The organism is uncultured Bacteroides sp. (genome assembly GCF_902491285.1).
In the GTDB taxonomy this organism is placed as follows: Bacteria; Bacteroidota; Bacteroidia; order Bacteroidales; family Bacteroidaceae; genus Bacteroides.
Map to the genome: position 1 here is coordinate 57,672 of NZ_CABUHK010000009.1, position 42,297 is coordinate 99,968.

General features: G+C 42.3%; 25 protein-coding genes and 1 pseudogene (1 of these 26 cut by a window edge). 21 read left to right on the forward strand and 5 right to left on the reverse strand.

The window, feature by feature from the left end; translation table 11 throughout:
- Both RDN93_RS04005 and RDN93_RS04010 read left to right on the forward strand, forming a co-directional pair.
- On the forward strand, positions 1-328 hold the final stretch of the coding sequence (locus RDN93_RS04005; RefSeq protein ID WP_308744275.1) for a glycoside hydrolase family 97 catalytic domain-containing protein. It extends 1,583 nt beyond the left edge of the window; 328 of the gene's 1,911 nt are visible here — the last part of the coding sequence; the start codon falls outside the window, past its left edge; it ends in the stop codon at positions 326-328.
- Between the two features lie 89 nt (positions 329-417).
- Entirely contained in the window at positions 418-2,328 is a 1,911-nt protein-coding gene (locus RDN93_RS04010; RefSeq protein WP_308744276.1) for an alginate lyase family protein, read from the forward strand.
- Positions 2,329-2,629: 301 nt separating this feature from the next.
- On the opposite strand, the gene uxuA is transcribed toward RDN93_RS04010, so the two are convergent.
- Entirely contained in the window at positions 2,630-3,817 is a 1,188-nt protein-coding gene (gene uxuA / locus RDN93_RS04015; RefSeq protein WP_308744277.1) for a mannonate dehydratase, read from the reverse strand.
- A gap of 28 nt (positions 3,818-3,845) precedes the next feature.
- Positions 3,846-4,661, reverse strand: a complete 816-nt coding sequence (locus tag RDN93_RS04020) for an SDR family oxidoreductase (RefSeq protein ID WP_308744278.1) — start codon at positions 4,659-4,661, stop codon at positions 3,846-3,848.
- 120 nt (positions 4,662-4,781) lie between these two features.
- On the opposite strand from RDN93_RS04020, the gene RDN93_RS04025 reads away from it, so the two are divergent.
- A complete protein-coding gene (locus RDN93_RS04025) occupies positions 4,782-5,645 on the forward strand; it encodes an AraC family transcriptional regulator (protein ID WP_308744279.1) in 864 nt (287 codons plus the stop codon).
- Between the two features lie 71 nt (positions 5,646-5,716).
- On the forward strand, positions 5,717-7,666 hold the full coding sequence (locus RDN93_RS04030) for a glycoside hydrolase family 97 catalytic domain-containing protein (protein ID WP_308744280.1): 1,950 nt from the start codon (positions 5,717-5,719) through the stop codon (positions 7,664-7,666).
- A gap of 128 nt (positions 7,667-7,794) precedes the next feature.
- Here the strand turns inward: RDN93_RS04030 and RDN93_RS04035 are convergent, their stop codons facing one another.
- A complete protein-coding gene (locus RDN93_RS04035) occupies positions 7,795-8,637 on the reverse strand; it encodes an aldo/keto reductase (RefSeq protein WP_308744281.1) in 843 nt (280 codons plus the stop codon).
- A 374-nt stretch (positions 8,638-9,011) separates the two neighbouring features.
- Here RDN93_RS04035 and RDN93_RS04040 point away from each other — a divergent pair, with 374 nt between their 5' ends.
- Both RDN93_RS04040 and RDN93_RS04045 read left to right on the forward strand, forming a co-directional pair.
- Entirely contained in the window at positions 9,012-10,127 is a 1,116-nt protein-coding gene (locus tag RDN93_RS04040; RefSeq protein ID WP_308744282.1) for a WG repeat-containing protein, read from the forward strand.
- A 26-nt stretch (positions 10,128-10,153) separates the two neighbouring features.
- Complete coding sequence (locus tag RDN93_RS04045; RefSeq protein ID WP_308744283.1) at positions 10,154-10,381, forward strand: hypothetical protein; 228 nt, start codon at positions 10,154-10,156, stop codon at positions 10,379-10,381.
- 66 nt (positions 10,382-10,447) lie between these two features.
- On the opposite strand, the gene RDN93_RS04050 is transcribed toward RDN93_RS04045, so the two are convergent.
- Positions 10,448-10,831 (reverse strand): DUF3037 domain-containing protein, encoded by a 384-nt coding sequence (locus tag RDN93_RS04050; protein ID WP_308744284.1) that lies wholly within the window; start codon positions 10,829-10,831, stop codon positions 10,448-10,450.
- Positions 10,809-11,591, reverse strand: coding sequence for a HipA family kinase (locus RDN93_RS04055; RefSeq protein ID WP_308744285.1), 783 nt, complete (start codon positions 11,589-11,591; stop codon positions 10,809-10,811). Before RDN93_RS04055 ends, RDN93_RS04050 begins: the two co-directional genes overlap by 23 nt.
- Before the next feature lie 153 nt (positions 11,592-11,744).
- On the opposite strand from RDN93_RS04055, the gene RDN93_RS04060 reads away from it, so the two are divergent.
- The 15 genes and pseudogenes from RDN93_RS04060 to RDN93_RS04130 all read left to right on the forward strand — a co-directional run.
- Positions 11,745-13,355: a hypothetical protein gene (locus RDN93_RS04060; RefSeq protein ID WP_308744286.1), complete on the forward strand. Its 1,611-nt coding sequence runs from the start codon at positions 11,745-11,747 to the stop codon at positions 13,353-13,355.
- A 544-nt stretch (positions 13,356-13,899) separates the two neighbouring features.
- Positions 13,900-15,822, forward strand: coding sequence for a glycoside hydrolase family 127 protein (locus RDN93_RS04065; protein WP_308744287.1), 1,923 nt, complete (start codon positions 13,900-13,902; stop codon positions 15,820-15,822).
- A 122-nt stretch (positions 15,823-15,944) separates the two neighbouring features.
- The gene (locus RDN93_RS04070; RefSeq protein ID WP_308744288.1) at positions 15,945-17,867 is read left to right on the forward strand and encodes an alpha/beta fold hydrolase; all 1,923 of its coding nucleotides are present in this window, start codon (positions 15,945-15,947) and stop codon (positions 17,865-17,867) included.
- 44 nt (positions 17,868-17,911) lie between these two features.
- Positions 17,912-20,191, forward strand: coding sequence for a heparinase II/III family protein (locus RDN93_RS04075; protein WP_308744289.1), 2,280 nt, complete (start codon positions 17,912-17,914; stop codon positions 20,189-20,191).
- Positions 20,192-20,292: 101 nt separating this feature from the next.
- Positions 20,293-23,064, forward strand: a complete 2,772-nt coding sequence (locus RDN93_RS04080) for a two-component regulator propeller domain-containing protein (protein ID WP_308744290.1) — start codon at positions 20,293-20,295, stop codon at positions 23,062-23,064.
- A 186-nt stretch (positions 23,065-23,250) separates the two neighbouring features.
- Positions 23,251-23,766 carry a sigma-70 family RNA polymerase sigma factor gene (locus RDN93_RS04085; RefSeq protein ID WP_308744291.1) on the forward strand — a complete coding sequence of 172 codons (516 nt, stop codon included), beginning with the start codon at positions 23,251-23,253 and terminating at the stop codon, positions 23,764-23,766.
- Between the two features lie 44 nt (positions 23,767-23,810).
- On the forward strand, positions 23,811-27,020 hold the full coding sequence (locus RDN93_RS04090; protein ID WP_308744292.1) for a TonB-dependent receptor: 3,210 nt from the start codon (positions 23,811-23,813) through the stop codon (positions 27,018-27,020).
- Positions 27,021-27,047: 27 nt separating this feature from the next.
- The gene (locus RDN93_RS04095) at positions 27,048-28,769 is read left to right on the forward strand and encodes a RagB/SusD family nutrient uptake outer membrane protein (protein WP_308744293.1); all 1,722 of its coding nucleotides are present in this window, start codon (positions 27,048-27,050) and stop codon (positions 28,767-28,769) included.
- A 34-nt stretch (positions 28,770-28,803) separates the two neighbouring features.
- Positions 28,804-30,267 carry an Ig-like domain-containing protein gene (locus tag RDN93_RS04100; RefSeq protein WP_308744294.1) on the forward strand — a complete coding sequence of 488 codons (1,464 nt, stop codon included), beginning with the start codon at positions 28,804-28,806 and terminating at the stop codon, positions 30,265-30,267.
- Positions 30,268-30,320: 53 nt separating this feature from the next.
- Positions 30,321-31,586 (forward strand): alginate lyase family protein, encoded by a 1,266-nt coding sequence (locus RDN93_RS04105; protein WP_308744295.1) that lies wholly within the window; start codon positions 30,321-30,323, stop codon positions 31,584-31,586.
- A 96-nt stretch (positions 31,587-31,682) separates the two neighbouring features.
- Positions 31,683-34,838: a glycoside hydrolase family 2 TIM barrel-domain containing protein gene (locus tag RDN93_RS04110; protein ID WP_308744296.1), complete on the forward strand. Its 3,156-nt coding sequence runs from the start codon at positions 31,683-31,685 to the stop codon at positions 34,836-34,838.
- A gap of 186 nt (positions 34,839-35,024) precedes the next feature.
- Positions 35,025-37,868: a two-component regulator propeller domain-containing protein gene (locus RDN93_RS04115; protein WP_308744297.1), complete on the forward strand. Its 2,844-nt coding sequence runs from the start codon at positions 35,025-35,027 to the stop codon at positions 37,866-37,868.
- 287 nt (positions 37,869-38,155) lie between these two features.
- Entirely contained in the window at positions 38,156-38,671 is a 516-nt protein-coding gene (locus tag RDN93_RS04120) for a sigma-70 family RNA polymerase sigma factor (RefSeq protein ID WP_308744298.1), read from the forward strand.
- Between the two features lie 127 nt (positions 38,672-38,798).
- Positions 38,799-42,035: a TonB-dependent receptor gene (locus RDN93_RS04125; protein WP_308744299.1), complete on the forward strand. Its 3,237-nt coding sequence runs from the start codon at positions 38,799-38,801 to the stop codon at positions 42,033-42,035.
- 3 nt (positions 42,036-42,038) lie between these two features.
- Positions 42,039-42,297, forward strand: a pseudogene (locus tag RDN93_RS04130) (RagB/SusD family nutrient uptake outer membrane protein); the annotation flags it as partial.

Consider the following 42,297-nt stretch of genomic DNA (forward strand, 5'->3'; position numbering starts at 1 on the left):
AAAGGAAGTCAGAAAGTTACTATCCCGGTTGCCGGCATCTTGGGATGATATAAAATTATTAAGTGGATATCCGGGGAAATCTGTAGTCTTGGCTCGTCGTAAAGGTAATGTTTGGTATATCGGGGGCATTAACGGAACTGACGATAAGCAAACATTGAGCTTTACTTTGGATGCTTTACCGAATCTGGGAAAAAAAATAATATTATTTAAAGATGGCAGTGATGAAAAAAAGTTGGATATTATGAAGCACCTTCAATTGCCGAAAGAACAGGGAACAGTGAATATAGATTGTCTTCCCCGGGGTGGTTTTGTACTTGTAGTTGAATAGAGAACTTAATTAACCAAGTCTAGTCAGATTTTATCTGCAAAATGTTATCTTTGCTCATCATTTGGAATAAATAGAAATCAAATCGCACTATGATTAACAAGATTATTTGTCTTATTTTGCTTGCATGGCTTGGAAGTGTTCATCAGGTGGTGCAAGCACAACGGGATTTTGTGCATCCCGGCATTACCTACACGAAAGGTGACCTGGATAGGATGAAAGCAATGATTGAAGCACAAGTGGAGCCTTATTATTCTACTTTTTTGAAACTGAAAGCGTCACCTTATTCTTCATTGGCAGCACCGGTAGTCGAACGTGGAAATCAGATACGGGAAGGGCAGTTTAACGGGACAATCGGTGTAGATGGCAGGCGTGCTCATGATTTGGCTCTGCTTTGGCACCTGACAGGAGATGAAGCCTATGCGCGCAAAGCCGTGGAATATTTGAATGCCAATTCTTATTATACAAATACAAGCAGCCGTGGGACAGGGCCTTTGGATAATGGGAAGATTTATCTGTTGATAGATGCGGCGGAACTGATGCGGGATTATGCGGGATGGAAGGAAGAAGACCGGCAAAGGTTTAAAGATATGTTGGTTTACCCGGGATATAGCAATGAGGAGGATTTCTTTTCTAAATATGCCGATTATTGGGATGATTCGAAGAATGGGGTGACTTTCTATTGGAATATCTATAATTTTGATGCGGCACGTTTCGGAAATCAGGGTTTGTTTGCGGCACGTGGTATGATGGCAATGGCTATTTACCTGGATAATGAAATAATGTATGACCGTGCCTACCGGTATTTGTTGGGGATGAAACATCGGCAAGATGACCTTCCTTATCCTTCCGGTCCTGCTGTTACCAGTAAAGAACCAATAAAAGAGACACCGGTAATGCTTGATTATCAATTGCAGGGAAGAGCAAAGACGGTTTCCGACTATGGCTATGATGAACAGTTGCAATATTATATTTATCCGAACGGGCAATGTCAGGAATCCAGCCGTGACCAGGGGCATGTATTGGCAGGAGTTCATAACTATGTAGCCATAGCAGAAATGGCATGGAATCAGGGTGACTCCCTTTATAGTTGCCTGGATAATCGTATTTTATCAGGACTGGAATGGAACTATCGTTATAATTTGTCAAGTATTCAGTCTTACGACGACCAGCAAACGCCTTGGGAGCCGATCGGTTTTACGAAGAATCCGGAAGAAGTGACCTTTGGAAACGGTAAGTATCTGCAAGTGAAAAGCCGTAGCGGACGTTGGGAATCTGTGAATGTCTCACCCCATGGTCGTGGGGATGTCGCCGGAAGTGGTGGAACACGGGAGATGGCTCTGGCACATTATGCCGTGCGTGCCGGTCTGCCGGAAAAGGACTATACCTGGCTGAAGCGCTATCGTGACTATATGATAGAACATCATGGTTGCGAAAACTGGGGAGTAGCTCCGCATTGGTTTTATGAATGGACAGGATGGGGGACATTAACGAAGCGACTGACTCCCTGGATGGCTGGTGAACCGGTCAGTTTCTCTTCGGGAAAGCGGGTTTCCGGCATACATGCTTTGCCCGGAACGATTCAAGTGGCCGATTATGACTACTATTGCCTGTCCGAAAACCCCGAAGGACATACTTACCATAATATAGGAACGAAACGGGGGAATGAGTATCGTCCGGATGGGGCGGTAGAATTGAAGAAGAATGGAAATGAATATGTGGTGACAGAAGTGGAAGACGGAGAATGGCTGAATTATACAGTGAAAGTTCCGGCTACAAAAAAATATACCATTTATGTAACTTATCAGTCTGAAACGAAAACAAAGCTCTTTTTAGCATCTGACCAAGGGACTGAAACGGCTCTCTTCTTCCTTCCGGCATCCGGACAATGGCAGGAAAGAAAGATAGGAGAGCTGTCTCTTTCTGCCGGAGCTTGTGTACTGCGTTTATTTATAAAGAAAGCAGGAAAAGAATTATCTCTTGGCAAAATTCATATCAGATAATAAGAGAAGGGTAAAATAATCGAAGGAGAGAGATAAGGAGATTTGGATAATTTTTCCATTATCCGGATATTGGGTATTCTGTTGAGGAGATATTTGGTATGATTCCGAAGCAGCATATGGAGAATATGGGAAAAAGAATTCAAATTCAAGAACAAGGAAGTAACATTAGTTTGGTGACGATATAAAGCCTATAAATAGAAAATGCGGCAAATAGCATCTATTCGTGCTTTTTGCTGCATTATTTATATAAAAGTAAAGCTACTTTCTTGTATTTCAAAATAATATTTATAAGAAAGTGAGGCTAAAACTTCATCTGCCGTTCTTTCTCATCATCCACCACAGCCATCATCCCTTCCACCTGTGCCAGAGCCAACATACGTCCGTGGAAAGAATATCCCGGATTATAGCCTTTGTCTTCATCTCCAAGCATCATCCGTCCGTGGTCTACCCGCATGGGCAGTCCCGGATTTTCATTTTCGAAGATACGGATTAGGTCAATCAAATGTCCTCTTCCTGTGAGATGGGAGCTTTCAATGAAGTTTCCACCTGGTATGGCAGCCGTACTACGCAGGTGTACGAAGTGGGTACGTTTGGCAAATTTCTTTGCCAGCTCACGGGTATCATTATGTTCGCCTGCACTCAAAGAACCTGCGCAGAAAGTCAATCCGTTATGTGGATTATCTACTGCGTTCAAGAACCATTCGATATCACTTTCATTGGTGACGATACGCGGTAAACCTAAAACTTGGAATGGAGGGTCGTCGGGGTGCACGCACATATTGACGCCATACTCTTCGCATACGGGCATGATTGCGGATAAGAAGTAACGCATATTTGCACGCAAAGTATCGCGGTCAATATCTTTGTATAAGGCAAGCAGCCGCTTGAAAATAGCAACCGGATTTTTATCCCCTTCCTTGATATTGCCGTTAACGAAACCTTGTGTCTTGACAATGATTGTATCAATCAAGGCATCTTTCTCCGCTTCTGTGATTACTTTGTCCAGTTCGGCGACTTTGCGGAGTTCTTCTTCGGTATAGTCGTTTTCTGCTCCTTCGCGTTCCAGAATCCGGATATCGAAATAAGCAAAGCGAATACGGTCGTAGTATAAGGAACTGGTTCCGTCCGGCCAGGCGTGCTGCAAGTCAGTACGTATCCAGTCGATAACAGGCATAAAGTTGTAACATACGGTCTTTATTCCGCATTTGCCCAAATTGGCAAGGCTTACTTTATAATTTTCAATCAACTGTTCACGTTCCGTCCCCGCATATTTGATTGCCTCGCATACTGGGAGGCTTTCTACTACCGACCAACGCAAACCATAAGATTCGATGTAAGACTTCAAATCATTAATAGCCTCTACAGTCCAAATCTCTCCGTTCGGCACGTCATGTAAGGCTGTGACAATACCTTCTACACCTATTTGTCGGAGCATCGACAAGGTAATCTTATCTTTCTTGCCGAACCATCTCCATGTTTTTTCCATCATAGTCTTTCTCTTTATTACAGGCTGTTATTTAAACACCGCTGAAAGCGCTGAAACCACCGTCGATAGGCAACATCGCTCCTGTTACGAAACTGGCGGCTTCGCTGCACAGAAAATGTACGGCACCATTCAGCTCTTTAATGTCACCGAAACGTTTCATCGGAGTTTTGGCCAATACTTTCTTGCTTCTGTCGGTCAGTGAGCCGTCAGGATTGATAAGCACGCGGCGGTTCTGGTCGCCGATGAAGAAGCCCGGCGCAATGGCGTTTACGCGAATTCCGTCTCCATATTTCAGTGCCATTTCGCTAGCCAGCCATTGAGTGAAGTTGGCTACGGCGGTTTTTGCGGCAGAGTATCCCGGTACACGGGTGATAGCGCTGTATGCAGCCATTGATGATACATTAATGATGCATCCTTTGCCTTGTTTAGCCATTACCTTGCCAAATATCATGGACGGATAAACTGTTCCGTTCATATTCAGATTGGTGACTTTCTCCCAGCAGGAGATATCCATGTCATAGAAGTTTTGCTCCGGTTCGAGAGTAGCTCCCGGCATGTTTCCACCGGCAATGTTTAACAGGATATCAATCCGTCCCCATTTGGCAACGATTTCTTCCGCTACTTTTTCCAGACTGGTGATGTCCAGTACATTACCGATAATACCGATTACATCTTCTCCGTATTTTTTCAGTTCGGCTACCCGGTTGTCCAGTTGCTCCTGACGAATGTCGATAGCTACTACTTTTGCTCCCTGCTGTACAAAGTGTTGGGCAATATTTCCACCCAGTACACCACCTGCTCCGGTAATAACAGCTACTTTACCGGCAATACTAAATAATTCGTTCATGGTTCTATCAAATGTTTTTATGAATTGATGCAAAAATAGCGGGTTTTTACACACGCTATGATGCGTATCTTTGCAAGATATTTACTTATCTTTGCAAAAGTAGTTTAGAAAGGAGATTTTATGAAGAAGATAATGAATGAGAAGTTGACTATTACGACTTCCAATCCCGTCCGTGCCCGCTTTTATGAATATCCGCGTTTCACTTACCCGTGGCATTTCCATAGTGAGTATGAAATTATCTATGTGGAGAAAGGGGAGGGAGATTGCCTGGTAGGTGACAGCATAATCTCTTATGCAAAAGGGGATTTGATTCTTTTCGGTTCGGAACTTCCTCATAGTATGCAGAGTCCGCCGGATAACGGAGAAGAGTCCGGCTTGAAAGTAAAAGGCGTGAATATCCAGTTTGAGAAGGACTTTATGCATTACTCCATTTCTCAATATTCACAGTTCATCCCTATCAGGAACTTATTGGAAGATGCTTGCCGGGGAATTAGGTTCACCGTTTCCCGTTCGGGTAAAATTATCAAGCTATTAAAACAGATACCTTCTGCTAAAGGAGCAGAACAAATCATCCTGTTGCTTTCACTTCTGCAAATAATGGCTACCAACGATAACAGGAAATATCTGACTACTTCCCATTATACACCGTCTCCTTCTATTATGCGCAATGAAAGAATGGAAAAAGTGATTGCCTATCTTAACAAACATTATACCGAGTCTATCGGTCTGGACGAGATAGCTTCTTATACAGCCATGAATCCTACCGCCTTCTGCCGTTATTTCAAGGAAAACACAGGAAAGACATTTAAAGAATATGTACTTGATATGCGTATCGGGTATGCCTGTAAACTGTTGAATAGTAGTGTGATGAATATATCACAAATCAGCGCGACATGCGGATTCGAATCTCCTGTACATTTTAACCGCATCTTCAAGCGGGTGACTGGGATGACACCTACTTTTTATAGGGAGCAGATGGAATAATCTTTCCGGTGAATAAACTATTTGAGTATAATTTCTTTCTCGTTCGTATATAATAGGAAAGAAGAATAAACATGAACGTAAATAGAATGAAGAAAAGAATTTTGCTTTTATTGTTGGTGATACCGGCATTGTTGAAAGCGCAGGAGGTAATGACAGAAACTCGTCAGGAGTTGACATCTCCCGACGGAGCGTATCGTTTTACCTTCTATCAGCGTGCGGTGGGAGAGGATAATGCACAAATGTATTATACCTTGACTTACAAGAACCGCCCGGTAATTGAAGAAAGTAAATTGGGTATCCTGATTGAAAACCAGTTATTTGAATCTGCATTGGGTGTTCCGAATGATACCTGCCATTTTTGGTGTGAGAATCTGAAGTTGACGGGAACTGAGCAACGGAAAGCGGATGAAACATGGAAACCTGTATATGGGGAACGTGCCGAGATTCGTGATTGTTATAATGAGATGACTCTGAAATTCAAAAAGGGTGAAGGGAATGGAGCACAGGAAGGTGGCTATGATAAGCGTAAGAATTATTTTATGAACATCGTAGTGCGTGCCTACAATGAAGGAGTTGCTTTCCGCTATCATTTTCCGGAAACAACAAACGGGCTTTTCTTACATATCATAGGCGAACAAACCAGCTTCACAATGCCTCAAGGAACAATGGCTTATTATGAGCGCTGGGCACAAGGTCCTTGCGTACTTCGTCCGCTGGAAGGATGGGGGAAAGAGGAAAGCGAACGTCCTTTGACTTTAAAACTGCCCGACGGGTTATCCGTGGCTTTGTTGGAAGCGGAAATGGTGGATTATGCCCGTGGTAAATTCCGTCTATCGGCAGACAAGCCTTCTACTTTGGAAACAAGCCTGTATAGCAGCGTCGATATAATTTCTCCTTATAATACTCCGTGGCGCGTTATCATGGCTGCCGAACGTCCGGTCGATTTGATTAATAACAATGATATTGTCTTAAACTTGAATCCGGCTTGTAAACTGGCTGACACTTCCTGGATTAAGCCGGGAAAAGTATTCCGCTCGGGCGACTTGAAACAAGACAGGGTGAAAGCTGCTATTGACTTTGCAGCGGAACGTGGTATTCAGTATGTGCATATGGATGCCGGCTGGTATGGGCCGGAAATGAAGATGAGTTCGGACGCTACTACTGTTTCTCCGGATAAAGACCTTGATATACCTGCTTTGTGTCAGTATGCCGAATCGAAAGGAATCGGGCTCACGGTGTATGTCAATCAACGTGCGTTGGTGCAACAACTGGATACTTTATTGCCTTTATATAAGAAATGGGGGTTGAAAGGTATCAAGTTCGGTTTTGTACAGATTGGTAATCAGCGTTGGAGTACCTGGCTGCACGAGGCAGTCCGCAAATGTGGAGAATATGGTCTGATGGTGGATATTCATGACGAATATCGCCCAACGGGTTTCAGCCGTACCTATCCCAATCTGATGACACAGGAAGGTATCCGTGGAAATGAAGAAATGCCGGATGCAACTCATAATACAATGCTTCCTTTTACCCGCTACTTGGCAGGTGCAGGAGATTATACACTTTGCTACTTCAATAACAGAGTGAAGAATACGAAAGCACATCAATTGGCAATGGCGGCAGTGTATTACAGTCCTTTGCAATTTATGTTCTGGTATGACCGACCGGAATTTTATAAAGGAGAAGAAGAACTGGAGTTTTGGAAAGCTATTCCAAGCGTATGGGATGATAGTCGCGCACTGGATGGAGAAATAGGTGAATATATCGTTCAGGCACGTCGTTCGGGAAGTGACTGGTTTGTAGGAGCAATGACAAATACGGAAGCCCGCACGGTTACATTGACTACGGATTTTCTGGAACCGGGAAAGAAGTATCTGCTTCATCTGTATGAAGATGATGACAAACTGGATACACGGACGAAAGTACGCAGCACTCATAAGAAGATAAAGGCAGGCGATAAACTTGTCTTGAAGTTGAAAGCGAGTGGTGGAGCTGCGTTGCATTTTACCCCACTTAAGTAAGTCAATTTATATTTCTTTCTTTTAGGTACGGATTACGCAGATTACACGGTTGCTTTATGTTATCATAATTCTTAAAACCGTGAAATCCGTGTAATCCGTGCCTAAAAAAAGGAAATTATAGTGAGCTATTATTTACCATAATTAATCAGCCACTTCACCATTTCCGGGTCATTGTGGGAGAAGAATAAGGTTTTAGCTGTATCGAGTGCAGCAATAGCAGCCATATCGTCCGGTGTTAAAGAGAAGTCAAATACATTGAAATTCTCAATCATACGTTCCTTATGGGTAGACTTGGGAATAACTATGATATCGCGTTGAATCAGATAACGTAGTGCAACCTGTGCCACTGACTTGCCATACTCTTTACCGATTTCCTGAAGAGTTGCGTTGGTAAAGAAGTCGTTTCTTCCTTCGGCAAACGGTCCCCATGACATAATCTTAGTGCCATATTCCTTCATTACTTCCTGTAACTTTATCTGTTGATTGAAAACGTGCGTTTCCACTTGGTTGACGGCAGGAGTGATTTCGCAGAATTCCGCCAGGTCTACAAAACGGTCGGGATAAAAGTTGCTGACGCCGATAGCACGAAGTTTGCCGGCCTTGTATGCTTCTTCCATAGCCCGGTAAGTTCCGTAATAATCCCCGAACGGCTGATGAATGAGCAATAAGTCAATATAATCGCTCTGCAACTTACGCAGCGACTCGTCAATAGAAGCTTTCGCCTTTTCATAACCGGCATTTGAAATCCATACTTTTGTAGTGATGAACAGCTCGTCACGCGGCACACCGCATTTACTGATTGCATTTCCTACACCTTCCTCATTATGATAGGCTTGTGCCGTATCAATAGACCGATAACCTACACTGATTGCATCCGACACGCAACGTTCACACTCTTCAGGAGTAACCTGATAAACACCATAACCCAAAATAGGCATTTCAATGCCATTGTTCAATTTTACCTTTTCCATAATCAAGCTATATTAAATTAAAAGCGTATTCTAACATTATTACTACCTTTTTCTATATGCAAAGTTATTCAGTAAAAAGTAATCTGTATTTATATAGATTACGGGTTTTGCTACCACTTTTACGGATAACTTTGTCTTTGCATCCGGTCTTCCATATATATAGTCGTTTTCAGCATGTTTTGTTCTCCGGATTCGTGGTATATGGAGTTAAATCAAGTAAAAGAAGCCTTATGAATAAATAAAAGCTTCTACGGAAACAAGGTTCATTAATTGATAGAACAACCTTGTGCGGGATAAAGGCATATTTTCTTTTTGTCTACATTTGCCTGCATGAAACGTAAAATAAGACAGTATTAACTAATACACAAAATATAATGAATAAAAGAAATTTAATTAGTGCATTTATGTGCTCTGCTTTATTATTAGTCGCTCCTAATGCTTCAGCGCAGTTTTTAAAAAAATTAGGAAAAGCCATTCAGGAAGTGGATAAAGCTTTGGGGGGAACGGAAACAAAAACGGGAGAACAGAACTCAAATCAGAATAAGTCTGTCGAAGCTTCACAAGCTAATGCAAAAGAAGTAGTAACAGAGAATGGGATATATGTAGCAGATTTTTATACTAAAAGAGCCAAAGCTATTCGTCCATTTATCACCTCAAATACAAAGGTGATTACCATAGAAGAAAATCCAAGATATGGTTTGGGTATGGGAGCTTTTGAGGATGGAATGGCTTTTGTAAGTACAAAGAAAGAAAAGTTTTTTATTGATAGCTTGGGCAATAAAGCTTTCCAGTTTACATATACTCTTCCTTTTAATTCTCCGTATCCTGCTTTTTGTCAAGGAGTTTGCCCTGTGCATGAAAATAGTGTGACATGGCTGATTAATAAAAAGGGAGAGAAAGTCGTAAAATTGCCAGGAGTGATTCGTGTCACTAATTTTGTTGATGGAGTTGCAGCTGGCCTTGTACTTGTACAAAAGGGATATAGCAAATATTATAAACTTGTTCATGTCAATACAAAAGGTCAATTGATCTTCCCTAACCTTTCGGAACCGGTTCAAGGAAACTTGGAAGAGCCTCGTTCGCTCTGTGATGGCTTGGCTGCATTTTATAGCTATAAGAATCGTACTTATGGATTTAGAGATAAGAACGGGAAAGTGATTGTTGCGCCTGCATATATAAAAGTTCAGGATTTTAGTGACGGAATGGCTGCTGTGCAACAGGTAGATGGAAAATGGGGATTTATAGATACGAACGGTAATGTGGTTATTACTCCGAAATATACGAATGAACCTTCATATTTCGGTGAGGGATATGCTGTCGTGAAAAAGAAAGATGGAACCAAATGTTTCATTGATAAACAAGGGAATGTAGTTCACGATAATCTTCAGGATGCACATTGCCGTTTCATAATGGACATGCTTTTGCTTCCTATTCTCAGTATAGAGGTTTTTATACTATCGGAAAGGACTTTAAACCTACTTCTGTTATAAAATATGACGATAAGGCTTTCTATGATATGAGTCATAAACCTTGTATTAATTTTGGTGAGGGTATGATTTTATATAAACATCAGTCTTTTATGTCTCCTTTAGGTGATGAACTGATTAATGCCTCTTTAGTGTATATGTTTAGTGAAGGCTTGGCTATTTGTCATGCTGATATAGAAGGATACAAAGATTCTGTAATCGGATATATTAATAAAAAAGGTGAGTTTGTAGCTATATTTAAAGAAACTGAATTCTAATTCAGGATAAATGTGTGAATGATACATGCATGGTTTTTGTATTGAAAACCGTGCATGTACTTTTTTCTAAAGAACTAATTCTTCGAACAGCCTTTCCAAAGTTCTATCCAAATCAGCGGAAAATCCCGGATGCGGGCGGGATACCTGTATGCAGGAGCTTTTCACCGCAGTCAGCCAGCGGAATCTGTCGGGAATATCCATATTGGCTATCGCTCCCCCTTCCTTATTTCCCGAACATATCTTGTCAAAGACCTGTAACCCTTCTTTCAGACAATTAATATCCAACTCCGAAGAAAAGAGCTTCAATTTATTTTCATTTATCGTATAAAGGGATTTGAGATATTTGCACCGTTTGGAAAACAGTACAATACCTACATTGATAAATTCCTCACGTTCTACCCTGGGGACGAAACGGATGACTGCATATTCATATAAGTGCCTTTCTTGCATTTTGCGCTTCATTTACAAATGTTTCGGAATGGTTTATCCTTTCTTTTAAAAATAGAATATAAATATCTCTCAAGTCTTGCGGAGTTTCCTGCCCTTCTGTCCAGTTCAGCCAGTCGTCAGGAATCGCATTGACTATTTCACGGATTTTATCAGGAGTCAATAGTTGCTTGAATTCAGTATCCACCTCTTCCAATTTATCGGCAAACGGCAACAGTACATGGTCTTTTATCTGCACGAACGGACTAAGAGCATGCTTCTGCCAAGTAGTCCACGAATGGTGAAAGTAGAAAGCAGCCCCGTGGTCAATCAACCACAATTCCTTATGCCACATCAGCATATTCGTATTTTTGATAGTACGGTCTACATTAGTCAATAAGGCATCCAGCCACACAATTTGCGAGGCTGTCTTACCGCCTACTTTATGCACAACAGGATCGAAGGTTAATGCTCCCGATAGAAAATGCAGACCGAGATTTAATCCACGGCTCCATTGAAGCAAATCCTGTATTTCTTCGTCCGCTTCCGTTCGTCCGAAAGCCTCGTCCAGGTTCAGGAAAACTATCTCCGGTACTCTGAAACCCAGTGTACGGGCAATTTCTCCACCAATCAGTTCGGCAATCAGTGCTTTCGTCCCGTGTCCTGCCCCTCTGAATTTTACGACATACTTAAATTCATCGTCAGCTTCGGCTAAAGCCGGTAATGAACCCCCTTCACGTAAGGGAAGAATATATCTTGTAACATTTGCTGTACGTAAATCCATATAATTCCTTTCTTTATTGGAGAATAAAGATACAATGTTTTTGTGGAATAGTTGATGAAAGGCTTCCTATTATAATAGTTTTTTTATATTTTTCGGTTGAGTATATATAGTCATGACTACGTATTATATAGAAAAATAATAAATGAATTAAACATGAAACTACTTCGAATTTTTATATTGGGAATATTGGTTGTCAGTTTATTGCCAAGTAGCATGGCAGCCGAATGGCAGTGGTCTGTACAGATATCGGGCATTACTTCCAACGAAACGAATAATCATCCGCAAGCATTTTTGTGGATACCTTCCGATTGTACACAAGTGAAAGCTGTGATAATCGGTAATCATAACATGACAGAAGAGACGCTGTTTGAGAATCCTTTATTTCGGGAGAAAATGTCGGAAAACGGTATGGCATTGATATGGATTACCCCCGGATGGGATCAAAGATGGGACATAACTACCGGATGTCAGGAAGCCTTTGAAAAGATGATGGAGGATTTTGCGAATGTCAGTGGTTATAGTGAATTGAAATATGCGCCTGTTGTCCCTTTAGGACATTCAGCGATGGCTACCTATCCGTGGAACTTCGCTGCATGGAATCCCGACCGTACCTTGGCTGTTATCTCTCTACACGGAGATGCGCCACGTACCAATCTAACCGGATATGGGCGTGATAACATGGAGTGGGGGAAACGTACGATTGACGGTATTCCGGGATTGATGATTGAAGGTGAATACGAATGGTGGGAAGACCGAGTGAATCCGGCTTTGGCTTTCCGTATGATGTATCCTAATAGCTGTATCTCTTTTCTTTGTGATGCAGGGCGCGGACATTTCGATATAGCAAACCGCACTGCTGAATATATTGCATTGTTTCTAAAGAAAGCATTAGCATATCGTATATCTGGAACATATGATTTAGATAAACCTGTAGTCTTGAAAAAACTGAATCCGCAGAATGGTTGGCTTGCCGAAAGGTGGCATCCCAATCAGAAGAAACGTGCTAAGGCCGCTCCTTACAAACAATACAAAGGAGACTCGCACGACGCATTCTGGTATTTCGATAAGGAAATGGCTGAAATGACGGAAGAGCGCTATCGGCAGGAAAGAGGGAAGAAACCCCAGTATCTGGGTTTTGTACAAAAGGGGCAATTACTCACCTATAATCCAAAATCCCACGTGAAAGTAGCCGCCCGCTTCTTACCGGAAGAGGACGGACTGACTTTCCATCTGAAAGCTGTGTATACGGATAGCTTACATACAGTGATCACCAAAGAACATTCGTCCACTCTCCCCGAAATAACCCGCATTTGCGGCCCGGTACAGAAAGTGAACGATACAACTTTTACTGTTCGTTTCTATCGTATGGGGATGTACAACAAGCGTCGCACGGGAGATATTTGCTTATTGGCAAGCAATGACGGCGACCGTCAATATAAAAGTATCGTTCAAGAACTTAGTTTCCGGATTCCTTATCGTAATACGGAAGGTAAACGCCAGCATATTCTTTTCCCGGGTATTGAGGATGTGAACAAGGAAACAAAGGAGATTGCGCTTCAGGCAACTTCTGATTGCGGACTGCCCGTATATTATTATGTGAAAGAAGGACCGGTGGAGATAGAAGGAAATAAACTGATATTTACTCAAATTCCTCCACGCAGCAAGTTTCCGTTAAAAGTGACCGTAGTGGCTTGGCAATATGGTTTGGTTGGAAAAGTACAGACAGCCGAACCGATTGAACGAAGTTTTTTCATTTATCAATGAAATATTGAATTAGTGAAAGATTATCAGGGTAACCGCACCAAAAGTTTTAGTTCATATCCGCACGGGAAATGAATGAAACTTAATCGAATATTTTCTCATTGTGATAAGAACATTTTCTCACGGTGATAAGAATTAATTCTCATCGTTATGAGAATATTTTCTCATCGCGATGAGTATTTTTTCTCATAGCAGTGAGAATTGTTTGAGAATATAATAAGGTATATTATGCTATGTATTAACCAAATAACTATTTTATATTTCTCGTTTTACACATTCTAATTCATCGTTTAAAAAGCTCTTAATCTCTAAAAACATATTTTTTACTGCATTTATTGAGAATGCATCGGATAATCCCGTTCTTTTACTCTTTTTTAAGCCCGAAAACAGTTAGTCCATAACCGTACGGTTATTAATTAAAATGTCAACATCCCGCAAGGAAACTTTGTCTGGTCGCTACGCCGCTAAATCAGAATTTCGTATTTTTGCATTGAGTGTTAGGCAGAACTTATTCGTATCCTATAAATAAAGGATATAAAAAATGATTATGAATAAGAAATTCTTAGTTGCAATCGCATTATTGGCAGTATCGGCTCTATCGTCGGCTCAATCTGTGTACCCCGGTCAGCATCAGGGAAAAATGAAAAAAGAGACAGTGGCTCCTGTGCAGGTACAAAGTTTTGACTTGAAAGACGTGCGTTTATTACCGAGTCGTTTTCGTGACAATATGTTGCGGGATTCCGCATGGATGACTTCTATTGACGTGAATCGCCTGTTGCATAGTTTCCGGACAAATGCCGGAGTGTTTGCCGGTCGTGAAGGCGGATATATGAGAGTGAAGAAGCTCGGTGGCTGGGAATCTTTGGATTGTGAGCTTCGCGGACATACTACCGGACATTTGCTTTCAGCTTACGCCTTGATGTACGCCGCAACCGGAAATGAGATTTTCAAACTAAAAGGAGATAGCCTTGTCAATGGACTGACCGAAGTTCAAAATGCCCTGAAAGGCGGCTATTTAAGTGCCTATCCCGAAGAACTGATAAATCGTAATATTCAAGGAAAGAGCGTTTGGGCGCCTTGGTACACATTGCATAAACTTTATTCCGGCCTAATAGACCAATATCTGTATGCAGACAATCAACAAGCCTTGAAAGTGGTGACAAAAATGGGTGATTGGGCTTATAACAAACTAAAACCGCTCACTGAAGAAACCCGCAAACTCATGATACGTAATGAGTTTGGTGGTATCAATGAATCATTTTACAATTTGTATGCTATCACAGGCGATGAACGTTACCGTTGGTTGGCTGAATACTTCTACCATAATGACGTAATTGACCCTTTAAAAGAACTCCGGGACGATTTAGGAACCAAACATACGAATACATTTATCCCGAAAGTCATAGCCGAAGCGCGTAACTATGAACTGACAGAGAATGAGACAAGTAAAAAACTTTCGGAATTCTTTTGGCATACCATGATTGACCACCATACTTTTGCTCCGGGATGCAGTAGCGATAAAGAACATTTTTTTGACCCGAAGAAGTTCTCTAAACATTTGACCGGCTATACAGGAGAAACTTGCTGCACTTATAATATGTTGAAACTCAGCCGCCATCTTTTCTGCTGGACGGGCGACTCGTCTATTGCCGATTATTACGAAAGGGCATTATACAACCATATCCTCGGTCAGCAAGACCCGCAAACAGGAATGGTAGCCTATTTTCTTCCGCTGCTTTCCGGCTCTCATAAGCTATACAGTACAAAAGAGAATTCTTTCTGGTGTTGTGTCGGTAGCGGATTTGAAAATCATGCCAAATATGGTGAAGCTATCTATTATCACAATGACCGGGGAATCTACGTAAATCTGTTTATTCCTTCCCAGGTCACTTGGAAAGAAAAAGAATTGACTCTTCTTCAGGAAACAGAATTTCCAAAAGAGGAAACAACTCGGTTTACCATTCGTGCCGAGAAGCCGGTACGCACTACTGTTTATCTAAGATATCCCTCATGGAGTAGAAAAGTAGAAGTTCTTGTTAACGGTAAAAAAGTGGCAGTAAAACAAAAGCCGGGTTCTTATATTGCTATCACCCGTGACTGGAAGGACGATGACCGTATTTCGGCTACTTACCCGATGCAGCTTGAGATGGAAGCCACTCCCGATAATCCGAATAAAGTGGCTTTACTGTATGGGCCGTTAGTGCTTGCCGGAGAACGAGGCACGGAAGGTATGCAGGCTCCTGCACCTTTCTCTAATCCTGCTCTTTACAATGATTACTATACCTATAATTTTCATGTTCCAGCCGAACTGCGTACCTCATTGAAAGTAGATATGAAGCATCCGGAACGTACTTTGAAACGTATAGGAAAAGACCTGCTCTTTACAACGGAACAGAGAGACGTAATTCGTCCGCTTTATGATTTGCACCATCAGCGTTATGTGGTATATTGGGATTTACAGTCTAAATAGAAAATTTTAGGCACGGATTACACGGATTTCACGGTTTTTAGAATTATGATTGCATAAAGCAACAGCGTAATCTGTGTAATTCCGTACCTAATAGGAAGTTATTACTTAAATAGATAAAGGAAATGAAGGGAAGATTATTAATCGTACTTTTTGTAAGTCTCTGTTTTATTGCGGGTTCCTGCAATGTATCGTCCGTACGGGGAAGTCATTATAACTTCTCTTCATTGGACTCTGTTATTCAAGGTTGGGTAAGTAAGGGATATTATCCTGGAGCTTCCATCTGCGTAGTGAAGAATGATTCCGTTATTTTCCAGAATAACTATGGCAACTACACTCCCGATACGAAAGTATATGTAGCCTCTGCCGGAAAGTGGGTAGCGGCTGCTGTTATTGGAGCGGTAGTAGACAGTACCGATTTAGGTTGGGATGACTCGGTGGAGAAATGGTTGCCGGAATTTAAAGGAGATGCCAAAGGAAAAATCCTTTTACGACAACTATTATCTCATACTTCCGGAGTACGTCCCTATCTTCCCGAACCTCGGATAGATAATTACAATCATCTGGATTCTGCCATTATTGAGATATTGCCGTTAGATACGGTCTTTACTCCGGGAAGTCAGTTCCAATATGGAGGACTTGCCATGCAGATTGCCGGAAGAATGGCGGAAGTGGCAATGGGGAAAGAGTTTGAAACTCTCTTTCAGGAGCTATTGGCGCAACCATTGGAAATGAAGAATTCTCATTTTACTCCGATAAATACCGATGGCGGGCATGCCCCGATGTTGGGTGGTGGTCTGTGTACCACTTTGAACGATTATATTCATTTTCTATCTATGATTTATCATGAAGGAATGTATAACGATAAGCGGATTATATCAGCAAAAACTGTAAAGGAAATGCAGGCCGACCAAGTGAAAGACGCAATAATCCCTTCGAATAACTCGGATAATTATGTAGCGAAAGGGCTAGGACAATCCCACAATGGAATCTACGGATTGGGAGAATGGCGTGAATTAATCGATAAGAAGACAGGTGAAGCTTATCAGATTAGTTCACCAGGATGGGCTGGCGCTTACCCGTGGATCAATAAACGGGAGAATGTTTATGGCTTCTTTATTGCTCATGTAGTCGGTGCTTCCAGTAAAGAAGATGGTTTCTCGTCTTTTTATGGTAGTCCTGTAATTTCGAGAACTGTTTCAGAGATTGTAAAGGGACATCCGTTGGTTGTGAAACAAGGCCGCGTTGAAGTGGGCAACGGTTCTCTTTACTATGAGGAAGCCGGCACAGGTGCTCCCGTCATCTTTGTTCATGGTCATTCTTTGGATCATCGTATGTGGGATGAACAATTTTCCGTACTGGCAAAAAAATATCGTGTGATCCGCTATGATTTGAGAGGATATGGCATTTCGTCTTCACAAACGGAAGACTATCAATTTACACACGCTGAAGATTTAGTTACTTTGATGGATTCTTTGCACATTAAGAAAGCACATATCGTCGGACTTTCTTTAGGTGGTTTTATTACTGCCGATATGTTGGCGTACTTCCCGGATCGGATGTTATCTGCTTTTTTAGCCAGTGGAAACATTCGGAAATCGAAAGGCCCAAGTGAACCGATGACTCCGGAAGAAGCAAGAGTACGTGATAAGGAGATTGCTGCTTTGAAAGAGAAAGGGGTAGATGTGATGAAGAAAGAGTGGTTTGAAGGATTGATGAAGTCAGGAGGAAGTCAGCGGGAACGAATGCGTGAGTCTCTATGGCAAATGATCGATGAGTGGGATGCGTGGCAACCTTTACACAAAGAAGTACGGGTGGTAGCTGGTTTGGATGCCATCGAGGAATTGAAAAAGAATCATCCCGATGTACCTGCTTTAATTGTTGAAGGTCATTCTTCCGGTAACCGATTCTCAAAAGAACCTCCCATTTTACAATATCTTCCCAATGGAAAACTGAAAGTAATTGACGATTGCGGACACATGCTGAATATGGAACGCCCGGAAGAATTTAATGCAGCATTGGAAGAATTTTTGAAAAACGTTCAATAAAGAATAATATTGTAACTGATTATATATAGAATAGACTAAGTAGCATGAAACAAACTATTATTGCTGTTATCTGTTTTTTGTGTGTTTCTTCATTATATATACAAGCACAAAAAATAAATCATCCTTCATTACTGTATACTCCACAACGCATACAGCAAGTGAAACAGCGTATGCAGCATGAACCTAAATTGCAGGAAGCATGGGGAGATATTAAGAAAACAGCAGATGAAGCTTTGCAAAAGAAAGATTTTAATCGATTAGACTATTTGTCATTAGCTTATTTGATGACTGATAATAAGGAGTATGCAGACGCAATCAAAGAAATCCTCCTGAAAACTGTGGAAGCCGAATCATGGGGAGATGTGGAAATGATGGCACGTATTCCTGCATGGCGTTCACAACTGGGTATGGCTCATAAGAGTTTTCTTTCCGCAGTGGGGTATGATGCTGCATACAATGTCATGTCTTCTTCAGAAAGAAAAAAGATAGCCGAAGGATTGAAACGGTTAGCCGTGGAACCGGCATTGGGAGACTGGTTGTTGGAGCCGACCCGTATTCACTCATTGAATTCGATGGGACATAACTGGTGGACCTCCTGTGTTTGTCAGGGTGGAATATTGGCTTTGAGCCTTCAAAACGAAATCCCCGAAGCCAGGGAATGGGTGGAACAACTTCACGAATCTCTTCCTGAATGGTTCGATTTTGCCGGTGATGTATTGCAACAGAAAGCAAAGAGTTTTGATGAGGCCGGTGGAATGTATGAAAGTCTGAATTATGCTAACTTTGGTATTCAGGAAGCTTTGTTGTTTAGGATAGCTTGGATAAACACTCATCCCGGACAGAATCCGGGTGATATTCCTCAATTGGCAAAATTGCCGAGTTACTTTTCACAAGTCTGCTACCCACGTACGGGTATGCTGCATAGTTTGAATTTTGGAGATAGCCATAAAAATGTATCGGCAGAATCCAGTATGATGTTATTGTATGCATTGGGGATGAAAGATCCAACTATTTTGTGGTATATATCTCAAGTGGAACAAGGACAACATCGTGATGGCTTTTTCCTGAATCGTCCTATGGGTTTCCTTTACACTCCTGATTTGAGTAAGGCGCCCGCTGTCCTTCAACTGCCGACTTCTCAATTATTTGCCGATTTTGGTTGGGCTACGATGCGTGATTCGTGGGAAAAGGATGCTACGATGCTGGCTGTAAAAAGCGGTCATACATGGAATCATTCTCACGCAGATGCCAATTCATTTATTGTCTTTCATAAAGGGGTAGATATTATTAAAGACGGGGGAAACTGTTGGTATCCTAATCCTGCTTATCGGAATTATTTCTTTCAAAGCCAGGCGCATAATGTAGTACTGTTCAATGGCGAGGGACAACCCCGTGAGCAGCAGTACAGCGGTTCTACTTTGAGAGGATATTTACATCATCTTTTGGATGCGGGAAATGTGAAATATGTCCTGGCTAATGGAACAGGTCCTGTATCTAATAATTTCAGTCGTAATTTCCGCCATTTCCTTTGGATGGATAATGTGATTTATATGATTGATGATTTAAAGACGCATAAGGTCGGCCGTTTTGAATGGCTGTGGCATACCAACGGGACTTATAAGAAGTCGGGAGTTGACGTGAATGTGACGAATGGTAATTCTTCCGTTGTGATTCGTCCTCTTTATCCCCGTTTGCTTGCTAAGTCTGATTTTGTACACGACTATCCGGAGGATTTGTATTGGGAAGAAATACAGGCTCCAACTGAAGATTTGAAAGGTACTGAAACCTATTATTCATTTCATTTGCCGGCAGAAGTCAATCGAGTAAAAGGGCTGACAGCTATTATTTTGAAGGAGACTCCCAATGAAAAAGACCTGCCGCAAATGGAACGGCGGGAAGGGCAGGACTGGATTGGTCTTCGTATCCGTCACAAAGGTAAAGTGACTGACTTGTATATTAACCAGTTGGCAGATGGCAGACTGATGCACAGCAACTCATGGATTATGCCGGACGGCTGGATGACAGATGCCTATATGTTTGCAGTTTCTTATCCCGAAGGAACGGAAGCCAAAGACGCCAAAGATTTCTTTATCTGTCATGGCAGTGCATTAAGGCGCGATAAGGAAACCTATTTTTCTTCTTTGGCTAAGTTATTCGTTATCCAAAAGGAAGAAGATAAGAAACTCAATCTTTGGATAGACGGGCAACCGAAGATCCATGCCAGTTTCAGGAGTAAGAAGAAGCCTGTAAGAGTAGAGGTTAATAATAAGAGAATTCCTGTTGTTTATAAACAATTCCAATTGAGTATAAAGCTGGTAGATTAACACTCATTTTTAATGAGGAATGTGTTTTGTTTTTGTATAAACCTACATAAAATTCGGGATATTTTATGTAGGTTTGCATTGTTTCATCAAATATGAATCCTATGAATAATCTGATACGACATATAACAAGCCTTATATTTATTTCTTTTTCTCTGTCTGCCTATCCGATTTCTTATTCCTTCCGTGGTCTGTCAGAAACAAATGGATTATCTGATTTAACGGTCAGTGCCTTGTATAAAGACTCCGTAGGCTATATCTGGATTGGAACAGCTACGTCAGTTGAATGTTTTGATGGCTTTCGTTTCAAGCATTATCCGATATTCGGAGATGATGAGAAACTGAAATGGGTGAATGTTATTGCAGAAACACAAGGCAATCAGATTTGGATGGGAAACGATATGGGGCTTTGGCGGATAAATAAAGAATCCGGTAAATTAGAACCGTTTGTTGCTGAAGTGATAAAATTTGGAGTTCGTTCTTTATTGACCGATGCGCAGGGAAACTTATATATTGGCAGTGAAAAAGGATTGTTTGTCTGCAAAAATAATGAAATGGAGCAGATTACTATCAATCCGGATATGTGGTCATCGGATAATTTCATAGTCGATTTGAATATGGGAGAAAAAGATACATTATGGATTCTGACCCGCTCCAAACTATATTCAATGAATCTGTCTACCCGAAAAATATCTTTATGCCCATACGGTGACAATGATAGACAGGATTATACTTATCGGAAAATGGCACGAATTGGTTCCAGGCTCTATTTAGGAACAATGGAACATGGAGTGGTTGTTTACGATATACCGACAGGGAAGTTCAAGGATAATTGGATTGATTTGGGATGCAATGTAATTTCCTCTTTGTCGGGTGACGGAAAAGATATACTTTATGTTGGAACAGACGGAAATGGAGTACATTTTGTATCTGTCAAGGAAAATAAGGTTATGAAATCTTTCTGTTATGAACCCGGTACTAATGGCGGAATCCGCTCTAACTCTGTCTATTCATTGCTGGTGGACAGGGAAGGATTGATATGGGTTGGATTCTATCAGTTGGGACTTGATTATACACTGTATCAGAGCGGGCTTTTCTCTACCTATTCTTATTCTCCTTATTTTGATTCAAAAGACATACCGGTACGGGCCATAGCTATCAATGAGAATGAAAGATTGATAGGTTCCCGCAATGGCCTCTTCTATGTCGATGAGACGAAACGGCGTTTTAGGAGTTTCAAGTCACCTCAATTACGCTCTAATATGATAATGTGCATTTACCCGTTTCAGGGAAAGTATTATATCGGTACGTATGGTGGTGGCATGTATATACTGGATTCTTCTACATTAACTATCCATGATTTTGAACCTTCGGAGACTCCTTTTGTGAAAGGGCATGTTTTCTGCATCAAGTCGGACAATGACGGTTGTCTGTGGATTGCCACTTCAATGGGCTTATATCAGTATAAAGATGGCGAACAACTCAATCACTATACCAGTTCGAACTCCAAACTCCCGGAAGGGAATGTGCTTGATATATGTTTTGATTCTACAGGAAAGGGCTGGATTTGTACGGCTACCGGTTTATGTATCTGGGATCCTTCCACTCGTAGTATAAAATCAGATGTATTCCCCGAAGGCTTTATACATAAAGAGAAAATCAGGACAGTATATGAAGACTCTTCCCACGAGCTCTATTTCCTTCCGGATAAAGGCCCTATTTTTATTTCAGATTTGTCGATGACTCATTTCCGAAGATTCCAGCCGGGCACTCTTTTGGAAGGGAAAGATGCCATGTTTATGATCGAAGATCGTGAAGGGTGGCTGTGGATTGGTACGAATCTGGGCTTGTACCGTTATGATAAAAAAAGTACAATTGTTCCTTATACTTTTGTGGACGGGTTGCCGAGTTCTGTTTTTATTACCTGTTGCCCTGTTATAGATACTTCGGGAACAATCTGGTTCGGCAATTCCAAAGGATTGATTTATTTGACCAGGGATTTACGTGATATAAATGAAGAAAATAGTTATCCCCTGGCTATCACAGATGTATATGTGAATGGTAAAGAACCTTATCACCCTGCTATACAGAGAGAACAGCATCTCTATAAAGTCTCTTTGGAACCGTCGCACAAGAATTTGACTATCTGTTTCTCCGGATTTACCTATTCCGATCCTGCATATATGTCTTATGAATATAAAATGGAAGGGATGGATGATGATTGGCAGTTGTTGGGTGGTAAATCCGAACTGACCTATTATGACTTGTCTTCCGGGAAATATCAATTCAAAATCCGTCGGATTGGTGAGCCCGGTTCGGAAATCTGTTTATCAGTGACTATTGCTTCCTCTTTTAACGCGACCTTATGGGGAACAATTCTATTATTGATTGCAATAATATGCTTAAGCTATGCTTATTACCGGAGAAAAAAGAACTCTCCGGCTCTTGCGGCGGACGCCATAGAAACCGGGAAACCGGTAGTTGAAGAAAAATACAGAAAGAGCAATGTGAGTATGGAAGAATGTCATCGGCTGGCAAACGAACTGGATATGCTGATGCAGGAAAAAAGACTGTATGTTAACCCTGATTTAAAGATTGCGGATTTGGCGTCAGTATTGAACGTCTCTCCATATACATTGTCCTACGTGTTTAATCAGTTCTTGAACAAGAATTATTATGATTATCTGAATGATTACCGCATAGCTGAGTTTAAACGGTTGCTTAATGAGGATGAATATTCAAAATATACCTTAAGTGCTTTAGCTGAACTGTGTGGTTTTAGTTCTCGTACTTCCTTTTTCCGTTATTTTAAAAAGACGACCGGAATAACCCCGAACGAATATGTCCAAAGTATAGGACGAACTAATGAAGATTGATTGCCGGAGTCTCATATAATAATTTGAGACTCTGGTTTTTAATTGTCTAATTAATTGATTACCAGTAAGTATTGTGACTTCTGTTTCCCTTCCAATAGGATGAAATCTATCCGCCCTTTTTTATTGTTTCTTTTCCGTATTTACCATTTATATTTGCCAGCGTAATGATAAACAAAAATCTAAGCAATGGAAAATATAAACATGAAATCCACTCAACTGGTTGCTGACTCTTATAAGAGTTATCATCATTCCGTTTATCTTTATATCTATTATAAAATAGGTAAGGACGAAGAAGCAAAAGACCTGTCACAAGATGTCTTTTTGCGTTTGATGGACTATAAGCAGATATTGCGTCCGGAAACAGTGAAACATTTTATATTCGCGATTTGCCGGAATCTGGTAACGGACTATTTGCGTCGTTTTTACAAAGCTCAAGAAGTAACTTCCTATCTTTTCGACCGGATTCCTACTTGTACCAATGAAGTGGAGAGCCAGATTATTGCCAATAATCTATTGACATGTGAATGGGAGCGAGCCAAACAGCTTCCTGAACAACGTCGGAAGATTTATATCATGAGTCGTTTCGAAAATAAATCCTCGGCTGATATTGCCGCCCAATTGGGAATTTCTTCCCGTACGGTGGAAAACCACTTGTTTATCAGTCGGAAAGAAATCCGTGAGTATATTCAACAGTGTATCTAATATTAGAATAAATAGTATAAATGTTAGTTTTAAATTTTATGTATATGAAAAAAAATCTCTTCAGATTCTCATCGAGAAGATTTCTATTCTCTACGGTGATAGCCTCTGCTCTTGTAGCAGGTGCTCCGCAGGCGGTATTTGCCTATGTGGGAGAAGTACAGGTTGTTTCACAGACTGGGGCAATCAAAGGTAAAATCGTGGATTCCTATGGAGAACCTGTTATTGGTGCCAATGTCAAAGTGAAAGGCACTACCAATGGTACGATAACGGATATGAATGGAAACTTTACTTTGAATAATGTATCAGGTGGTACGTTGGTGATTTCTTTTATTGGTTATAAAACGTTGGAAGTTTCTGTAAAAGGGACGAATCTGGCTAAAATTATCATGCACGAAGATACAGAGGTGCTGGATGAAGTTGTCGTGGTAGGTTATGGTACTCAGAAAAAAGAATCGTTGACAGGCTCGGTAACAGTGGTCGACCAAAAACTTTTTAAGGACAAAGGTACAGTGGCCAATCCGCTTTCGGCTATGCAAGGTCAGGTTCCGGGTTTACGCATCACTCGTTCGTCAGCTGCTCCCGGCGAAGAAGGATGGGGTGTCTCAATACGTGGCTCTGTATCGAAGAACAAGGTAGAACCTCTTTTGATTATTGACGGTGTACCGGCTAGTGGTGTAAGCGAGATGGCTCAACTCAATGCCGACGACATTGAAACCATTAACTTCCTGAAAGATGCTTCGGCTGCTATTTATGGTGCAAAAGCTGCGGGTGGTGTGATTTTGGTAACTACCAAACGTCCCGATGCCGGCAAAACCAAAGTGGAATATAGTGGTTCGGTTACACGTAAAATTGTGGGGTTGCAGCCTCGCATGATGAGTATGGACGAATGGACGGACGGTGTGCTCCAAGCCCGTTTGAATGACGGTTATGGCGAAGATGACAACTGGGTTCGCTATGCCCGTTTGGCGAAAGCGATGAAGGGGAGTTGGATTAACCTACATGGTGGAAACAATCCTGATGAAGATCCCATTCCGGGAGGATTTCGCGGTGTGGCTGACTTTGTGTTTCATGATATGAACTGGACTGATGTGCTGTGGGGAAATGCCACTTCTACCCAGCATAACCTCAGTGTAAGCGGAGGTTCGGAAAAATCGACCTATCGACTTTCGTTGGGTTATTTGAACGACCAAGGGACGCTGCAATGGGGGAACAACTCGAACGAACGCTATAACGTACGTTTATTCAACAGTTTCAAGATAAACAACCGTATCAGCCTGGAAACCAATATGTCAGCCAGTCGTCAACATCAGGTGGCTCCTACACAGATCGGTAGTGTATTAGGTAGTAGCATCCCGCAGCCAGGGCTACCGGTTTCGACTATTGATGGCAAACCGTATGCGTGGGGAGGTATTCATACTCCTAACTGGTCGGCTGAATTGGGTGGCGACAACAAACTTGTGGTGACTACTATGAATGTGAACGAAATTTTGAAAGTGAACATTTTGGATGGCCTTGATTTTCAGGGTACTTTGGGGTACTCAACGAACAATGCGGCTCGTGACGAACAATATCTTTCGATTGATTGGTATCAATATGACGGTACACCGATTCAAAATGAGAACTCTCCCTATCCCGCAAAAGAAAAATCATCGTATACTAAAAGTTCTGCGCGTACCGACAATTACACGGCATCAGCTTTCCTCACTTATAAGAAATTATTTGATGAGGTTCACGACATATCGCTTATGGGAGGTGTTCAATACGACTATGTCGCTTACGATTATAGCGGTACCAAAGCAATGGACGTGGAAGCGGCAATCGAATCACTTAATGGTAAAGGACAAATCTACATAGACAAGGTAGACCGTTGGGAAGAAGCCATTCTCTCTTATTTCGGTCGTTTGAATTATAACTATAAGTCGAGATATATGGTCGAGGTGAATGCTCGCTACGACGGCTCTTCGAAATTCTTGCCCAAGAATCGCTGGAACTTCTTCTGGGGCGCATCAGCCGGATGGCGTATCACTGAAGAAAAATTTATGGAGAACTTGCGTGACTATGTGAATGAACTGAAACTACGTGCTTCATATGGTGAGGTAGGTAACCAAAATGGTATCGGACGCTATGACGGCATCCAACTTTACAATTACAAATCGAACAATGGCGCTTTGTTGGGCAACTCGAAAGGAACATACGTAGAATCTGCCGGACTGGTGAGCACTGTGCGTACTTGGGAACGTATCTACAACTATAATTTAGGTATTGACTTCGGATTCCTCAACAATCGTCTTACGGGTACGTTTGAGGTCTTTAAAAAGAAAAACGACAATATGCTGGTTTCGCGTCTGCACCCCGGTGTCTTGGGTGGAACTGCTCCCAGTACTAATAGCGGTAAGTTTGAAGCCAATGGTTACGATGCCAGCTTGACTTGGCGTGACAAGATAGGCGGTTTTAACTACCACGTTGGCGGTACATTAACCTATATGACCAACAAACTCGTCGATGGAGGTAACATCGTGATAAGCGCAGGTTATAACGAAGCTGTGAATGGTTATCCGCTCAATTCGGTATTTGGCTACCGTTATGTGGGTAAAGTACAAAACCAAGACCAATTGGACTATTATGTGGACAAATATGTGGGCAGCAACTCTATCTCCCTACCTGCCAACTTGCGTTTGGGCGACCACATGTATGAAGATGTGAACAAAGACGGCAAACTGACACAAGACGACCTTGTATTTCTCGGTTCCGACGACCCCAAATATTCGTTCTCGTTTAATTTAGGATGCGAATGGAAAGGATTTGATTTCAATACCGTGTTCCAAGGTGTGGGCAAGCGTACCATCTATCGTGAAATTGACTCTTGGAAAGTGCCTTTCAAAGCTATTTGGCTGAACACTACCAACCAGTCGGTAGGCAATGTATGGAGTCCCGAAACTCCCAATAACCATTTCCCGACTTATTCAAACAGTAATGACATTAATAACTATAACTACATTCCATCTACCTGGTCGGCCGATAATGGTGCTTACCTGCGTCTCAAAGAGGTTGTACTAGGTTACACATTGCCAAAGGCATGGATAAATAAGAGTGGTTTCATCAGTAACTTACGTATTTATGTATCGGGTGCCGACTTGTGGGAAAAATCGTATATCACCGATGGTTGGGATCCCGAAGCTACCCGTAAGGTAGAAAAAAAGCAACGCTATCCGTTTAACCGCACCGTGACTTTCGGTGTGAATGCCACATTCTAATTTTTATTCTTAATATTGAAGATAACAATGAAAAAAATAGCATATATTTTAGGAATTATTTGCGCCATGACCATGCAGTCGTGTTTAGACCTTGAGCCCAAGACGCAATTGGCGGATACCAATTATTGGAAGTCGCCCGAACACTTCAAACTTTTTGCCACCCAGTTCTACGGCTGGTCGGCCGACTTTCGATGGCTCGATGACAGTCAGCATGCTGATATTCGATCGGACTTGTTTGCCGGTAGCACGGTGAACATCTATAGTAACGGAACGAACAGTATTCCGTCGTCTGACAAGCATTATACCGACAATTACAATCGTATTCGTCAAGCCAACACCTTGTTGCAACAGGCTGATGCATATGACCAACCAGCCGACATCGCCATTTCAGTGGGGGAGGCCCGTTTCTTCCGTGCTTATTGTTACTTCGAGTTGTTGCAGGCCTACGGTGACCTTATCATTACCCGCACGCCGCTCGACATCGACTCGCCTGAGATGCAGAAGGCCCGCAATCCTCGTACCGAGGTAGCTGACTTTATCATTGACGACTTGAAAGAAGCCGCTAAACTATTACCTGTTGATAAGGCTATCAGTAGCAGCGACAAAGGTCGTCTCTCCAGCGAAGCTGCTTTGGCATTTCTTTCGCGGGTAGCCCTTTATGAAGGTACATGGGAGAAATTTCATACTGGCGGTCAAAATACCGAACGTACAAAAGATTTGCTCAATACCGCAGCACAGGCGGCTCATGATGTAATAGAGGGCGGAGCATTCGAACTTTTTGCTCCTCAAGAATTGGGTACGGAAGCCTATAAATATCTCTTTATCTTGGAGAATGAAAAGTCGAATCCTGCCAGTATCAATAAAACAGGTAATAAAGAGTATATCTTTACCCGCCGCCACGATCCTGTTATCAATTCTATCGGCTTCAACATCACACAAGGGCGTTTGGGCAATGCCTTGTATGTTACTCGTAAAATGGCTAATATGTATCTGCAAAGCAATGGATTGCCTATCAATCCTCAAACGTGGAATTATACGAAAATGGATGATGAATATAAAAATCGCGACAACCGCATGAACAATCAGCTTATGGTGCCCGGACAAACTTACTGGGGTACAAGCGGCGGACGCATCGATTGGAGCGGCAATGCTGCCGAAATAGCCAATGCCTCGCATAGGAACTTCATACCTCAAACGGGTACAGGGTACTTTCCTCACAAGTGGTGCTGCGAACGCGACGGAGTGCCTACCGGTATGGAAGCCTATGACTTCCCCGTCATCCGCTATGCCGAGGTACTGCTGAACTATGCCGAAGCCGTGTTTGAACGCGATGGACAAATATCGGATGAAGACTTAGCCATCAGCTTGAACCTGACACGCAAACGCATCAACCCCGAAATGCCTGACTTGACTAACGACTTTGTTACGGCAAATAGTCTGGATATGCGCACAGAAATTCGTCGTGAGCGCACCATCGAATTTTTTGATGAGAATTTCCGCATTGATGATCTGAAGCGTTGGAAAACGGCCGAAGACGAAATGCCGATGAACCTCACTGGGGTGAAGTGGAAAGGTACCGATTTTGAAAACAGATGGCCTGATGCTTCTTTTAAGGACAAAGATGGCGAAGGTTGCATTATCCACGAAAAAGGACGCAACTGGCACGAAAAGCATTACTTGTTGCCACTGCCCACCGACCAACTCAAACTGAACTCCAACTTGAAACAAAATCCGGGTTGGAATCAATAATCCATTCATTATTCATTTATAAAGTAATCGAATTATGACATACAAAAATATACTTCAAAAGGGTGCGTTTGCAGCACTGATGACGGCTGGTTTAGTGATGACCGTTTCGTGCAATGATGACGATGTATCCCCTGTTTTAGAAGAAAGAGTACTCGTTAAGGAAATCAACCTTGAAGTGACTCCCGAACTGCCTCTGTTGATAGGCACTGACACTTTGATAAAATATACCGTAGGTCCTAATGAGGCTTTCAACAAAGAGGTGGTATGGAAATCGACTGTACCTGATGTGGCTACCGTAGATGCCGAAGGACGCATTACGGCAGTGAAGGCAGGTAGCACGGTAATTTCGGCTAAGCCGGCTGTGGGCTATTCTGCTACTTCGACCATCAATGTGAAGGTGGTAAACGAAATTATTCACATCACTGACATCAATCTCACTAACGAAGAACTCGAAGTGTTTGTAACCTCGACTTTGCCACTCACTTGGCAGACTACCCCGGCCGACCCCACTTACCCTGGCTTGATTTGGAAAAGCCTTACTCCCGATAAAGCCACTGTCAATGAAAAAGGCGAGGTGAAGGGTATAGCCGAAGGAAAGGCACGCATCCAAGTTATCGCTACCGATGACAAACATTTCACGAAAGAGTTTGAAATAAAGGTGAAGCCTATTATCTATATCGAAAGTATGGAATTTGTGAAAGAATCAGACAAACTGGCCTTAGGCGAAACTTACACTCCGCAGATGAATGTAACGCCGATAGATGCTACGCTTTCGTACATCGCATGGGAAAGCAGTAAGCCGGATGTTGTAGAGATTGACGAAAAAGGCCGGTTCGTGGCGAAGGCTTATGGCAATGCAGTGATTACCGCTCTGGCTGACTATGGTGACGGTAAACCTGTCAAAGCTACGATGAGTGTCAACGTAAGCGAAGGTTTAATGAACGACCAGTTTACCATTGAGAACATCTGGCAGCCGTTCGGCAACTTTACCCACCGGGAATTTGAATGGATGGAGAATGACGGAGTACTTCGTATTTTCCCCGGTGAAGATAAGGCTTACAAAGCTGTCCGCATTTGCCGCACCGGTGGTTTTGGGTTTAACGTAACCAACTATCCCATTTTGGCCTTTAAAGTGAAATTCCCCCAAAATGTGTTCGAAGCATCGACAGGTATAGAGTGGTATCTCGACATTTGGGGTGGAAGTGGCATTACCGTAGCCGGTAAATATGGCGAAGATACCGATAAAGGAAAAAATGCCATGACTGTGGTAGATTGCGGTGAATACAAAGTATTCTATGCTGATTTCACGAAGAAATTCCTCGGCAAAAACCAACAGTATATGCCTACCTCATTGACGAAGTACGACACGGTGGAACTTCAAATTTGGAAAATCTGGTATGAAGCCAATGAAACAGGCAGCATCTATGTGGATTGGATAAAGACTTTCGAATCGGAACAAGAACTGAAAAATTTGATAAAGAACGAAAGTGGCAAATAATTGCATCTACTTTCTCTGGAAACTGATTGAATAACAAAATGAAAATTGAATGTATGAAGAATCTGATTTATACCTTCGTAGGCAGCGTAATGCTTGTGTTGCTGACCAGTTGTAGTGTTGAGTTCGAGAACGGAACTCCCGAACCATGGCAACGTGAAATCAACCCCAATGAAAATTATGAGTACACCATCAAGCACCCTTGCCTGGTGAATACCGAAGCCGACTTTGAACGCGCACGCCGTAAAGTGAACGAACGTGCCGAACCTTGGATAAGCGGTTGGCAAAAATTGTGCGAAAGCCGATTTGCCCAACTGAGTTACAACTCAAACCCTCAAGAAGAAATTGTGCGCCACTCGAAAGGAGGAAACTTTAATACGGCCGCTTTTGATGCCGGTGCCGCTTATCAGTTGGCTGTACGCTGGAAAATTTCAGGAGACGAAGATTATGCCAAGGCAGCTATTAAAATTCTGAACGGATGGGCTAAGACTTGTAAGGGGGTGAATTATAAAACATGGCCCGACGACAGCCATCGCCTGCTTGCCGCCGGATTTATCGGATACCAGTTTGCTGCTCCCGCTGAATTGATGCGGGATTACGAAGGCTGGAAAACCGAAGATTTTGAAGTATTCAAGAAATGGATGGATAAAACTTTCTATCCCATTTGTGATGATTTTTTGGATAACCATTTTAATTCTTCAGCCATTTCGGGCTGGATGAGTTGGGATTTGCCTGCCATGCTCACTATTCTTTCTATCGGTGTGCTGAATGATGACGATGCCAAGATTAAACAAGCTTTGGAGTTTTTCTATCACGGAAAAGGTATGGGGTGTATTGAATGGTCGGTGAAAGGTATGCACGAGGATCCTGCAGGAAAAGTGAAAGGCAGACATTTGGCACAGAGCCAAGAAATGGGACGCGACCAGGGACACGCTACTCTCAACGTAGGCTTACATGCTTACTTCTGTCGTACAGCCTATAACTTGGGTATTGATCTTTTTGCTTACAACGACAACATCATTCTCGACCTTTGCGAATATACAGCTAAGTACAACTTAACTTCGACCGAAGATGTGGAAATGCCTTTCGAACCTTACTATCACCCTAAATACGGTTGGCATGAGAAGGTGTCGGTCGACGGTAAGGGGCGTGCCCGTCCGGGATGGGAACTCCTTTACAACCATTATGCCAAGGTGAAAGGTCTGAATGCTCCATATTCGCAAGCTTTTGCCGAAAAAGAACGTCCTGAAGGGTATGGTGAGCGTGGTACTGCCGAAGCCGGTGATTTAGGGTTTGGAACTTTATTGTATACTGAAGAATAACTTTTTGAGATTTTCCTACAGATTTCAAGGAGTTAAGAGGTTAGGCTTCTTAACTCCTTGTTGTTACTCAATGAACCCTTCACAATTCTTTGTCTTATGATAAATAGATTATTTTCTACCTTATTATTCCTTGCTTGTCTCTTTTGTGGTTTGTCCCCAATGGCAAAGGCGCAAAACAACGAGTGGGAAAATCCCACCCAATATGAGTGGAACAAAGAGAAACCACACGCTGACTTTCGTCTCTACGAGCGGGCAGATGATGCTGTGAACGATAATTCCCAGAAATCGCCTTGGCAGCACTCGTTGAATGGTACGTGGAAATTTGTTTATGCTCCCTCTATCGCAGAAAGCATAAAGGATTTTTATCGTACAGATTTATCCGATAATGATTGGGATACAATTACTGTCCCTTCCAATTGGGAAATCCAAGGATTCGGTGAACCGATAATCCGTAATATTCAGTATGTGTTTTCGCCCAATCCACCTTATATTGATGTTGATAATCCTGTGGGGACTTACCGGCATACATTTACGGTTCCTCAAAACTGGCAGGGGCGTGAAGTGTTGTTGCACTTCGGGTCCATCAGTGGCTACGCCCGTATCTATGTGAACGGGCAGCAAGTGGGGATGACTAAAGCGTCCAAGACTCCGGCAGAATTTAATGTGACAAACTATTTGAAAAAAGGAGAGAACTTACTTGCTGTACAAGTGTATCGCTGGCATGATGGCAGCTATATGGAAGACCAGGATTTTTGGCGTCTAAGCGGTATCGAACGCGATGTTTTCCTGACCGCTTATCCCCAAACGACCATTTGGGATTTCTTTCTGCATGCAGGACTGAACGATACCTACCGACATGGGCAATTTCAGGCTACTGTAGACTTGCGTTCGTTCAATACCAATGCAACCCTGCAAAAGGGGACACTTACACTCGAATTGAAGGACGCAGGGGGGGAGACTGTCCTATCTGCGCAGAAAGCATATTGTATCTCAGGCATAAGTACTACACTTACTTTCGAAGGCACTGTGCATAATGTGCAGAAATGGAGCGCTGAACACCCTTCGCTCTACGACTGTATTCTGACACTTCGAGCCAATGGCGACAAGCAACAGACGGTAGTAGCTCATAAAGTCGGATTCCGCCGCATTGAGATAAAGAATGCACGGTTACTGGTGAATGGTGTACCCACCTATATAAAAGGTGTCAACCGCCACGAGCACAATGATACGTTGGGACATGTGCAGACCCGCGAAATCATAATGAATGATTTGCGATTGATTAAACAACTGAACATGAACGCTGTTCGTACCAGTCATTATCCAAATCATCCGTTATTCTATCAATTGTGTGACCAATATGGTATTTATGTAGTGGACGAAGCCAATATTGAAACTCATGGAATGGGTTCGGTTCCTTATTTCAAAGATACCATCCCGCATCCTGCTTATCGTTCCGAATGGTATGCAGCCCATGTCGACCGTATCACCCGAATGGTGGAAAGGGATAAAAATCATCCATGTATCATCGGATGGTCGTTAGGAAACGAATGTGGTAATGGAATCGTGTTCCACGATGAGTATAAGCGTTTGAAGAAATATGACCCCGGTCGTTTTGTACAGTTCGAGCAGGCTTGGGAAGATTGGAATACAGATATTGTCTGTCCGATGTATCCCAATATGTGGAAAATAACAGAATATCGGAAGTCCGGCAAACAGCGACCATTTATCATGTGTGAGTATGCTCACGCCCAAGGAAACAGTAATGGCAATTTTAAAGACCTTTGGGATATTATTTATGACAGTCCTAACTTGCAGGGCGGTTTTATCTGGGATTTTATGGATCAAGGATTTAAGGTAAAGACCGAACCAAGAGACGGACGTACTTATTGGACGTATAATGGTAAGATGGGGAGCTATAAATGGCTGGAAGATAAGAAAGGGGAACTAAACACAGGAACTGACGGCTTGATTTCTGCCAATGGTATTCCTAAACCACAAGCGTATGAAGTGAAGAAAGTGTATCAGTACATTCAGTTTAGCGCAAAAGACTTGGGGAAAGGAATTATTTCCATTAAAAACCGTTATGACTTTACCAGTCTGGATGAATATGCTTTCATGTGGGAAATATACAAAAACGGAGAAAAAATATCTACAGGGGATTTTAGCGTTGATTTAAAACCTCACGAAGAGAAAGAGATACGTTTATCTCTTCCCGTTATTCCGGAAGACGGAAATGAGTATTTCCTTAATCTCTATGCGTATACCCGGGTTGCTACCGATTTAGTACCTGCCCGCTATGAAGTAGCTAGAGAGCAGATGCAATTAAATAAAAGTAGTTTTTTTACATCGCTTCCACCTTGCTCGGGAAAACTGTCTTATGAAACGAAAGACAATATTTTGTCTTTTCAATCGGGGGTCGTTTCAGGTAAGATTGATTTGAAAAAGGGAATCTTGTTTGATTATATGATAAATGGCAAGCAACCTATCAGGCAATATCCCGAACCTGCCTTTTGGCGTGCTCCGGTCGATAATGATTTTGGGAATAAAATGCCCGTTTTGGCAGGTGTCTGGCGGACGGCTCATGTCAACCGCTATGTGAAGAAAGTGACAATAGGGGAGAAGAATGAAAAAGGGTTATCCGTAAGGGTTGATTGGGTCTTAAGCGATATTCAAGCGCCTTATACGATGGAATATTTGATACGGGATAACGGAACTATCATTGTGACAGGGAGTATTGACCTGACAGGAACGAAACTTCCCGAACTTCCCCGTTTTGGTATGCGTATGGAATTGCATCAACCTTATGAATACTTGACCTATTACGGTAGAGGGCCTTTGGAGAACTATATCGACCGTTATTCAAGTTCATTTATCGGACGATATGAAGACAAAGTTGAAAACCAGTTCTATTGGTATATACGTCCACAGGAAACGGGAAATAAGACAGATGTTCGTTGGCTGACCTTATTGGATAGTGAAGGGCAAGGAGTGAGAATTACAGGCTTACAACCTATCGCATTTTCCGCTTTACATTTCTCGCCGGAAGACCTTGACCCCGGTTTGACTCGTAAATTGCAGCATACTATTGATATTGTTCCGCAAAAGAATATCTTTCTGCACGTTGACTTGAAGCAACGCGGATTAGGCGGTGATAATAGTTGGGGAATGTATCCGCACAATAAATATCGCTTGCTTGACAAGAAATATACTTATAGCTATATGATTGAATTGGTAGAAAAAGGTTCAGATTAAGACTGTTATTAAAGCAGGTGCAAATAAAATTTTCAATAGCATTGAGTAAATAATCACGCCCCTTCGTATTTGTTTGTCATATACAACAAATACGAAGGGGCTACTTTTTTAGGAAAAGGAATGTGCTCTTTTGGAGATTTTTATGTATGTTTGTCACATGTTTAATATGAAAGGAAGCAGTTGTAAGTGAAGAACACGATTAAATATCTGATTCTTATATTAATATATTTGGTTTGTGGTATGGAACTGCAAGCCCAGAATTACACATTCCGTAATGTCGTCATGTCCGACGGGCTATCCGGACTGTTGGTCAATGCTATTTATAAAGATTCCGAAGGCTTTGTATGGTTGGGGACGGATAACTGTCTCGACCGTTTTGACGGCGTGAAAGTGCGCCATTTTGAATTCCGGGGCATTGAGTCGGGAAGAATGAAACGTGTGAACTGCATCACGGAAACTGCCAATAAACAACTTTGGGTGGGAAATGGCATCGGACTTTGGCGGCTGAACCGCGCAAGCAGTCAATTGGGGAGGATTGTTCCCGAAAAGATAGACTTTGCCGTCAATACGTTACTGTCCGACGGAGATATTCTTTATATCGGTACGGAGAAAGGCTTGTTCATTCATAAAGACGGCCAGTTGCTCCAAGTATTGACAGACCGGAATATGTTGGCTGCCTGTAACAGAATCATGGATATTTGTCTGAATGAAGATAAAACCGCACTGTGGTTGGCTACGGTGCAAGGACTGTTCTCCTATTCATTGAAAGACGGAAAGATTGATTCCTGGCATTTTCAGGAGAATGTGCCCGAAGCCGATTACTTCCGTTGCCTTACCCGTATTGGGGAGACGCTCTACTTGGGGACAATGAGTCAGGGGGTAGTACGTTTCGATATGAAAAAGAAGACGTTCTCCCATACGGTATCTTTAGGATGCGATGTTATTTCCGACATCTCCAGTGACGGAAAAGAAACCGTCTATATAGCTACCGACGGCAATGGCGTCCATTTCCTTTCACATAAAGACCAGCAGGTGACGCGTCGTTTCTACCATGATGTAAGCGATAAGGAAGGGATTCGCAGTAACTCTGTCTACTCCTTGCTCGTTGATGACAGAGGTGCCGTATGGGTAGGACATTTCCAGGCAGGCTTGGATTATTCACTCTACCAGAACGGTCTTTTCCGTACATATGCCTATCCGCCTTCGTTCAATTCGGCAAACCTTTCTATCCGCTCTTTCATAAGCAGAGGGCAGGAGAAAGTTATCGGTTCGCGTGACGGCTTGTTCTATATAAACGAAGCTACGGGAATAGTGAAGAGCTTTGTAAAACCTGTCCTGACCTCGGATTTGATACTGACCATCAGCTTCTATCAAGGAGAATATTATATCGGTACGTATGGTGGCGGCATGATGGTATTGAATCCGGAGACGTTATCTCTTAAATATTTCGCCCAGGGGGATACCGAGCTTTTTCAGAAAGGACATATCTTCTGTGTGAAACCGGATACAAAAGGAAATCTCTGGATAGGCACTTCGCAAGGACTGTTCAGCTATAATGGACTGGCAAAACAGATAAAGCACTTTACCAGTGCCAACTCCCAACTGCCGGAAGGCAATGTATATGAGGTCAGTTTCGACTCTACCGGCAAAGGGTGGATTGCCACGGAAACCGGTATGTGTATTTATGACCCGGCTTCCCAGAGCCTGCGTTCCAATGTCTTTCCTGAAGGATTCGTGAACAAGGACAAAGTACGGACGATTTATGAAGACTCCGAACATAACCTTTATTTTATCCGTGAGAAAGGGAGTTTGTTTATGTCTACCTTGACGATGGACCGTTTCCGTAACCAGTCCGTATTTTCCACGCTCCCCGACAATTCTCTGATGGCGATTGTTGAGGATAATCAAGGTTGGTTGTGGGTAGGCTGTAATGACGGTTTGCTGCGTATAAAGAAAGAAGGGGAAGAGTATGACGCTTTCACTTTCAACGACGGAGTGCCCGGCCCGACTTTCACCAACGGGGCTGCCTATAAAGACGATAAAGGAATACTATGGTTCGGCAATACCAAAGGATTGATTTACGTTGACCCGAAGCGTGTGGATGAAGTACGTGGCAAGGCACGTCCGATAGAATTTACGGATATATTGGCTAACGGTGTTTCTTTTACCGGTTCGTCTCTGAAATACAATCAGAATAATCTGACCTTCTGCTTTACGGATTTTGCCTACGGATTGCCTTCTGCCTTGCTGTACGAATATCAGTTGGAAGGAATTGATAAGGACTGGAAACTATTGGCTGCGCAGAACGAAGTTTCTTATTATGGACTTCCTTCCGGGACTTATACATTCCGTGTCCGCCTTCCGGGAAATGAACATTCGGAAGCTACCTGCCAAGTGACGGTACGTCCTATGATTCCTTGGTGGGGATGGGCACTTTCTGTCTTATTAATCATAGGAATTGTAGCCTTTATACGCTATTATGTATGGAAACGCATGCGTCGCTTGCTTGCTTCTCCCGCTCAGGTGGTTTCAACGCCGACAGAGGAAATATCCCGGAAAGAACAAGGGACGGAACAGCCGGAAACGATTGCCGAACAACCGGGAGTGATTTCAGAACAACCGTCCGCCGCTACCGAAGAGAAGTATAAGACCAACAGGTTGACTGAAGAGGAATGCAAAGAGCTTCATAAGAAACTGGTGAGTTATGTAGAGAAAGAAAAGCCTTATATTAATCCCGACTTGAAAATGGGTGACTTGGCTTCCGCATTGGATACTTCTTCACATTCGTTATCGTATCTTTTGAACCAGTATCTGAACCAGTCCTACTACGACTTTATCAATGAATACCGCGTCACTCAATTCAAGAAAATGGTAGAGGACAGCCATTATTCCCGCTATACATTAACCGCATTGGCAGAACTTTGCGGCTTTAGCTCACGTGCTTCTTTCTTCCGGTCATTCAAAAAGAGTACGGGAGTCACTCCGAACGAATATATCCGTAGCATCGGTGGAACTGCCAAAGAAGAGTAAGTACTTCTTTCATCAGTTTCACGTACATCTTTCACTGATATCCAGTACTTGATTTACCCAAATGTTCTACTTGTTTATCTTCTCAAGATTCTCTAAATGGGGATAATTGAGTCTCATTTTATAAAATGAGACTCAATGAAATATAAATGTAATATACTGATATCGAGTGATATAATTTGGAATAAGTCTATCTCGATTCGTTGAGATTGATACGCCCTGTTTTCCTGCTATTATCTCCGGAATCCCCTTTATATTTGCATTGTGATTAAAACCGAAAAGATAGTATTATGGATACAACGACTAACACTTCCGACAACATTATCACCAATTCTTATAAAGAATATTATCAGGTGATTCTTACCTATATTACTTATCGTATCACTCATCGCTACGAAGCTGAGGATTTAACCCAAGACGTATTTATACGTCTGCTGGACTATAAACAAATGCTCCGTCCGGATACAGTGAAGTATTTCCTGTTCACCATTGCCCGTAATATAGTAACCGACTATATCCGCCGTTATTATAAGAAGCAGGAGATAGACAGTTATATGTATGATTTTGCCGTAACCTCGTCCAATGAGACGGAAGAAACGATTATTGCCGATGATTTGGCTTCCGTTGAGCAGCGGCAACTTTCTACCTTCCCCGAACAGCGTCGGATAGTCTACGCATTGAGTCGTTATGAAGGCAAGACATCTGCCGAAATAGCAGAAGAAATGCAACTTAGCCGTCGTACAGTAGAGAACCACTTATTTATAGGTCGCCGCGAAATGCGTGAATTCTTCAGAAAATGTATTTAATCTTATTTATTTAATATATAATCCTTTGTGCTTATGGAAAAAGAATCTATGGAGAGACATCCTGATGCCTCATTTAATTTTAGAAAACAAGAAATAAATATTATTTTTAAACCTCAAATTTAATTTTATGAAACGAAGAGGATTAATTTTTAATTCGCGGCCTAACAAAACAGCAGTGTTTGCGTTAGGATTAATGCTGGGATTTTGTCCTGTTTCAAAGGCATGGGCCGATACGAATATGTACGATAGCCAGGTTGTGGCGCAGGCTCAGAAGAAAGTGAAGGGTCAAGTGGTTGATGCCACGGGTGAGCCGTTGATTGGTGTGAACATAACTGTGATAGGCGGAACGGAAGGAACCATTACGGATATTGATGGAAATTATACGATTAGTGTGCCTGCCGGAGCCAAACTGAAATTCAGCTATATCGGCTATAAAGACCAGATTATAGATGTAGCTGCGCAAACGGTGATTAATGTAAAATTGCAAGAAGACAGCGAAGTGCTGGACGAAGTGGTGGTAGTGGGATATGGTTCGCAGAAGAAAGAGACATTGACAGGTGCCGTAACGGTAGTATCCGATAAAATGCTGAAGAATAAAGGGACGATGTCAAGTCCGTTACAGGCAATGCAAGGTCAGGTTCCGGGTGTTACGATTACTCGTAATTCAGCAGCACCGGGAGATGAGAGCTGGGGCTTGAAATTGCGTGGTTCTGTTTCTGCAAATAATGCGGAGCCATTGATTGTAATTGATGGAGTAGCTTATGACGGTGTAAATGCATTGCGTAATATTAATCCTTCTGATATCCAGTCTATCAATTTTCTGAAAGATGCATCGGCAGCTATTTATGGTTCCCGGGCGGCAGGTGGTGTCGTATTGGTAACCACCAAGCAGGCAAAGGAAGGAAAAGCGAGAATAGAATATAGCGGTTCATACACTTACAAGATGGTGGGATTGCAGCCGGAACTGATGAAAATGAACGAGTGGGCGAATGCTGTGTTGCAGACTTGTCAGAACGATGGTCAGCCGGATTCTTATTCATGGGTTAAATATGCGAAAATGGCATTGGCAAACGAAGGCAAATACATTGATTTGGAGCATAGCGCCAATCCTTTTGCTCCCAGTTATTCGGATGTAATGGACTTCGTATTTATGGATACCAACTGGCAAGATGTATTGTTCGGCAACTCTTACTCCACGCAACATGACCTGGCTATTTCCGGAGGTACGGAGAAAAACTTGTATCGTTTGTCCGTAGGATATATGTATGATGACAGTAACTTGAAATGGGGAAATAATAACAACCAGCGTTTCAACCTTCGTCTGACTAACAAACTGAAAGTCTTTGATAACTTCGCTATTGAATCTGTCATAGCTTATAACCGTCAGGATCAGGTAGCTCCATCCCAACTGAATAGGACGCTGACTTCCAGTTATCCGCAACCGGGTCTTCCGGCTTCTACCATCGACGGGAAACCGTATTCGTGGGGAACCTGGCTGTCACCTATCTGGTTTGCCGAACTGGGTGGCGATAATAAATTGAAAGTATCCGAAATCAATATCAGCGAGAAGTTCACTTACAATATCAATAAGCACTTGGATGTGGTAGCCAATCTTGGTTATAACTCCGGAGTAGCTTCACGTGACATCAAAAAGATGGCTATAACGTCCTATAATTATGCCGGAACTAAAATAAATACTAAAGCCGACGGTTACAAGCAGGAAGAATCGTCTTACGAAAAAACGAGTTCACGTACCGATTTCTACTCTATGACAGGTTATGTTGACTATCATAACACATTTGCGCAACACCACAATGTAAGTGCGATGGTCGGTGCCCAATACGAATTGAAAGAATACGATTATTTTGGTGTATCGGTGAAAGATATCCAGAACTCATTGGAAACGGTAAATGGTGCAGGGCTTGTGAATCTGACAGACAAACATGGTACGAAATGGCATGAGGCTGTGATGTCCTATTATTCCCGTTTGAATTATAATTATAAGTCTAAATACTTGCTGGAAGTAAATATGCGTTATGATGGTTCTTCCAAGTTCAAACCGGAAAACCGCTGGGACTTCTTTTATGGAATATCCGGTGGATGGCGTATTACGGAAGAAGCGTTCATGAAGAACGTCAAGTGGCTCAACGACTTGAAAATCCGTCTTTCATACGGTGAAGTGGGCAACCAGAGCGGTATTGACCGCTATGACGGCACACAGTTCTACAAGTTTGAATCCCAAAGCGGAGCTTATATTGGTCCCAACAAAGGCACTATCATAGATACGAACGGCAAAATCGCTTCTTTGGGACGTGAATGGGAACGCATTAAGAATTATAACTTGGGATTGGATTTCTCCTTATTGAATTCCCGACTTACAGGTACTGCCGAGGTATATATGAAGCGTAATGACAATATGCTGATAAACATCTCTTATCCGGGAATTCTGGGTGATAACGCAGGTATGTCCAACAATGGGAAGTTCAAGTCGCATGGTTGGGAAGTGATGCTGAACTGGTCTGATAAGATTGGAAAAGACTTCACTTACCACGTAGGAGGTACTTACTCCTTCAATACCAACAAACTGACGGATATCGGTGCGGTATCAGTTTTGAAATCCGGTTTCGTTGACAAACAACAAGGCTATCCGTTGAACAGTATCTTCGGCCTGCGTTATGCCGGCAAGGCACAGACGGAAGAAGAACGCCAGAAGTTTTTATATAGATTCCTTACCGGAAATACTATCGGATTGACCGAACAAAACTTCCGTTTGGGAGATAATATGTATGCCGATGTAAACAATGACGGTAAACTGGATCAGAACGACATTGTTTATCTGGGTACGGACGATCCGAAAATCTCCTTCTCATTTAATGTGGGAGCAGAATGGAAAGGGTTTGATTTGTCACTGGTTTTCCAGGGAGCTGCAAAACGTACTATTTTCCGTACGGGAGATAATAACGGTAATGAGATATGGCGCATACCGATGAAAGCATTGTACCTGAATACCTCGAACCAGTCTGTGGGTAATACATGGAGTCCTGACAATCGGGGCGCTCATTATCCTACATATAGCAATAAGAATGAGATTAACGATTATAACTACCAGGCTTCTTCTTGGTCGGTAGAAGATGGCTCTTACATTCGTCTGAAGAATGTGACGTTGGGATACAACGTACCTTCCGCGTTTCTGGCTAAAACGAAGGCAATCAGTTCATGCCGTGTTTACGTAGCAGGAGCCGACCTTTGGGAATACTCTAAGATTAATGACGGCTGGGATCCGGAAGCAAGTCGCAAAGTGTCAGCCGCTGGACGTTTCCCCTTTGTCCGCACAGTGACTTTTGGATTAAATCTAACTTTTTAATGTATGAAGATTATGAAACTATATAAGAAAGCCCTTTTGATTGTATCGCTTGGACTGACACTGAATTCGTGTCTGGACCTTGATCCGCAGGACCAGTTGGCGGATGGTAATCTGTGGGGAGCAGCAGATGACTTTAAATATTTTGCAACCAATTTTTATGGTTGGACACGTGATTTCAAGTCAGTTATTTCTGACGGTGCACATTCCGACTGGCGTTCGGACTTGATGACTTCCAGTTCCGTAAATATGTACAGTAACGGTA

Bases quoted from the DNA above. Each gene is read 5' to 3' on its own strand.
- RDN93_RS04010 (WP_308744276.1), top strand. From the start codon at position 418: ATGATTAACAAGATTATTTGTCTTATTTTGCTTGCATGGCTTGGAAGT.
- uxuA (WP_308744277.1), bottom strand. From the start codon at position 3,817: ATGATGGAAAAAACATGGAGATGGTTCGGCAAGAAAGATAAGATTACC.
- RDN93_RS04020 (WP_308744278.1), bottom strand. From the start codon at position 4,661: ATGAACGAATTATTTAGTATTGCCGGTAAAGTAGCTGTTATTACCGGA.
- RDN93_RS04025 (WP_308744279.1), top strand. From the start codon at position 4,782: ATGAAGAAGATAATGAATGAGAAGTTGACTATTACGACTTCCAATCCC.
- RDN93_RS04030 (WP_308744280.1), top strand. From the start codon at position 5,717: ATGAACGTAAATAGAATGAAGAAAAGAATTTTGCTTTTATTGTTGGTG.
- RDN93_RS04035 (WP_308744281.1), bottom strand. From the start codon at position 8,637: ATGGAAAAGGTAAAATTGAACAATGGCATTGAAATGCCTATTTTGGGT.
- RDN93_RS04040 (WP_308744282.1), top strand. From the start codon at position 9,012: ATGAATAAAAGAAATTTAATTAGTGCATTTATGTGCTCTGCTTTATTA.
- RDN93_RS04045 (WP_308744283.1), top strand. From the start codon at position 10,154: ATGAGTCATAAACCTTGTATTAATTTTGGTGAGGGTATGATTTTATAT.
- RDN93_RS04050 (WP_308744284.1), bottom strand. From the start codon at position 10,831: ATGCAAGAAAGGCACTTATATGAATATGCAGTCATCCGTTTCGTCCCC.
- RDN93_RS04055 (WP_308744285.1), bottom strand. From the start codon at position 11,591: ATGGATTTACGTACAGCAAATGTTACAAGATATATTCTTCCCTTACGT.
- RDN93_RS04060 (WP_308744286.1), top strand. From the start codon at position 11,745: ATGAAACTACTTCGAATTTTTATATTGGGAATATTGGTTGTCAGTTTA.
- RDN93_RS04065 (WP_308744287.1), top strand. From the start codon at position 13,900: ATGAATAAGAAATTCTTAGTTGCAATCGCATTATTGGCAGTATCGGCT.
- RDN93_RS04070 (WP_308744288.1), top strand. From the start codon at position 15,945: ATGAAGGGAAGATTATTAATCGTACTTTTTGTAAGTCTCTGTTTTATT.
- RDN93_RS04075 (WP_308744289.1), top strand. From the start codon at position 17,912: ATGAAACAAACTATTATTGCTGTTATCTGTTTTTTGTGTGTTTCTTCA.
- RDN93_RS04080 (WP_308744290.1), top strand. From the start codon at position 20,293: ATGAATAATCTGATACGACATATAACAAGCCTTATATTTATTTCTTTT.
- RDN93_RS04085 (WP_308744291.1), top strand. From the start codon at position 23,251: ATGGAAAATATAAACATGAAATCCACTCAACTGGTTGCTGACTCTTAT.
- RDN93_RS04090 (WP_308744292.1), top strand. From the start codon at position 23,811: ATGAAAAAAAATCTCTTCAGATTCTCATCGAGAAGATTTCTATTCTCT.
- RDN93_RS04095 (WP_308744293.1), top strand. From the start codon at position 27,048: ATGAAAAAAATAGCATATATTTTAGGAATTATTTGCGCCATGACCATG.
- RDN93_RS04100 (WP_308744294.1), top strand. From the start codon at position 28,804: ATGACATACAAAAATATACTTCAAAAGGGTGCGTTTGCAGCACTGATG.
- RDN93_RS04105 (WP_308744295.1), top strand. From the start codon at position 30,321: ATGAAGAATCTGATTTATACCTTCGTAGGCAGCGTAATGCTTGTGTTG.
- RDN93_RS04110 (WP_308744296.1), top strand. From the start codon at position 31,683: ATGATAAATAGATTATTTTCTACCTTATTATTCCTTGCTTGTCTCTTT.
- RDN93_RS04120 (WP_308744298.1), top strand. From the start codon at position 38,156: ATGGATACAACGACTAACACTTCCGACAACATTATCACCAATTCTTAT.
- RDN93_RS04125 (WP_308744299.1), top strand. From the start codon at position 38,799: ATGAAACGAAGAGGATTAATTTTTAATTCGCGGCCTAACAAAACAGCA.